The sequence below is a fragment of the Pedobacter borealis DSM 19626 genome (assembly GCF_000708285.2).
GTDB classification, from domain to species: domain Bacteria; phylum Bacteroidota; class Bacteroidia; order Sphingobacteriales; family Sphingobacteriaceae; genus Pedobacter; species Pedobacter borealis.
Genome location: NZ_JAUG01000018.1, coordinates 1 through 57,671 on the forward strand (window position 1 = coordinate 1; position 57,671 = coordinate 57,671).

58 protein-coding genes (1 of these 58 running past the window's edge) are annotated in these 57,671 nt (G+C 37.7%); 32 read left to right on the plus strand and 26 right to left on the minus strand.

Translation table 11 applies throughout. The features are described 5' to 3' along the window. Positions 1 to 32: 32 nt before the first annotated feature. On the minus strand, positions 33 to 710 hold the full coding sequence (locus tag AW17_RS07395; RefSeq protein ID WP_029275488.1) for a TIGR02117 family protein: 678 nt from the start codon (positions 708 to 710) through the stop codon (positions 33 to 35). Positions 711 to 845: 135 nt separating this feature from the next. Between AW17_RS07395 and AW17_RS07400 the strand changes: the two genes are divergently transcribed. Beyond that, positions 846 to 1,262 (plus strand): VOC family protein, encoded by a 417-nt coding sequence (locus tag AW17_RS07400; RefSeq protein ID WP_245235021.1) that lies wholly within the window; start codon positions 846 to 848, stop codon positions 1,260 to 1,262. 32 nt (positions 1,263 to 1,294) lie between these two features. Here the strand turns inward: AW17_RS07400 and AW17_RS24885 are convergent, their stop codons facing one another. Next, positions 1,295 to 1,495, minus strand: coding sequence for a DUF4180 domain-containing protein (locus tag AW17_RS24885; protein WP_083488648.1), 201 nt, complete (start codon positions 1,493 to 1,495; stop codon positions 1,295 to 1,297). A 31-nt stretch (positions 1,496 to 1,526) separates the two neighbouring features. After that, positions 1,527 to 1,886, minus strand: a complete 360-nt coding sequence (locus tag AW17_RS07405; protein ID WP_029275489.1) for a DUF4180 domain-containing protein — start codon at positions 1,884 to 1,886, stop codon at positions 1,527 to 1,529. Positions 1,887 to 2,204: 318 nt separating this feature from the next. On the opposite strand from AW17_RS07405, the gene typA reads away from it, so the two are divergent. The 5 genes from typA (at position 2,205) to AW17_RS07430 (ending at position 8,981) form a co-directional block, all read left to right on the plus strand. Continuing rightward, positions 2,205 to 4,010, plus strand: a complete 1,806-nt coding sequence (typA, locus tag AW17_RS07410) for a translational GTPase TypA (RefSeq protein ID WP_029275490.1) — start codon at positions 2,205 to 2,207, stop codon at positions 4,008 to 4,010. Between the two features lie 539 nt (positions 4,011 to 4,549). Beyond that, a complete protein-coding gene (locus tag AW17_RS07415; RefSeq protein ID WP_036669280.1) occupies positions 4,550 to 5,476 on the plus strand; it encodes a lysophospholipid acyltransferase family protein in 927 nt (308 codons plus the stop codon). Between the two features lie 88 nt (positions 5,477 to 5,564). Beyond that, positions 5,565 to 6,479 carry a lysophospholipid acyltransferase family protein gene (locus AW17_RS07420; RefSeq protein ID WP_036669283.1) on the plus strand — a complete coding sequence of 305 codons (915 nt, stop codon included), beginning with the start codon at positions 5,565 to 5,567 and terminating at the stop codon, positions 6,477 to 6,479. Between the two features lie 40 nt (positions 6,480 to 6,519). Continuing rightward, on the plus strand, positions 6,520 to 7,710 hold the full coding sequence (locus tag AW17_RS07425) for a serine hydrolase domain-containing protein (protein ID WP_051691681.1): 1,191 nt from the start codon (positions 6,520 to 6,522) through the stop codon (positions 7,708 to 7,710). Between the two features lie 227 nt (positions 7,711 to 7,937). Continuing rightward, positions 7,938 to 8,981, plus strand: a complete 1,044-nt coding sequence (locus AW17_RS07430) for a hypothetical protein (protein WP_029275494.1) — start codon at positions 7,938 to 7,940, stop codon at positions 8,979 to 8,981. A 258-nt stretch (positions 8,982 to 9,239) separates the two neighbouring features. Here AW17_RS07430 and AW17_RS07435 read toward each other — a convergent pair whose 3' ends face one another. The 4 genes from AW17_RS07435 to AW17_RS07450 form a co-directional block, all read right to left on the minus strand. Beyond that, on the minus strand, positions 9,240 to 9,800 hold the full coding sequence (locus AW17_RS07435) for a type 1 glutamine amidotransferase domain-containing protein (RefSeq protein ID WP_029275495.1): 561 nt from the start codon (positions 9,798 to 9,800) through the stop codon (positions 9,240 to 9,242). Between the two features lie 244 nt (positions 9,801 to 10,044). After that, positions 10,045 to 10,791 carry a glycosyltransferase family 2 protein gene (locus AW17_RS07440; RefSeq protein WP_029275496.1) on the minus strand — a complete coding sequence of 249 codons (747 nt, stop codon included), beginning with the start codon at positions 10,789 to 10,791 and terminating at the stop codon, positions 10,045 to 10,047. 1 nt (position 10,792) lies between these two features. Next, positions 10,793 to 11,938: a PDDEXK nuclease domain-containing protein gene (locus tag AW17_RS07445; protein WP_029275497.1), complete on the minus strand. Its 1,146-nt coding sequence runs from the start codon at positions 11,936 to 11,938 to the stop codon at positions 10,793 to 10,795. 123 nt (positions 11,939 to 12,061) lie between these two features. Continuing rightward, a complete protein-coding gene (locus AW17_RS07450; RefSeq protein WP_036669299.1) occupies positions 12,062 to 13,333 on the minus strand; it encodes a glycosyltransferase family 4 protein in 1,272 nt (423 codons plus the stop codon). Between the two features lie 182 nt (positions 13,334 to 13,515). Between AW17_RS07450 and AW17_RS07455 the strand changes: the two genes are divergently transcribed. From AW17_RS07455 to AW17_RS07465, 3 genes are all read left to right on the plus strand, one after another. Then, on the plus strand, positions 13,516 to 13,698 hold the full coding sequence (locus AW17_RS07455) for a hypothetical protein (protein WP_029275499.1): 183 nt from the start codon (positions 13,516 to 13,518) through the stop codon (positions 13,696 to 13,698). 212 nt (positions 13,699 to 13,910) lie between these two features. Continuing rightward, positions 13,911 to 14,660: a class I SAM-dependent methyltransferase gene (locus AW17_RS07460; protein ID WP_029275500.1), complete on the plus strand. Its 750-nt coding sequence runs from the start codon at positions 13,911 to 13,913 to the stop codon at positions 14,658 to 14,660. Positions 14,661 to 14,666: 6 nt separating this feature from the next. Continuing rightward, entirely contained in the window at positions 14,667 to 16,193 is a 1,527-nt protein-coding gene (locus AW17_RS07465) for a rhomboid family intramembrane serine protease (protein ID WP_029275501.1), read from the plus strand. 2 nt (positions 16,194 to 16,195) lie between these two features. On the opposite strand, the gene AW17_RS07470 is transcribed toward AW17_RS07465, so the two are convergent. After that, complete coding sequence (locus tag AW17_RS07470) at positions 16,196 to 17,647, minus strand: alpha-L-fucosidase (RefSeq protein ID WP_083488649.1); 1,452 nt, start codon at positions 17,645 to 17,647, stop codon at positions 16,196 to 16,198. Between the two features lie 164 nt (positions 17,648 to 17,811). Here AW17_RS07470 and AW17_RS07475 point away from each other — a divergent pair, with 164 nt between their 5' ends. Together AW17_RS07475 and AW17_RS07480 are read left to right on the plus strand one after the other, a co-directional pair. Beyond that, positions 17,812 to 18,489 carry a hypothetical protein gene (locus AW17_RS07475; RefSeq protein WP_029275503.1) on the plus strand — a complete coding sequence of 226 codons (678 nt, stop codon included), beginning with the start codon at positions 17,812 to 17,814 and terminating at the stop codon, positions 18,487 to 18,489. Positions 18,490 to 18,547: 58 nt separating this feature from the next. Then, on the plus strand, positions 18,548 to 18,955 hold the full coding sequence (locus AW17_RS07480) for a hypothetical protein (RefSeq protein WP_029275504.1): 408 nt from the start codon (positions 18,548 to 18,550) through the stop codon (positions 18,953 to 18,955). 56 nt (positions 18,956 to 19,011) lie between these two features. Here the strand turns inward: AW17_RS07480 and AW17_RS07485 are convergent, their stop codons facing one another. From AW17_RS07485 to fumC, 7 genes are all read right to left on the minus strand, one after another. Next, the gene (locus AW17_RS07485) at positions 19,012 to 19,779 is read right to left on the minus strand and encodes a ThuA domain-containing protein (RefSeq protein ID WP_051691682.1); all 768 of its coding nucleotides are present in this window, start codon (positions 19,777 to 19,779) and stop codon (positions 19,012 to 19,014) included. Between the two features lie 41 nt (positions 19,780 to 19,820). Then, complete coding sequence (locus AW17_RS07490) at positions 19,821 to 20,255, minus strand: low molecular weight protein-tyrosine-phosphatase (RefSeq protein WP_029275506.1); 435 nt, start codon at positions 20,253 to 20,255, stop codon at positions 19,821 to 19,823. Between the two features lie 2 nt (positions 20,256 to 20,257). Further along, positions 20,258 to 20,692, minus strand: coding sequence for a hypothetical protein (locus tag AW17_RS07495; protein ID WP_029275507.1), 435 nt, complete (start codon positions 20,690 to 20,692; stop codon positions 20,258 to 20,260). A gap of 93 nt (positions 20,693 to 20,785) precedes the next feature. Then, complete coding sequence (locus AW17_RS07500; protein ID WP_029275508.1) at positions 20,786 to 21,592, minus strand: S1/P1 nuclease; 807 nt, start codon at positions 21,590 to 21,592, stop codon at positions 20,786 to 20,788. 1 nt (position 21,593) lies between these two features. Continuing rightward, positions 21,594 to 22,109, minus strand: a complete 516-nt coding sequence (locus AW17_RS07505) for a hypothetical protein (protein WP_029275509.1) — start codon at positions 22,107 to 22,109, stop codon at positions 21,594 to 21,596. Between the two features lie 7 nt (positions 22,110 to 22,116). Next, positions 22,117 to 22,467, minus strand: coding sequence for a hypothetical protein (locus AW17_RS07510; protein WP_029275510.1), 351 nt, complete (start codon positions 22,465 to 22,467; stop codon positions 22,117 to 22,119). Positions 22,468 to 22,591: 124 nt separating this feature from the next. Then, positions 22,592 to 23,989, minus strand: a complete 1,398-nt coding sequence (gene fumC / locus AW17_RS07515) for a class II fumarate hydratase (protein WP_029275511.1) — start codon at positions 23,987 to 23,989, stop codon at positions 22,592 to 22,594. Between the two features lie 198 nt (positions 23,990 to 24,187). On the opposite strand from fumC, the gene rsgA reads away from it, so the two are divergent. Beyond that, positions 24,188 to 25,108: a ribosome small subunit-dependent GTPase A gene (gene rsgA, locus AW17_RS07520; RefSeq protein WP_029275512.1), complete on the plus strand. Its 921-nt coding sequence runs from the start codon at positions 24,188 to 24,190 to the stop codon at positions 25,106 to 25,108. A gap of 51 nt (positions 25,109 to 25,159) precedes the next feature. Here rsgA and AW17_RS07525 read toward each other — a convergent pair whose 3' ends face one another. Beyond that, positions 25,160 to 26,611: a RagB/SusD family nutrient uptake outer membrane protein gene (locus tag AW17_RS07525; protein WP_029275513.1), complete on the minus strand. Its 1,452-nt coding sequence runs from the start codon at positions 26,609 to 26,611 to the stop codon at positions 25,160 to 25,162. A gap of 17 nt (positions 26,612 to 26,628) precedes the next feature. Next, positions 26,629 to 29,679, minus strand: a complete 3,051-nt coding sequence (locus AW17_RS07530) for a SusC/RagA family TonB-linked outer membrane protein (RefSeq protein ID WP_051691683.1) — start codon at positions 29,677 to 29,679, stop codon at positions 26,629 to 26,631. 225 nt (positions 29,680 to 29,904) lie between these two features. Between AW17_RS07530 and AW17_RS07535 the strand changes: the two genes are divergently transcribed. After that, the gene (locus AW17_RS07535) at positions 29,905 to 30,858 is read left to right on the plus strand and encodes a Smr/MutS family protein (RefSeq protein WP_029275515.1); all 954 of its coding nucleotides are present in this window, start codon (positions 29,905 to 29,907) and stop codon (positions 30,856 to 30,858) included. Positions 30,859 to 31,257: 399 nt separating this feature from the next. On the opposite strand, the gene AW17_RS07540 is transcribed toward AW17_RS07535, so the two are convergent. Continuing rightward, complete coding sequence (locus tag AW17_RS07540; RefSeq protein WP_157280238.1) at positions 31,258 to 31,983, minus strand: pirin family protein; 726 nt, start codon at positions 31,981 to 31,983, stop codon at positions 31,258 to 31,260. Between the two features lie 106 nt (positions 31,984 to 32,089). Here AW17_RS07540 and AW17_RS07545 point away from each other — a divergent pair, with 106 nt between their 5' ends. From AW17_RS07545 to AW17_RS07605, 13 genes are all read left to right on the plus strand, one after another. Next, a complete protein-coding gene (locus AW17_RS07545; RefSeq protein ID WP_029275517.1) occupies positions 32,090 to 32,488 on the plus strand; it encodes a hypothetical protein in 399 nt (132 codons plus the stop codon). Positions 32,489 to 32,626: 138 nt separating this feature from the next. Continuing rightward, entirely contained in the window at positions 32,627 to 36,103 is a 3,477-nt protein-coding gene (locus AW17_RS07550; RefSeq protein ID WP_029275518.1) for a preprotein translocase subunit SecA, read from the plus strand. A gap of 180 nt (positions 36,104 to 36,283) precedes the next feature. Beyond that, the gene (locus AW17_RS07555) at positions 36,284 to 36,496 is read left to right on the plus strand and encodes a hypothetical protein (RefSeq protein WP_157280239.1); all 213 of its coding nucleotides are present in this window, start codon (positions 36,284 to 36,286) and stop codon (positions 36,494 to 36,496) included. After that, on the plus strand, positions 36,487 to 36,879 hold the full coding sequence (locus tag AW17_RS07560; protein WP_029275520.1) for a type II toxin-antitoxin system VapC family toxin: 393 nt from the start codon (positions 36,487 to 36,489) through the stop codon (positions 36,877 to 36,879). Before AW17_RS07555 ends, AW17_RS07560 begins: the two co-directional genes overlap by 10 nt. Positions 36,880 to 37,019: 140 nt before the next feature. Next, the gene (locus AW17_RS07565; RefSeq protein WP_051691684.1) at positions 37,020 to 37,463 is read left to right on the plus strand and encodes an SPOR domain-containing protein; all 444 of its coding nucleotides are present in this window, start codon (positions 37,020 to 37,022) and stop codon (positions 37,461 to 37,463) included. Next, positions 37,450 to 38,634 (plus strand): M20 metallopeptidase family protein, encoded by a 1,185-nt coding sequence (locus AW17_RS07570; RefSeq protein WP_029275522.1) that lies wholly within the window; start codon positions 37,450 to 37,452, stop codon positions 38,632 to 38,634. Before AW17_RS07565 ends, AW17_RS07570 begins: the two co-directional genes overlap by 14 nt. 98 nt (positions 38,635 to 38,732) lie before the next feature. Further along, entirely contained in the window at positions 38,733 to 39,674 is a 942-nt protein-coding gene (locus AW17_RS07575; protein WP_029275523.1) for a hypothetical protein, read from the plus strand. A 214-nt stretch (positions 39,675 to 39,888) separates the two neighbouring features. Then, on the plus strand, positions 39,889 to 41,457 hold the full coding sequence (locus AW17_RS07580; protein ID WP_029275524.1) for a serine hydrolase: 1,569 nt from the start codon (positions 39,889 to 39,891) through the stop codon (positions 41,455 to 41,457). 16 nt (positions 41,458 to 41,473) lie between these two features. Beyond that, entirely contained in the window at positions 41,474 to 42,133 is a 660-nt protein-coding gene (locus AW17_RS07585) for an SGNH/GDSL hydrolase family protein (protein WP_029275525.1), read from the plus strand. 84 nt (positions 42,134 to 42,217) lie between these two features. Beyond that, on the plus strand, positions 42,218 to 42,517 hold the full coding sequence (locus tag AW17_RS07590; RefSeq protein WP_029275526.1) for a GIY-YIG nuclease family protein: 300 nt from the start codon (positions 42,218 to 42,220) through the stop codon (positions 42,515 to 42,517). Positions 42,518 to 42,689: 172 nt separating this feature from the next. Then, positions 42,690 to 44,669 carry a DNA primase gene (dnaG, locus tag AW17_RS07595; RefSeq protein ID WP_029275527.1) on the plus strand — a complete coding sequence of 660 codons (1,980 nt, stop codon included), beginning with the start codon at positions 42,690 to 42,692 and terminating at the stop codon, positions 44,667 to 44,669. A gap of 171 nt (positions 44,670 to 44,840) precedes the next feature. Continuing rightward, positions 44,841 to 45,206, plus strand: coding sequence for a YraN family protein (locus tag AW17_RS07600; RefSeq protein ID WP_029275528.1), 366 nt, complete (start codon positions 44,841 to 44,843; stop codon positions 45,204 to 45,206). Further along, positions 45,184 to 46,266 carry a glutaminyl-peptide cyclotransferase gene (locus AW17_RS07605; RefSeq protein WP_029275529.1) on the plus strand — a complete coding sequence of 361 codons (1,083 nt, stop codon included), beginning with the start codon at positions 45,184 to 45,186 and terminating at the stop codon, positions 46,264 to 46,266. Before AW17_RS07600 ends, AW17_RS07605 begins: the two co-directional genes overlap by 23 nt. A 113-nt stretch (positions 46,267 to 46,379) precedes the next feature. Here AW17_RS07605 and AW17_RS07610 read toward each other — a convergent pair whose 3' ends face one another. The 3 genes from AW17_RS07610 to AW17_RS07620 form a co-directional block, all read right to left on the minus strand. Next, positions 46,380 to 46,910, minus strand: coding sequence for a DUF4251 domain-containing protein (locus AW17_RS07610; RefSeq protein WP_029275530.1), 531 nt, complete (start codon positions 46,908 to 46,910; stop codon positions 46,380 to 46,382). Between the two features lie 97 nt (positions 46,911 to 47,007). After that, positions 47,008 to 47,640 carry a prealbumin-like fold domain-containing protein gene (locus AW17_RS07615; RefSeq protein WP_029275531.1) on the minus strand — a complete coding sequence of 211 codons (633 nt, stop codon included), beginning with the start codon at positions 47,638 to 47,640 and terminating at the stop codon, positions 47,008 to 47,010. Between the two features lie 87 nt (positions 47,641 to 47,727). Then, positions 47,728 to 48,066 (minus strand): TfoX/Sxy family protein, encoded by a 339-nt coding sequence (locus AW17_RS07620; protein ID WP_029275532.1) that lies wholly within the window; start codon positions 48,064 to 48,066, stop codon positions 47,728 to 47,730. Between the two features lie 215 nt (positions 48,067 to 48,281). Between AW17_RS07620 and AW17_RS07625 the strand changes: the two genes are divergently transcribed. The 5 genes from AW17_RS07625 (at position 48,282) to AW17_RS07645 (ending at position 53,279) form a co-directional block, all read left to right on the plus strand. Next, complete coding sequence (locus AW17_RS07625; protein WP_029275533.1) at positions 48,282 to 48,890, plus strand: ribonuclease HII; 609 nt, start codon at positions 48,282 to 48,284, stop codon at positions 48,888 to 48,890. A 22-nt stretch (positions 48,891 to 48,912) separates the two neighbouring features. Further along, positions 48,913 to 50,115: a glycosyltransferase family 4 protein gene (locus AW17_RS07630; protein ID WP_029275534.1), complete on the plus strand. Its 1,203-nt coding sequence runs from the start codon at positions 48,913 to 48,915 to the stop codon at positions 50,113 to 50,115. Between the two features lie 258 nt (positions 50,116 to 50,373). Beyond that, on the plus strand, positions 50,374 to 51,453 hold the full coding sequence (gene gcvT, locus AW17_RS07635) for a glycine cleavage system aminomethyltransferase GcvT (protein WP_029275535.1): 1,080 nt from the start codon (positions 50,374 to 50,376) through the stop codon (positions 51,451 to 51,453). A gap of 34 nt (positions 51,454 to 51,487) precedes the next feature. Then, the gene (locus tag AW17_RS07640) at positions 51,488 to 52,552 is read left to right on the plus strand and encodes a PDDEXK nuclease domain-containing protein (RefSeq protein WP_029275536.1); all 1,065 of its coding nucleotides are present in this window, start codon (positions 51,488 to 51,490) and stop codon (positions 52,550 to 52,552) included. A 10-nt stretch (positions 52,553 to 52,562) separates the two neighbouring features. Beyond that, the gene (locus AW17_RS07645; protein ID WP_029275537.1) at positions 52,563 to 53,279 is read left to right on the plus strand and encodes a 2-phosphosulfolactate phosphatase; all 717 of its coding nucleotides are present in this window, start codon (positions 52,563 to 52,565) and stop codon (positions 53,277 to 53,279) included. On the opposite strand, the gene AW17_RS07650 is transcribed toward AW17_RS07645, so the two are convergent. From AW17_RS07650 to gldB, 5 genes are all read right to left on the minus strand, one after another. Next, positions 53,276 to 54,193 (minus strand): omptin family outer membrane protease, encoded by a 918-nt coding sequence (locus AW17_RS07650; RefSeq protein ID WP_029275538.1) that lies wholly within the window; start codon positions 54,191 to 54,193, stop codon positions 53,276 to 53,278. The genes AW17_RS07645 and AW17_RS07650 overlap by 4 nt on opposite strands. A gap of 73 nt (positions 54,194 to 54,266) precedes the next feature. After that, on the minus strand, positions 54,267 to 55,061 hold the full coding sequence (locus tag AW17_RS07655) for a M12 family metallopeptidase (RefSeq protein ID WP_036669292.1): 795 nt from the start codon (positions 55,059 to 55,061) through the stop codon (positions 54,267 to 54,269). Between the two features lie 313 nt (positions 55,062 to 55,374). Beyond that, positions 55,375 to 56,022, minus strand: coding sequence for a patatin-like phospholipase family protein (locus AW17_RS07660; protein WP_280739940.1), 648 nt, complete (start codon positions 56,020 to 56,022; stop codon positions 55,375 to 55,377). Positions 56,023 to 56,187: 165 nt separating this feature from the next. Continuing rightward, positions 56,188 to 56,340, minus strand: a complete 153-nt coding sequence (locus tag AW17_RS23555; RefSeq protein ID WP_083488647.1) for a patatin-like phospholipase family protein — start codon at positions 56,338 to 56,340, stop codon at positions 56,188 to 56,190. 108 nt (positions 56,341 to 56,448) lie between these two features. Further along, positions 56,449 to 57,483: a gliding motility lipoprotein GldB gene (gldB, locus tag AW17_RS07665; protein ID WP_029275541.1), complete on the minus strand. Its 1,035-nt coding sequence runs from the start codon at positions 57,481 to 57,483 to the stop codon at positions 56,449 to 56,451. 31 nt (positions 57,484 to 57,514) lie between these two features. Here gldB and AW17_RS07670 point away from each other — a divergent pair, with 31 nt between their 5' ends. Beyond that, positions 57,515 to 57,671 carry the 5' end (the start) of a porin family protein gene (locus AW17_RS07670; protein WP_029275542.1) on the plus strand. The gene runs 518 nt beyond the window's last position, so the window shows 157 of its 675 coding nt (coding positions 1-157); its start codon is at positions 57,515 to 57,517; the stop codon falls past the right edge of the window.

A 57,671-nucleotide genomic window follows, 5' to 3' on the forward strand; every position in this document is an offset into this window, starting at 1 on the left:
GCGATTTCCCTGCAATTTAATTTCTCTAAGCATTATTCATATTTCAAAAAAATACCAGTATCAAATATCGTCCACAAACAGCTTTTTTGTCCGCAAGCTTTTAATGCTGCATTTGCCCAGGTATTGCAGGTTTTAAAAATGCTGTAACTTCCCTTTGCTTCGTAAAAGGCATCACCAATATCATAATGGATGTTCGATTTAACCTTGATCAAATGTCCCGTTTCGTCTTTTTTGAAACTATTTAAAATATAATCGATCAGTTGTCGATATTGCGCTTTGCTGATCATAATTTTCTTGCAGCTCGCATCTTCCCGTATGTTTTTGTAATAGGTGGTGTGCATGGCAGATGTACTCAGGCCAGAGAGTGCCCGTAAGCCGTTACTCAGTTTAAGGTCAGAAAATTCCGGCGTTTCGAGGTAGAATTTTTTATCACCCCAGCCCATAGCCAGGAATTGATAAGTGCTATCGGCTTCAAGCGTATTTTGGTATCTGATTTCTTTTGTCCAGTTCATTTCTGCACTAACAGCCGGAACGATGATATCGGTGTGTACGCCGTTAGTCATAATATATATGGCAATTTCTTTAGCGTTTGATGAATTGGCGTTTATGGTAATGCGCGAGCAACAAAAGGCGATTAGAAAATAAAGCCCAATCAATGTGATAAAAGCAATGCTGCACCTGCCTGCATATTTTAAAAACCTTTGGTTCATTTCGATCGGGTTATTTATTCTTAATACAGCATTTTAGTTTTTGGTAACCCATTAGGCTCCGGATATCGATTTTATTGATGGTGGTATCGAAAAACATGATTTTTTGTGGCTATAACTTATCTCTACCTTCACCATATGATAAAAGGACTGTTTGAAACACATATTTATGTAGAAGATTTAGCCAGATCGATCGATTTTTACAGTAATACATTGGGCTTAACACAGTGCCACTACGAAGAAGAACGCAAAATTGCCTTTTTCTGGATCGGAAAACCCCAGGAAGCCATGTTGGGGATCTGGGAAAAACCTAAAGACGAAATCGATATCAGGCATTTTGCCTTTCGTTGTGATGTAGATGATGTACTGAATAAAGCAGTTCAATTTCTTGAATCTAAAAATCTTAAGCCTTATAATTTTCTTAAAAGTGGAAATCACGAACCCATGGTTTTGCCTGGATGCCCGCTTTGGCTATTTACTTTAATGATCCCGATGGGCATGCACTGGAGTTTATTGCCATTTTGGAAGAAGAGGCTAAGCCAGAGTTGGGCGTGATTTCTTATGAAGATTGGTTAAGCATATAAATTTTATCCTGCTAGTTTTGTTAGGGCCTCAGCTGCCGAACCTAAAAAGTTGATGTGTTTGCCCTTATTGCTTTCGTAAATAAAATCTTTAATGCTTTTACTTTGATATGGGCTAAAATCGCCAATAATTGCAAGGCTTACCCGGTAATTTGAAAACTTTTGGAGAATTTCTCCAGCTATCCCGTTTTTAGAGTTGGGCGTGATTTCTTATGAAGATTGGTTAAGCATATAAATTTTATCCTGCTAGTTTTGTTAGGGCCTCAGCTGCCGAACCTAAAAAGTTGATGTGTTTGCCCTTATTGCTTTCGTAAATAAAATCTTTAATGCTTTTACTTTGATATGGGCTAAAATCGCCAATAATTGCAAGGCTTACCCGGTAATTTGAAAACTTTTGGAGAATTTCTCCAGCTATCCCGTTTTTCAGGTCGAAGAAAGCAGGTGTGATGTTCTGTTGGTGTATAATAATTTTATCAAACCCCTGGTAGTATAAGTTTCCCAATAAGTCTAGCCCGTCTTCTGCGTTATTAATAATTATTTCTTCCGAAAGAACTTCGGCAATATTGGTATTGTTTATGGTATGTGATTCAATTTTCATCTGTTGATTTTAATAGGCAGGTAAAGGTAATGATATTCATTTCCTTGCTGCTAATAAAAAATTATGCTTTTAACAGGAGGATCTGGTTAAAATCTGTTCATCGTATTCCACAACTGAATCAAAAACTAAATTTAGTTTAAGCTTTGTTCAGGATTTTCTAACAATCCAACGGAAGGTAATAAAGGTGAAAAATATTGTACTTGCTTTTCTGTTTAAAAATGAGATAATTACAACATTATCATCATATTAAATAGTGAGAGATATAGTAGAAAATCCATTTCAAAACACTATCTTTGCGCCAAATTTGAGGCGCATTTTATGCAAAAGATTAGAAATATAGCTATTATAGCACACGTTGACCACGGCAAAACTACTTTGGTTGATAAGATTTTACATTCTTGTTCTATTTTTCGTGACAACGAACAAACAGGAGATTTGATATTGGATAACAACGATTTAGAGCGCGAGCGTGGTATCACGATTGTATCTAAAAACGTATCGGTTCAGTACAAAGACGTAAAAATTAACATTATTGACACTCCTGGTCACGCGGATTTCGGCGGTGAGGTAGAGCGTGTTCTGAAAATGGCAGATGGTGTACTTTTACTTTGCGATGCTTTTGAAGGTGCAATGCCTCAAACGCGTTTCGTAACGCAAAAAGCGCTAGCCCTTGGTTTAAAACCGATTGTGGTAGTAAACAAAGTGGATAAAGAAAACTGTCGCCCGGAAGAGGTTTATGAGCAGATTTTCGAATTGTTCTTTAACCTTGAAGCAACTGAAGATCAATTGGATTTCCCTGTAATTTACGGTTCATCTAAACAAGGATGGATGAGTACAGACTGGAAAGTACCAACTACCGATATTTTCGCTTTGTTAGATGCAGTTGTGGCAAACATTCCGCCTGCACCAATTAACGACGGTACTTTACAGATGCAGATCACTTCGTTAGATTATTCATCTTTCGTTGGTCGTATCGCAATCGGTCGTGTACACCGTGGTACAATTAAAGAAAACCAACCAGTTACTTTAATCAAACGCGATGGTAAAATCGTAAAATCAAGAGTAAAAGAACTTTATACTTTCGAAGGTTTAGGTAAAATCCGTACTACAGAAGTAAGTTCAGGTGATATTTGTGCGGTTGTAGGTATTGATGGTTTTGATATTGGTGATACAATCGCTGATTTTGAAGCACCAGAACAATTACCGGTTATCAGCATTGATGAGCCAACAATGAACATGTTGTTTACCATTAACAACTCTCCATTTTTTGGTAAAGAAGGTAAATTAGTAACTTCTCAACGTATTAAAGAACGTTTAATCAAAGAAACTGAGAAAAACTTAGCTTTAAAAGTTGTTGAAACAGCTTCTCCTGATGCCTGGTTGGTTTATGGCCGTGGTATTCTCCATTTATCTGTATTAATCGAAACGATGCGTCGCGAAGGTTATGAGATTCAGGTAGGTCAGCCTCAGGTTATCGTTAAAGAAATTGATGGTAAAAAACATGAGCCGATTGAAACTTTAATCGTTGATGTTCCAGGTGAAGTTTCTGGTAAAGTAATCGAATTGGTAACTCAACGTAAAGGTGAGTTGTTAATTATGGAGCCAAAAGGCGATTTACAACACTTAGAATTCGAAATCCCGGCACGTGGTATCATTGGTTTACGTAACAACGTTTTAACTGCTACAGCAGGAGAGGCGATTATGGCTCACCGTTTCAAAGCTTACGAGCCTTGGAAAGGTACAATCCCTGGTCGTTTAAACGGTGTATTGGTTTCAATGGAAAAAGGACAAACTACGGCTTATTCAATCGATAAGTTACAAGATAGAGGCCGTTTTTTCATCGATCCGGGAACTGATGTTTACGAAGGTCAGATTATGGGTGAGCACATCCGTGATAACGATTTAGTAGTAAACGTGGTAAAAGGTAAAGCATTAACCAACATGCGTGCTTCTGGTACTGATGATAATACCCGTATTGCACCGGCAATTAAATTCTCTTTAGAAGAAGCTATGGAATATATCCAGGCTGATGAGTATATCGAGGTTACACCGCAAAGCATGCGTTTACGTAAAATCTTCTTAACAGAACAAGAACGTAAAGTAAAAGGAAAGCAATTCGCTTAACCCCTCCCAAAGGGATGCCTTTGGCATAAATCCCCTAAAGGGGACTTAAAAATATAGATTACTAAAGCCTCGATGTAAATCGGGGCTTTTTTGCATATAAAATGGTTTTATTCGAGTTGACAACTTTAATATTAAATGGACCGGGAAGTTGTCAGCTCTAGCAATCAGATTTCCTAAATCGCTATAAAATAATAAGGAAAGCAGTATCAGCACTTTTTTTATTGTTAGTCCTTCTTTCCGCTAAATCCCCGATGAAGAATCGGGGGATACCGCTGCAATAAGGTTTAGAGTCGTTAGGGCTGTGCTGATAGGTTGGATTAGTAATGCGTCTAATTCACTAGAGTTGCGATTTTAGTGTCAAGTGGAGAACAAATCAGGTAAGTCGTTGCTGGTCAGTTAAATGTTAATCAGATGCGCGATTTTTTGTCAGCATTTTTTCATAAAACCTTTGGGAATAAAAAACTAACAATTGCATGGCAATTAATTTTGCACTTAGCTTTAATTTTGTGTTTTTGCAAGCAAACTAATCATCCCACATCATGATTAATAAAGGGTTATCCAAAATGGGTATATTTTTATTAAATATGCTCTCGCTGTTGCCGCTATTTATTTTATACAGATTGGCGGATGCTTTTTATGTGTTAATATTTTATGTTTTTGGATACCGCCGGAAAGTGGTTAAAGAAAATCTGGTTAATGCATTCCCCGAGAAAAATACTGCTGAAATCAATGCCATAGAAAAACGTTTTTATAAATTTTTCTCCTCACTTTTTATTGAAGTGATTAAAATGAAAAGCATTTCTAAAAAGGAATTAAATAAAAGGGTAAAATTTAAAAATACCGATCTGGTAGAAGGCTATCTTAAAAATAACGAAAGTGTGCTTTTCTGTACATCACATTATGGCAATTATGAATGGATGTGCATGGCTATTGGTTTAAACTTTTCTGGCAAACATTACCCAATTTATAAACCATTGAGCAGCGAAGCTTTTGATAATTGGTTTTTGACCATGAGAAGCAAATTTGGTAACCATATGGTGTCTATGCGTCAAACTTTAAGGGCTATTCAATCGAGTAAAAATGAACCAACCATGTTTACTTTTGGAAGCGATCAGGCACCTTCAAAAGATGAATCGAATTACTGGACAACTTTTTTAAATCAGGAATCTTCTATCCAGTTAGGGATTGAGAAAATTGCCATAAAAACAAACCGCCCGGTGTTTTACCTCAAAATAAATTATTTAAAAAGAGGGTATTACGAAGTAGATTGTGCGCCGATCTGTTTAAACCCAGCAGAAACTGCCGAATTTGAAATCACCGAAATGCATACGCACTTTTTAGAGGATATGATCAAAGAAGCACCAGCTTATTGGTTATGGAGCCACCGCAGATGGAAATATAAACCTGAACAGAAGATTTCAGAAATCATCAAAAAAGATCAGAACATAATGGATGCCATGGCTTAGGCAATCCATTTGTCTAATATGAAATCTAACATTTTCGTGGCATAAATTTTTAAGGTGCTTTTTAAATTAGCACTATAAAATTTCTGGTATGATTAAAAAGGGGATTTCCCATTTGGGAATATTTTTTTTAGGCGTATTATCTCTGCTTCCATTATCTGTTTTATACATTTTGGCCGATGGAGCTTATTTACTACTGTATTTTGTTTTCGGCTACCGACGTAAAGTTGTTCGGGAAAATTTATTAAATGCGCTTCCTGATAAAACATTAGAAGAGATTTTGGTTATCGAAAAACGCTTTTACCGGTACCTCGCATCACTGGTTTTCGAGATTATTAAAATGAGCAGTATCTCAAAAAAAGAAATCGAAAGGCGTTTCATATTTAAAAACAAAGCGCAGGTTCAGGAATATTTAGATCGGGGAGAAAGTGTGCTGATCTGTGCAGCACACTATGGTAATTGGGAGTGGGGTACTTTGGGTATAGGGCTTAACTTTTCTGCAGACCATTATCCAATTTACAAACCCTTAACCAATCCAGTATTCGATACTTGGTTTAAAAAAGTACGAAGCAAATTCGGCAATAAATTAATTGCCATGCGACAAACCATGAGGGCTTTGCAGGAAAGTAAAGATAAACCAAGCATATTTAGTTTTGGGAATGACCAGGCACCCTCAAAAGACGAGTCGCATTATTGGACCAGCTTTATGCATCAGCCCAGCTCTGTTCAGTTAGGGATTGAAAAAATTGCAAAACGTACCAACCAACCTATCTTTTATTTCAAAGTCAATGTGCTTAAACGTGGCTTTTATACGGTAGATTGTGTGCCCCTTTGTTTAAAACCTGCCCTAACCGCTGAGTTCGAGATTACTGAAATGCACACCCGTTTTTTGGAAGAAATTATCAGGGCAAAGCCTGAGCATTGGTTGTGGAGCCATAAAAGGTGGAAATATAAACCGAAACATCAACTTCTTTTTACCACAAATGAATTGCTAAAGCAGGCATAATTTCCTAAATATTTTATATTTGTTGGTATAACGCCTACCCATGAAAACCTTCAAAAAAATATTACTGTTCCTGATCTATGCATTTTTTTTATCGCTGTTCGCACTGTTTCTCTGGAAGCCTTATCTGTTAAATGTATTAAAATATAGAACACCTGGTGCTGAAACATATAAAATTTTCCCACAGGAAATTTCCCATAAAAGTGATTCTGCCTTTCATTTTATCAGATCGGCCAGGCAACGGAGCGATTTAGATACACTTCATGTTCTGGATGGAAATAATCAATCTGTTCCATTGAAAGAATATTTAAAAAATGGAGCGGTCAACGCTTTTATCGTGATCAGGAATGACAGTGTTTTATACGAAAAATATGATAAAGGTTATCGTGATAGCACCTTAACTACCATTTTTTCTGGTGCCAAAAGCATGATTTCTATTATGATCGGACAAGCATTAAATGATCATAGCATTAAAAGTTTAAACGAGAAAGTAACCGAATATATTCCTGAGTTAAAATCAAATCCAGCTTTTCAAGAGATCACACTAAAAAACCTTTTAGATATGAACTCCGGCCTGGAGTTTCAGGATGCTGTAGGCGGGATTGTTAAGGCATTTTTTTCTGATGAAGCCAAATATTATTATACGGATGATATGGAAGCCCAATTGATGAAAGTTAAACTGGTGAATAAACCCGGCACGGTTTGGAAGTACAAAAGTATCGATCCGATTGTGTTGGGCTGGGTTTTGCAAAAGGCAACTGGTAAATCGGTAGCGCAATATTTTGAAGCGAATGTGTGGAAACAGATCGGTACGCAATATAACGCCACCTGGGGATTAGATCAGGTTAACGGTTTAACAAACACTGCAAGTCGCTTTCAGGTTACGGCTATCGATTTCGCCAAAATTGGTCGATTATATTTAAATAAAGGCAAATACAAGGGGAAACAGATCGTTCCGGAAAGCTGGGTAAATCAATCGATAAATATAGGTGCCGAAAAACCTGCATCGGCAAAAGGCTGGCAAAAATCAGCCCATCACTATCTTTGGTGGATTCCACAGGAAGGTGATAACGGCGATTATGCTGCAGAAGGCATGCTCGGGCAAAGATTGTATATCGATCCGAAAACGAATACCATTATTGTTCAGTTTGCCGATCACGGCGCAGGGAATTATCCCTATAGAAAAATCAGTAGGTATCTGAGTGGATTGCCATTCAGTTATCCGAAGGGTTAAATAACCACTGAGAACACCGAGTTTTCACAGAGAAAGACGAGTTAAGCTGACTGTTTCGCCTGCTACGAACTCAGGAATAGATAATATATGCATGTGTTCCGTGCTTCCGTGGCTAATATATTATTTCACATTTAAACTATCCTCTGTTTCCTCTGTGATATTTCTTCGTGAACTTTGTGGTAAAAAAAAATTACACATATTTCCATAAAATAGTACATTGCCTCTACATGGAAAATAATGATGTAAGAATTTCGAAAAAGAAGCCGATTTTTCCGGTAACGCCTGCTTTGCAGAAATATTTACGTACTTACCAGCGCGAAGCGAAATTGCCCATCGGTTATAACGATTTAATGCAGTTTAACGAAGCTTTTCCTTTAATGGATAAGTTTGGTAAAGACTCGCTCTGGGAAGGGCCGATATATGCACAGGATTTAATTGAAACTTTGCATGATGGTTTAAAGGAAATTTATGCAAACTTAAAAGCATCTGGCAATCTGCGGATTGTGGAGCATAAATACATTGATAAAATAGAATATTGCACCTTCGGAAATACCCATCCATTTCGTATCCGCATTGTAAACCGTTTAAATGATGTTTACGATTATTTTTACATCAAAAAAGCTGATGCTTCGCGGATTTATGGCTTGGAAATGGAAGAAATCCTTTCGCCCAATCAAGTAAATTATCTTGTTGATGGCAATACCTTAGTGGAAGAACATATTGCGGGAATTCCGGGGGATGTTTTTACAAAAGGACAATTATATACACCTGAGTTTAATCCCACCAGGATTGCAAAAGAATTTGTAAAATTTAACGAACGTTGCTTGATTATGCTTTTGGGTGATATGCGAGCGTATAATTTTGTGGTACAGATTACACCCGATTTTGATGATATTCAGTTTCGTATCCGTGCAATAGATTTCGACCAACAGTTTTACGAAGGGAATTTAAAGGTTTATTTGCCCCAGTTTTTTAAAGAGAACTTGCCCTATGTAAAAATGAGTATGGAGCAATTAACTGAGAAAACCGTACTTCAATACCAACAAGAAGAACGTTCGTCTATTGTGCACCGTGTAAGAAGCGAACGACACCGTTTAACCGATCTCCGTGATGTTTCTAATAAGGAAGAATTAACCACGCCTGAGAACATCGCGCTGCTAAAACAGAGTATGAGTGAGTATTTTAAGGATGTAAATTATTTGCGCTGTAAAACCATGACTGATATTATTGAATTGAACATTAAAAATATCATCAGGCAGGTTAAGTTATAAGTTTTGTGGTGTTGGATGTTACCATCTGACATGAAAAGTAATTTTAGTGGTGCTGGATGTTACCATCCGGCACGGAAAAGGGTTTAATAAGGTAGTTCTATTTTGTGGTGTTGGATATTACCATCCGACACGAAAAATCATCAAAAGAAATTTATCCGTCAGATGGTAACATCTGACGGCACAAAAAAGACTAAAATAAAAACGGCTGACAATTTGCCAACCGTTTTTGAGTGAATCTAGAAAGAGCGTCCAAAGTTTTTAGGCGTGCTGCCCTTCGTGAACACCTTCGGCAAATTCCTCTACAATTTTATCGTTAAAAGCAGGTAAATCTTTTGGTGTACGGCTCGTAACCAAACCTTGGTCTACAACTACTTCCTCGTCTGACCAAAGTGCGCCTGCATTGATCAGATCCTGTGAAATGTTTTTTACTGAAGTCATTTTTCTGCCTTGAACCACATCTGCATTAATTAGGGTTTGAGGCCCATGACAGATTGCCGCAACTGGTTTCCCATCGGCAAAGAACGATTTTACAAAGGCTATCGCATCTTCGTTAACACGAAGCTGATCAGGATTAATAACACCGCCTGGTAGCAGCAAACCATTATAATCTTCGGCATTTGCTTCCGAACTGGTTTTGTCTACATCAACTTCTATCGACCAATGATCATGGTCCCAGGCTTTTATTTTTCCGCTTTTTGAGGAGATAATGTGAACGGTTGCGCCCTCTTCTTTTAACCTTTTAACTGGCTCGGTTAATTCTACTTCTTCAAATCCGCTTTCTGTAAGTACAGCAATAGTGCGGTTACTTAATTGTCCCATAATCTTTAAATTTTTAATAGGTAATGTATTAAAGACAGTTCGGGGAAATTATTGTTTTTAGAAATTTGAGATTATGAGCGTAGATTTATAAATCATTACGTCATGCTGAACTTGTTTTATTAGATGTTTATTATGTTTTTAATGGCCTAATAGCTACTACGTGGTCAGCATCTTTTAAGATATCAATACTGTCTAGTTAGATAGATTCTGAAACAAGTTCAGAATGACGCCCGAAAGAAAGTATCTAGTCATTTGTTCTATGGTGCTTAACAAAATACAAGGCTAAATTACCTGCAATGATAATATGATTAAAGATATTCGGTACTAAACCATAATATTTGGTGAAGATTTTAAACCGCTCTTTTAAGCTTTCACGGTGTTTTTTCTTGCTCATGCCACCAACCAGGTATTTCGCTACATAACGGTGAACGTTCACAATATTAGATGCTTTTTTAGCTGCTTTGATAATCCAATCAATATCTGAGCTATACTTATAAGTTAAATCGTACGGTGTAATAATGCTGCGGCGAATGTAAATGGCCTGATGGCTAATGTTCATGCCGTATTTAAAGCTGGTCCAATCAAATTCTTCGGGTGCTTCGTGCCTTCTGCGGCCTAAATTTTCCCAGTTATCATTGTACATTTCCGTTTCCCCGTAATATATATCGGCACCTGGGGTAGAGGCAAAAACATCTTCTACTGTTTGTTCATCATAAATCTCATCACCCGAGTTCATAAATAAAACATAATCGCCTGTTGCTAATGCTAAACCTTTGTTCATGGCATCATAAATGCCTTTATCGGGTTCTGATACAATTTTTGTAATCTGATCTTTATAACGCTCAACAACCTGCACAGTGCCATCAGTTGATGCGCCGTCTATTACAATATATTCGATTTTTTTATAGGTCTGTTTAAGGATAGATTGAATGGTACGTTCGATATCGCGAACGTTATTGTATACAATGGTGATGACAGTTAGCTTTGGCATGTTAGTCCATTAATTTTTTAAAGGTTTCTGCATCAGGGATCAAACCTTTAAATGCTTTTGGTAATATTGCACTGGTTTTGTAGGTAGAAACACCCATCGCTTTATTAAAATCGCGGAACGAAAACTCTACAATCTTATTTTTCTTTTCTTTGCAAAGTATTATGCCTATTGAGGGTTGCTCATGTGGTTGCTTAATGTATTCATCCAATGCCGATAAATAGAAGTTCATTTTGCCTAAATATTCGGGTTTGAATTTTCCGGTTTTAAGTTCAAAAACAACCAAACATTGTAAACGGCGGTTAAAAAATAAAAGGTCTAAAAAATATTCTTCGTCTTCAACAATCAATCTATACTGGTTGCTGATAAATGCAAAATCGGTTCCTAACGACATTAAGAATTTTTTGATATTCTGTACAATTCCGCTTTCTAAAATACGTTCGTCCTGCTCATCAGCATCTTCTATATTAATGAAATCCAATAGGTATTCATCTTTGAAAGATTGGAGTGCTTTGTTTCTTATTTCCTCGTTAGAAATCGTTTTTAAAAAATTGTTAGGTAAACTGCCAGAATTGCTAAATGATTTGTTTTTGAGTTGGTGTTTTAGCGTAGCTAAACTCCAAAATTCAGTTGCTGTTTTTTGAATGTAGTATATCTTTTCGTCCAAGGTTTTCGTACCTTGAATTAACTCTATGTGATGTGAAAAACTTAACTTAAAGAAATAATTTTCAATTTGGGCCAACAGTGTTGGTCTAATTTTAAAAGGCTCATTATCAATATCTTGCATTTTGGCCAACACTGTTGGACTAAATGCAAGTTCCTTAATATCAATAATTGACAATTGGCCTTTTACTGATGGCTTAATAAGGAAATATTCTTCCCATGATTCGAAAAAGAACCTCATCCTTTTAATCCCTGTTGCCGAAAATCCGCGTAGGCCTGGTAGCTCGGCCTGTAAATCGGTAGAAAGGTTGTCAATAACCTTTGCGCCCCATTTCTCTTTCTTTATCTTTTCTGAAATGAATTTACCAACCGTGAAATATAATAGCAAAAGTTCTTTATTTACTAAAGTAGCAGCTTTATACCGACTCGATAAAATAGCTGATTTTAATGCTTTAATACTTTCAGAATAATTTGTGATGCTTTCCATTTAACAGTTTCAGTCGCTATAAATTTAATAAAGATTGACCAAATTTTTATTTGTAGAAAAGAAAATTAGATTTTGCCAATTGAATTGTAAATAGAACTGTGAAACTTTATTAGAAGGTTGAGCTTATTTCGGTTGCAGATCAATCAGTATTTCGTAAAGATGGATATGCTCCGCAGCGATTACTTCTTCCGAGAAATCTGTTAAAATACTCAATCTTGCCGCTTTTTGGATTTCTTCTTTATTTGGACGGTGGTACAGCCACTCAATGCCGTTTGCTAAATCTTCCGCATTTTGATACTCGGCCAGGTAACCGTTCTGCATGTGTTTCACCATATCCGGAATCCCGCCAGTGGTAAAAGCAATAACAGGTGTGGCACACGATAAACTCTCCATTACCGTATTGGGCAGGTTGTCCTCTAACGAAGGCGTAATAAAAGCATCAGCAGCAGAATAACATTTTGCTAAATGTTCGTCTTTATTAATAGTACCTAAAAAAGTGGTTTTGAAAGGAAATTCGGGCATTTCGGCATTTTCCTTATTACCGAAAATAACCAATTCAATATTTTCTTTTGGTATTCCAGGCCTACGCGATAAAATTTCTAAAGCTTCGATTAAATATGGGGTTCCTTTATGTTTGTCGTTTTTTGAGGGCATAAATCCGCTCATCAATACAAATTTATCAGGATTGATTTTTAAGATTTTTTTCGCCTCCGATTTAACATAAGGTTTGAAAATTTTTGTTTCAATCGTATTCGGGATAACTGTAGCTTTCCTAGTGCCCAACAAACTGCTAAACTTTACCGATGCAGCCATCCATTTGCTTGGTGCTACGATATGGAAATTCAATTCTGTATAAGCTTTTTGTTTACGCACCCAGGTTTTATGCGAAATATCATTTTTACCACTGATTTTTAAAATGGGGCAATTACCGCACTGCCGGTGGAAATTTTCGCATCCATAACGCACATGGCATCCACCTGTAAAAGCATTGCTATCATGAAAAGTCCATACAATTGGCTTTTCCAGTTCATCAAGCTGCGCCAAAAACTTAGGATTTAAGAAACCGTGGTTTACCCAATGTAAATGGATAATGTCGGCATTTTTAACATCCGGATGATTAATTACTGAACGGCCAAACCACTGCAAACTGAAAGGTGTTTTTATCGATTTACTGAGCCATTTTGCATAATATCTTTCAGATAAGATGTTATAAATGGCTTTGGCTTTTTGAAAAGGCGACTTGCTAAAGGTATCTATCTTCGGGTTTTGACCAAATTTATAGTAAACCAATACTTTCGAATCGATTCCACTGGCCTTTAAGGCATCACTTAAACGCAAACAGGCACGCCCTGCTCCGCCATTTCCATCGTAGGTATTTAGGTGTACTACTTTCAAATCAATCAAAAATACATTTTATTGTTTACTAATATAAAATCTGTTGTGTAATTTCATCCTAATATTTTTTATTGCTTTTCAATTGTAGGATGGAGCCTTTAGTGTTTAAAATAATCGTATTTGAATTTATTGATTATTTTAAACAAGCTGGGTTAAGTCATCAAAGCCAAACAAAATAAATCATGATTAAATCTGTGTTAAAATCGCTAGCGACACTAGCATTTTTGTTATCTATCCATTCATTTGCTCAAGGGCAAACCTACTTTGCCACATACCCTGCTTTAACGCCCGATGCACAAACAATAGTATTCAGCTATGATGGCGATATCTGGAAAGTACCTGTAAAAGGAGGTGTAGCCAGATAAAGATCCTCAGCTCGAAAAAGCAGTGGCTGAGATTTTGAAAGACCTTAAATAGGGGTAATCGGAAGAAGGGTTAACCGGTTAAGTGTTTAAATCGGTTAATTGTATATAGCATGGTGCTGTCTACGATTAACCAATTTCACAGTTTAAACAGTTAACCACTTTAACAATTAACCAAATTTTTCCGTTTCTTTGGGATTGGAATTATTTAAAACATGGCAAATTTATTAACCGACAGGGCTTTTTGGGTAAATTATTGGGAAAGTAAAAAAGGGCTAGCTGTTCAGTTACCTTCAAATTATTTATTTCATCAACAACTGGCTGATGTTATTCAGAAAGATAATGTTAAAACGGCCATCGAATTGGGCGGTTTTCCCGGTTATTATGCCGTATTCCTGAAAAAATATTTTCAACTTGATGTTACCCTTCTCGATTATTTTGTTCATCCACCGGTTGTAAATGAGCTTTTAGAAAAGAACGGATTAACCGAAAAGGATAGCCATATTATTGAAACCGATCTTTTTAATTACACGCCCGAGAAACAGTACGATCTTGTATTAAGCTGCGGTTTAATCGAACATTTTAACGATACTGCCGATATTATTAACCGCCATATTGCTTTTGTAAAACCAGGTGGCACTTTGTTTATCACGCTACCAAATTTTAAGGCGGTTAACGGCTGGTTTCAAAAGAATTTCGATAGAGAAAATTATGATAAGCACAATATCGATAGCATGGATCCCGCGTTATTGAAATCTATCTGCGAACAGGCCGGACTTAAAGAAGTAAAATCGGGTTATTTTGGTCGTTTTAGTGTATGGCTGGAAAATGAAAGCCAGAAATCTGCAGGCGTTCGTCTATTTAAGAAAGTAGTTTGGCTGACCGGAAAAGTATTTACAAAGATTATTCCGTTCGAAAGCAAAAATCTATCACCTTATATTATCTTAGTAGCGAAAAAAATATAACGCGCTATGACAATCAGTTGGGGTTACTCGCCTAAAATTGAAAAATATATTCCTTTAGCCGATTTTCCGGCAGATAAATATTTAATTGTTGCTAAGCAGGCCGTCGAAAATCTCGGCTGGAGCCTTAGTCATGTGTCTGAAAGCGGGTTAATCGCTTACACGCCAATATCTTTCCAATCGTATAGCGAAGAAATATCTATCCGTATCCATGGAAATTTTGCAGTAGTAAAAAGTGAGTGTGTAGGGATTCAGATGTTATTTAATGATTATGGCAAGAACGATTTAAACCTCGAAAAGTTTTTTCACGAATTTGAATACGTAGAGTTCCACCTGAAAGATGTTTGGGAAGAAAATTTGTATAAATTCCACCAATTTATAGCCACGCAGGACGATCGCTACTTCGAAAAAGCCCCTTTGGCGACTAAGAATAAGATCAAAAATATTTTCTTCCTGTTTTTTCCTCAGAAAGGTTATACCGTAACACCGCTTGTAGTACTTCTTAATATCTTTTACTATTTCATACTTGTTCTTTTCTCGATAGTGTACCTGAAGTATCAGTTTGTAAGAAATGGAAGTAGTTATGATACGGATTTTATAGAAGAGCTAAAAAAGATAGCGTTAAATTTTGGGGTTAACCAACGCAATTTAGTACTTGGTGGCCAATACTGGCGTTTAATTACTTATCAGTTTATTCATGGATCGCCATCGCATCTATTTTTTAATATGTATGCGCTGGTTTATCTGGGTTTAATGATCGAAAATAAACTGGGCTGGAAAAAATACCTCTTTATTTATTTGATGAGTGGGGTTTGTGGTGGTATGGTGAGTTTGATCTTTCACCAGGAAGGTGTAATGATGGGCGCTTCAGGAGCTATAATGGGCTTGTATGGCGCTTTTATTGCCTTATTAACTACTAAATCTTTCGAGCGTAAGGCAACCAAAGCATTATTAGTAAGTACATTGATTGTTTCATTACTGGTGCTCGTAAATGGCGCATTTGGTAAAAGGGTAGATAATGCGGCGCACATTGGTGGTTTTGTTTCGGGCTTTATTTTTACCTATTTGCTTAACTATAAATGGGATAAAACTGTCGAAATTAAAAGCTGGGCAAGATATGCTGTTTCGGTGCTTTTATTTCTGATGTTTTTTAGCGGGGTTCTTCACTTTAGTCCAAAGTACGGAACTGAAGAGTATCGCAAATTAAGGGATACTTTTAACAGCAATATGGGCTCGCTTAACAGCATTATGAATTTAAAGATTTCCTTACCAAAGGATGTTAAGCTTAACTCTATAAAGCAGGATGGCATTATACCGATGGAAAGGAATCTTGTTGTAATTAAACAAATGCAGGCCTTAAATTTAAAGCCTGAAGATGCTAAAGAACGGAAGGAAAAAATAAAACTGAGTAAAGCATCTCATCGTGCCGTAATGCTGATGTACAGAGATATTAAGGCCGATAGCACTTATCGTTATAGCAAACAGACTTCTAATGCATTGGCACAAGTTTTCGAAATCCTTTACAAACCAGATTAAGTTTAAACTGCTTTTTTGTACAGCCCAATTTCACTTAGCGCAATACAAACCGGAGATTTAGTAATTTTTATTTTTACTTTATTAGTTGTAACGGGACTCTCCAATTTAATTAAACGTTTCGCGCCGATGCTCGTGCCGTCGTAAACTTTTTTCCAGGCATTGTTTTCAAATACCTCGATGGTGTAAGTCTCTATTCGCTGACCCAAGGGAATATACTCTTGTAGGCTAATGATATCGAAGGTTTTAGCTGTTTTTAAATCTACTTCTAAACTTGCCTGATGAATATCATCCTGTGTTGCCCAGTAACTTTCCCTTTTACCATCAAGCAGGGAAGTAACATCATACTTTTTGCCTCTACTGTTGCTCGCTTTAATTTGGGCATTTTTGGCCAGGTTATTCTCGAAAGTATGTTTAACCATGTCGCCAAAAGTTTTTAGTGCGGCAACATCATCCTCGTGAAGTTGTCCACGGGTATCGGGTGCTAAACCAAGATCTAAACCTGCGCCACGGCCAACACTTTTTAAATATAGATCGAAAAGTGTTTCTGGGGTTTTAGGTTTTTCGTTGGCATGGTAAAACCACCCTTTTCTTAAAGGAACATCGCATTCTGCTGGCATCCAGAATTTACCGTTTCGTATTCCTTCAGGACTTTGCGGGTAATTTGCCTGACCGGGAACGGCTTCATTTTTCCCATCAGGTGCCATCGGTGTAAAAGTAGCCCAAGAGGTTGGCGCTGCGTGACCATCTTCATTGCCTACCCAGCGGATATCCAAACCTATATCGCTAAAAATATTGGCCATGGGCTGCATTTTACGGGTAATGGCCCAGGTATTTTTCCAGTCGTAATAGGTAGTATTATCTATCGAACGTTTTTCTTTTGCACCACCATAATAGCCATCACCACCGTTTGCACCATCGTGCCAGCTCATAAAAAGTTCGCCAAAATTGCTGTAAAGTTCTTTTAACTGGGCCTGATAAATGGCCAGATATTTATCGGTACCATAAAGCGCATTGTTCCTGTCCCATGGCGAGCAGTATACCCCAAACTTTAAACCGTTTTTACGTACAGCCTGCTCCACTTCTTTAACTAAATTTCCTTTGCCTGCTCTGAAAGGACTTTTACTTATGTTATAATCGGTCGTTTTGGTTGGCCATAAAGCAAAACCATCATGATGTTTTGCAACTAAGATGATGCCTTTTAATCCACCGGCCTTGGCTGCTTTAATAATTTGATCGGCGTTGAAATCTGTTGGGTTAAATGTTTTCGGGTTAGCATCGCCAAAGCCCCATTCTTTGTTTTCGAATGTAGTTGGCGTAAAATGGATTAGGCCGTAAACTTCAATATCATGCCAGGCCAGTTGCCTTTTTGATGGTAGTGCACCGTAAGGTTTAGGCGGTGTTTGGGCGTAAATTGCCGTTGTTAAGAATAGAAAAAAAATTAATATGTGTTTCATCATCATTATAGCTTAGATCCACCTAAAGTACAAAAAAATACCAGCTGAAGGAAAAGAGTTAACCAATATTTAACCTCTTGAAAATGTAAACACGAAATTATTTTTACATCTTGATCGTTACATGGATTCACCAAACATTTAATTTCAGTTTACGTTAATTAATTATGAGCGCTTTTATCCAGCATCCTCCCGATGGAGGTACAATATATACTGAAACGAATCTTAGCCAGCTTTTTCCTGAGCCATTTAATACGATAACAAGTTGCTTTTTTTTAGCTATTGCAGTGTATTGGACAATAAAAATTTGGGGAAATTTTAAACAGCATACCTTTCTAACCGTTGTCCTGGTTTTACTTTATATAGGCGGAATTGGAGGCACCACTTATCATGGATTAAGGCGTTGGCCAATTTTTATTATGATGGACTGGATGCCGATTATGCTCTTATGCCTTTCAGCCGGGGTTTACTTTCTTTCCAAACTGACCAAGTGGTATTTTGCCGGTTTAATTGTAGCCGTTTATGCTTTCTTTCAGTTTTACGTGCGACGGCTCTTTAGCAATGGCGATTTCCAGATCTTCATCAATATCAATTATGCATTTATGGCCGCGCTGGTTTTATTTCCTGTATTTGGTTATTTGATCAAAACAGAGTGGAAAAATGGCAAATGGGTTGGCTTTGCCCTAATTGCTTTCATATTCGCGCTAACTTTCCGCATTGCCGATAAATGGGATGTATTAACAATTGGTACGCACTTTTTATGGCATACTTTCGGGGCTGTGGCCTCTTTCTGTATGCTGAATTATATTTATCTGGTTAATCTGAAAAAAGCCAAAACTTCATAAAATATTCATTCCTAAAAGGTGTAAATTATTTACCTTAGTTAAATATATAACTATTGAAATGAAAAAAATATTGATTTTATCTGCCCTGGTATTGGGCCTTAACTTTGCATCTCATGCACAAAGTCTTTTAAGTAAAGTTGGATCTGCTGCGGCAGCAAGCACAGGTTTCGATGCGGCAAGTTTAACCTCTGGCATTATTGGTAAACTAGCTCCTGCCTTAAGTTTAACTCCGGCTCAAAAACCAACTGTAACTACAATTATAAAAGATTTTCTGGTGCAGAAAGCAACCATTATGGCCACTCAAAAAACAAATCCTGCTGCTTATCAAAGCAAATTTGGTAAATTGTTTTCTGGATTGAAATCGAAACTGGGAACCGCTTTAACGGTTGCACAATTGGCCAAGTTTACTTCGTTAAAACCTGCTGCTCCAAGTGCAAGCAATGTGCTTTCTCAGTTGTTCTTTTAGGTATAAAGATAGTTTGAGCTTGCTGGTTAATTATTTCAGCAAGCTCAAACTTGATCTTATAATTTCGAATGCGCTTTGCTGTAATCTAATTTCTTTTGGTTACCGATGGCATATTCGATACCACCCCATAAATGGTTCTGGAATTTATCATCAGCCCAGCCTTCTTTAGTATGCCCCATACAGGTATAGAAAGCCCTTCCGCCGTCAAAATTGTGGTACCAGCTAAAAGGATGGAAATCGCCATTTTTACCACCAGTATACGATTTCTCGTCTAAGGTAATCAGCACTTTAATATCTGGATTGATATCCTTAAAGTTATACAACTCATCCTTTCGCATCCATACCGAATCGGTTAGGAATTTAGTGGCTGGATGTTTTTTGTCTTTAATGATAAATTTAGCTTCCTGAACTGCTGGGTGACTTGTAAAATAAGCACCGACCAATTTACCATACCAAGGCCAATCGTATTCAGTATCGGTTGCGGCGTGGATGCCTACAAAGCCTCCACCGGCCTGGATATATCTTTCGAAAGCAACCTGTTGTTTATTATCCAAAACATCGCCTGTGGTACTTAAAAAAATTACAGCAGCATATTTTTTAAGGTTATCTTCTGTAAAAACATCCGCATTTTCTGTGGTATCTACTTCAAAGTGATGTTCAGTGCCCAGCTTTTGGATCACTTCTTTTCCGATCTCGATAGAGTTGTGTCTAAAGCCTTTGGTTTTGGAAAAAACTAAAACTTTTGCTGATTTCTTAGCGGTGGTAAAGCTTTGGAATAAAAAAACGGATGCAATTAATAAGCATATGGATAGGTACTTTTTCATTTTTGTTGGACTTGATTAGTGATGAATATTGAGCTTTAAATTTAAGAAAGTTGTTTGATAATTTCTATACATCTTTCTTCAACCTGCCTACAAACAGGGATAAACAGGGCATTATCCCAATATGGGTCTGTAACTTCGTCGTTATCAAGAAAAAGTTTAACCTTTTTTCGTTCATCCCCGCCTTTAGCAAGGCCTTTAACATCAGCTAAATTATTCCGGTCCATAACCAAAATCAGATCGTATTTAGCAAACATGGAGTGGTTAAATTGTTGTGCCCGCTGTTTGCTGATGTCGTAACCTAGCGCTTTCGCTGCTGAAATACTCCTGTGATCGGGGGCTTTGCCGATATGCCAATTGCCCGTTCCTGCCGAAGCAATTTCCCAATTTAAGTTCTGTTTATCTGCCAGATGGCGCATAATGCCTTCGGCCAAAGGCGAACGACAGATGTTACCAAGGCAAACCATTAAAATTTTCAATGTTATTGTGCTTTAAAAGTATATACCACTTTGGAATAAACTATTCCAGGCGTATTTACTATTGTATAAGTTAAGGTGCTACTATTTACCGTACAGATTATCTCTGATTTGGGATTGTCGCCTAAAATTATTTGCTCACCCAATCTTCTCCACTTTTGATTGGGGCCATTTTCCACCATATCACAGAGCGATCCGGTAGAGGATAGCCGGTAAGTTCCGTTAGTGAGAAAGGTTAGGGTGAAATTGTTAGATAGGCAGCCGTTATCACCTTCCACTTTTTTATAATCGGTAATAAATTCCCCTTTTATATTTAAAGCCGGTGAAACAACCGCAGTTTCTAGCACCCATTTTTGTTTGGTAATGGGATCTTCTTCCTGATTTTTCTTTTTGCAGGAAAAGGAAAAAAATACCAGTGTGAGCAACATTAATTTTTTCATAGTTTTAGTTTTTTTACTTAAACGATGATTATCAGGCTAGCGCTACATTAAAAGAATCCCCAACAAGAGCTTGGGGGATTCGTATTCATTTTTTTATCCGTAGATGTCGTTTAACATTTTCGCCAATCGAACACCGCCTTTTAGTAACTGGTCGTTAAGGGTATCAACCCAATCAAAATTGTAGCGGTAGCTTAATTTAGCATCTGGTTTGGTGGTATCGTAAATTTTATTGCAAATGCCGTACGATTCGTAAATGCAATCTTTAAGACTAGTGTTTTGCCAGTTATACAGCTGAATTGCTGAAGGGTGATTAATTGCTTTCGCATATTCTGTATAGCTTAACTGCTGATATTCGATAAGCTGTTCATCCCAAACCCTATGGATATTTGATTTTTCATTGAACCATAACACCGAAATGCGGTTACCACCCAAATCATCTTTACGGGCAACATGCATAGGCTGACATAAATCTCCTGCCAGGTGAACCAACATACGCAGGGCTAATTTCTTTTCGGCTGCAGTACTGCTTGTTTTCTTTAAAATGGCAATTAAATCAGGTGTTTTATTGTAAAGATTAGGTGATTTTTCAGTTTCTAAAAAGTTGTAAACGCCTTCTTTGTTCAGTCCTGCCGGAAGATTAACAAAATGCCAGTTGTACATGTAATTGTAGGTAGAGTCTGATTTGATAAAATCGCCCCAGTTGGCACTCATGGCCAAAGTTTCATAACCTAAAATGCTTTGAATAGCCTTGCGTGTTTTAGCTTTTAAGTAACTATCGGCAATTTCGCCAACTACCCTGTGACCAATAGTTCCCCAGGCATTTGCCTGAATTGGTAGATAGGCTAAAAAACCAAAAACTAGCGCAATGGTTAATTTCTTTTTAATTGATGTTAAAATCATTTTATAATTCTTTTTGTATGCAGGTAATTTTTTCTTTGAGGTTTAATATGATTTCGCGTTGGTCACTTAAACTTTCTAACAATAATGTATCTGCAGATTTCTTTTTGATCAGGAAGTTCTTATCGTATCGGCCAATGCGGTAACATCCCGATATTTTTTGTTTATGGTTAGCGTGTGTAAAGGTGGCACCAACAAATAGGGTATCGCCTTTAACTACATAAACGCCTCTGGCATATTCTTTCCAAATGCCATTGTTGTAGCAAGAATCTTCGTAAAAATTTACTTTGCTGTGGGTAACCATGTCAATATAAACAGAATCGCAGGTAAATTTGAAATGGTGCTGTGTGTAGTTGCTCAGTTTATTACTAAAAGCGACGGAATCTTCATTCCAAACGCCTTGCATAAAATCTTCACCTTTGCCCTGTATATTAGGCCGCGGACTACAAGCTACATGTAAGATAGATAATGTAAAAAGGATGATGTAGAAATTCTTGAAACCCGGATGCAGCTTGTTCATTATATTATTAATCGATGCTTTTAGGAAACTGATCGTGTGTTACAGTATTCTTTTTAATGGTATTGATAATCAGGATTAAAAAGCCGGCTGCAAAACAAAGACTGGCTATAAAGCTAATGATGCCAATTAAGGTATAATACTTAGAAACACCAATATAAGCCAAATGTCTATCTCCTAATAAAAAAGGCATTAAAACACTATAAAATAAGCTTGTCAGTAAACCGATTCCTGAACCAATGGTCATTAAAATAGCCTCAACAGCAGATTTTTTTGATAAAAAATAACAGCAGGTGCCAAATATGATAACTGGAGGAATGATGGATACTAAGCTGAGCAATGTAGAGAGTACTGAATTCATTTTACCTATGTTTTAATTAACCGTATTTTAAAGTCGGAGCGTCATGCTGAACTCGTTTCAGCATCTTTAAGTACTGAAAAGATCCTGAAATAAATTCAGGATGACGACCGTTTATGTAATTAGCTTATTTCAAACTGCCAACCATGTCTTCCGGGCGAACCCATTCATCAAACTGTTCGTTGGTTAACAAGCCCAATTCTACAGCTGCAGCTTTTAAAGTTTTATTTTCTTTATGTGCCTTCTTTGCAATTTTAGCTGCGTTTTCGTAACCCACATGCGGATTTAAAGCCGTAACCAACATTAAAGAATTTTGCAAATGTTTCTCAATTTCTGGCAAGTTAGCGGTAATTCCTTCCGCACATTTATCGGTGAAAGAAACGCAGGCATCGCCAATTAAGCGGGCCGACTGTAATACATTAGCCGCAATAAGCGGTTTAAACACATTAAGCTCAAAATGGCCGCTCATCCCGCCCACTGAAACGGCAACATCGTTACCGATTACCTGTGCACAAACCATAGTTAAAGCTTCTGGTTGCGTAGGGTTAACTTTACCCGGCATAATTGAAGATCCTGGTTCGTTATCAGGAATTACAATTTCGCCAATACCACAACGAGGGCCAGAACTTAACATTCTTACATCGTTAGCTACTTTCATTAAAGCAACTGCAGTACGTTTTAAAGCGCCAGAAAGCTCTACCATTGCATCATGCGCTGCCAGGGCTTCAAATTTATTTGGAGCCGTAACAAAAGGTAAACCTGTTAAATTGGCAATTTTTTTAGCCACTAAAACATCATATCCTTTTGGTGTATTTAAGCCGGTACCAACGGCAGTACCACCTAAAGCCAGCTCGGCAACCATAACCAAAGCATTTTTAATGGCCCTGATACTGTTATCGATCTGTTGTACATAACCCGAAAATTCCTGACCTAAAGTTAGTGGCGTAGCATCCATAAAGTGTGTACGCCCGGTTTTAACGATTGTACTGAATTCTTCAACTTTTTTGGCTAAAGTATTTCTTAATTTTTCTAAACCTGGAATGGTGTTTTCTACCGTAAGTTTATAGGCTGCAATGTGCATTGCAGTTGGGTAGGTATCGTTTGATGACTGTGATTTATTTACATCATCGTTAGGGTGAAGTACTTTTTTATCGTCAGCTAGTGAACCGCCGTTAATTACATGAGCACGGTTTGCAATCACCTCGTTACCATTCATATTACTTTGTGTACCCGAACCGGTTTGCCAGATTACCAAAGGGAATTGATCATCTAAGTGTCCAGCAATAATTTCATCACAAGCTTTAGCAATTAAATCGGCTTTTTCTGCTGATAATACACCAAGTTCGGTATTGGCAAGCGCAGCTGCTTTTTTCAGGTATCCAAAAGCGTGGATAATTTCTTTTGGCATTGAACCTTCTGGCCCGATTTTGAAGTTATTGCGTGAGCGTTCGGTTTGTGCACCCCAGTATTTGTCGGCTGGTACCTGCACCTCGCCCATGGTATCGTGTTCTATTCTGAAACTCATTATATTTTTGATTTTTGTTGTCGCAAATTTAGGTTTTTTGCCTTTTAAAGCGTTGGATTTATGTAAGATATTTAATGGATAACAAAATATATCGCCGAAATGTCGGTATTCCTTTTATTCTTCACCATTAATGTACAAACTTTTATCCTGGCTAGCCGCTTCTACCAATGAAATCATATTCATACCTTTACCGCAAATATGCAGGGATTAGTTATTAAATCTACAGGGAGCTGGTATAGTGTTTTGGCCGATAATGGCGAACGCTATGATTGCCGGATTGTAGGGAAATTCAGGATTAAAGGACTTAAAACCACCAACCCGATTGCGGTTGGCGACAGGGTGAAATTTGATCTGGAACGGGATAGCAACCAGGGTTTGATACACGAAATGCTGCCACGTAAAAACTACATCATCCGCAAATCGATCAATCTAAGTAAGCAGGCGCAGATATTGGCTGCAAATTTGGATATGGCCATGTTGGTGGTTACGCTAGCTTCGCCCCGTACATCCCTAGGTTTCATCGATCGTTTTCTGGTTACGGCCGAGGCTTACGATGTACCTGCGGTTTTGGTGTTTAATAAACTCGATCTGTTTAGTAAAGAGGGTTTAGAAATTCTTCAGGAATTTAAAGATATATACGAGAATATTGGCTATGCCTGTTACGAAGTTTCGGCTTTAAAAGGCATTAATATTCCGGTTATTCAGGAATTGATTACCGATAAAATTACACTGATATCTGGTCACTCGGGTGTTGGGAAATCGAGTTTGATTAATGCACTATTGCCCGATCGTGATTTAAGAACGGGGGAGGTTTCGGACTGGAGCGATAAAGGGCAACATACCACTACTTTTGCCGAAATGTTCGAATTACCTCAGGGCGGTTTTATTGTAGATTCTCCCGGAATTAGAGAATTGGGCGTTATTGACATCGAAAAAGAAGAACTGGGGCATTTTTTTAGAGAAATCTTTAAAACCTCGCACAATTGCCGTTTTAACAACTGCAGGCACATTAACGAGCCTGGCTGCGCTGTTTTAGCCGCGGTGAACGAGGGCGAAATTGCAGTTTCGAGGTATGAAAGTTACCTGAGCATTTATCACGGAAACGATACTCGCCACTAATAAAAAAAGCCCGAAATCTTCTGAATTTCGGGCTTTTCAATTTGATATAACTTAGTATCCTGTGTTTTGTTTTAAATTGGTGTTGGCATCAAGCTCGGGCTGTGGCAAGGGTAGCAAAAGCTGATTGTCGGTTACGGTAAAGCCATTGGCCGTTTGCACCACTTGTTTAAGCCTTTTAAGTCTGATCAAATCCCAGCGACGGTGCCCTTCTACACAAAGTTCCCTGGCCCTGTCTTTTACCAAACTATCTACAAAAGCATCGGGGGTTGGCGTATTGCTTAAATCTAAATGATAGGCATTCAATCCAGCACGATCCCTAACTGCGTTTAAACCATTAAATTTATTTGCATCATTCGGGTTAATATTGTTCATCGCTTCCGATTGCATCAATAAAACATCGGCATAACGCAATACGATCCAGTTCATACGCGAGTTGTTAGAGCCCGAAACCCATTGCGGATCGCGGTACTTGTAGATATATGGTGTTACAGTTGCCGTTCCTACTTTGTTCGAGAGGTTCCAGGCTTTCCTTTTATCCGGTCCGAAGTAACCATTGTTAAAGAAATAAGGATTTGCGGTAAAAGAACCCGAGCCACCTAAACCTGCCGGCGAGAACATACGGATGGTGATATTTTGTGTAGTGCTCGAAGCATTATTACCAAACTGTACCGAAAAAATATTTTCAGTTTGTGTAGGGAAATACTTTTTATCCCAGTTAAATACATCGGTATAATCGGTCATTAATTTATAAGTATTGGTGGCAATTACCTTATTGCATTGCGCCAATGCATTTTGGTTGTCGTTTGCATCGGCAAAGCTGGTGCTGGCCCGCTGCAGGTAAACCCTTGCCAGTAAGGCAGAGGCTGCTCCTGAAGAAACCATGCCTTTATTGGCCGATGTAATTTTATCTTCTGTAAAACAATTGATTTCTGCAAACTTTAAATCTGCAATCGCCTGCTCATAGATTTTGCTTGCAGCCGTACGCGAAGGCAATAAATTGGGATCTGCGATACCGGTTATAGGCGCTGTGATCAAAGGAACATCACCAAATGCACGAACGAGATCAAAATAGGCCATCCCACGTAAAAACATTGCATTTCCTACGATGTTGTTCCTTGTAGCAACATCCATATTGATACCCGGTACATTTGCAATCACATCATTCGCCCGGCTGATCAGTTTGTAACTGTTCTGCCACCAATTATTGATTTCGATATTGTTTGCGCCGTAAGTGAACTTGTACATATCGATTCTTTCCTGGTTCTGCGTAAGTAGGGGAACCAGGCAATCGCCCGATAATTCGCCCATAATGTAAACCGTTCTTTGGTAATAAGCCTGTGGTTGAAGCTGGCTTAAAGCACCATTTATTGCCGTTTGGGCATCCGTTGCATTTTGATAAAAATTGGTGTTGGTTAAAATACTATATGGTTTTTCTTCCAATTCTTTTTTGCAGGATAACAGTGCTAAACTCATCAAAGCACCAAATAAATATATCTTTTTCATGTTGTTTTGCTAATTGATTAGAAACCTAGTTTTATACCGAATGAATATGTCCTGATGTTTGGATACGGATTATAATCTGTACCCAAAGAGGTATAATTACCTGGCGAATTTGAATAAGAATTCACTTCAGGATCGTAACCCGAATATTTGGTAATGGTAATCAGGTTTTGCCCCGTTACATATATGCTGGCTGTTTTAAAAACCGGCGTAAGTTTAGATAAAGGCAGATCGTAAGTTAAGGTAATCGTTTTAAACCTTAAATAGCTTCCACTTTCAAGCAAATCGCTTGTTGGCCCTAAACTACGGCGTAAAGTACTGCCCACACTTGGTAAAGTATTGCTGGTGCCCGGTCCATTCCAACTATCGGTTAATACATAGGCAAGTTTATTGTCGGCAATAGTTCCATTTTCACCTTCAATTTTGTTTTCGTTCATAATCTGGTTTCCATAAACGCCCTGTAGCAATAAGAATAAATTAAAACGTCCGACAGTTAAATTACTGTTAAAACCATAACTGAATTTAGGAACAGCCTGCCCGATAATCGTTCTGTCTGAACCATTTATTACGTGGTCGCCATTTAAATCTTTGTATTTAGGATCGCCCGGTTTAAGTGCATTGGTAAGTCCGCTGGCCGTAATCTCTGCCTGGGTCTGCCAGATCCCATCGAACACGTAACCATAAAATGAACCAATCGGACTTCCTGCCTTTAATATACCCGCAGTTTGTCCTCCCGGATATAAACTAGAACTCACATTTCCTGTTAACTGGAAAGGAATATTTCCAATGTCGAGTACTTTGTTGATGTTCCTCGAGAAGTTAAAATTAGTTGTCCACTTTATTTTATCGTTATCGATATTGATTGTGTTTAATGAAAACTCGAAACCTTTATTCTGGATGTTATTCCCGCTTAAATTAACCAGTGCAGTAGAAAAACCTGTTGTTGATGGGATCGTTCTGAAAAACAACAGTTGCGAGGTTTTTTTATCATAGTAATCAGCAGTAAAAGTGATTCTGTTTTTAAGCAGGCCTAAATCCAAACCGATGTTAAATGCTTTAGTTGCTTCCCACTGCAGGTCAGCATTAGGGAAGTTGCCTGGCGATGTACCAACCACACGGTTTCCATTTAGCACATAACTGTTAAAAATGTACTGCTGTAAAGAGTTATATGCACCAATATTAGAGTTACCAGTTTCTCCATAACCTAAACGCAGTTTCAGATCGCTGATGGTACGGATATCTTTCATGAAATTTTCGTTTGATATACGCCATGCACCTGCGATAGAGGGAAAAGTACCCCATTTGGTGTTTTCACCCAGTACCGAAGAACCATCCCTACGGAAAGAGGCTGTTAATAAATAGCGATCTAACAAACTATAATTAACACGTGCTATAAAAGATGCCAGGGCAGTTTTATTTGCACTCGAAGCTGAAGAAAGGCTGGAGCCTACCGATAGGTTTTCTGTTCCTAAATTATTCGTGGTTAACTGTTGTGCTGTGGCCGTGCTGCTGTTAAACTTAAATTCCTGATAGGTAAAACCTGCAACCGCATTAATAGAATGGATTTTATTGATTACCGTATTATAACTCAGTGTATTTTCATTTAACCAGTTATAATTGATAGGGTTGATAATTTGGGCAAAGCCTCCTGTTTGTGCACCCAAATAGGTAGTGTTTGGACGGAAAATCTTTTCATTCGTAAATTTATCGTCGGTACCAATACTTGTTTTAAATTTTAAGCCCTTAATAATATCATAATCTGCATAGGCATTGGCAAAAAGCCTGAGGTTAGTGGCAATATCTGTATTTAAACGGGCTGCTGCAACCGGATTTCCAACAACGGTTGTGTAACCAATCGGTGCGTTTTGAAAAGTGTAAGCACCTGTTGCATCATAAACAGGTACGGTTGGACTGATACGTAATGCATCTAATAATGTACCGCCTGTACTTCCACCAGTAGTATTTACATTGGCCAGGTTTTGCCTGTCAAAAGAGATCTGGGTGTTAATTCCAAAATGGATTTTCTCACTGATGTTATGGGTTAAATTTAACCTTAACGTTCCGCGGGTATAACCCGAGTTAATGATAATTCCATTCTGGTTAAAAAAGTTGCCACTAACCAAAAATTTGGTATCGGTACTGCCACCCGCGATAGATAAATTGGCACTGGTTATCGGTGCGGTCCTAAAAAGTTCGTCCTGCCAGTCAGTCCCTTCGCCTAAACCATCTATCTGGGTTTGTGTAAAAGGTAAAGCTACAGCTGGGGTTACAATAGCAGTCACACTATTAAGATAGGTGGCAAACTGTTGTGCATTCATCATGTCGAGTTTTTTGCCAACCTGCTGTACGCCTGTATAAACCTCTGCATTTACTGTTTTTTTGCCGGCAGAGCCTGATTTTGTGGTAATAATCACCACCCCATTGGCTCCACGGTTTCCGTAAATGGCCGTTGATGATGCATCTTTTAAAATGTCTATCGAGGCAATGTCGTTTGGATTGAGTGCCGTGATATCTGCCCCGGCGAATCCATCAACCACATAAAGTGGGTCGCTGCTAAAGTTGATGGAGTTGGTACCCCTCACACGAACAGAAAATGCTGCACCAGGCTGCGAATTCGTTTGTGTTACCTGTACCCCGCTTACCTGCCCCTGTAACAGTTGGGCTGTTCCAAAAACAGGTGTTTTTTCTACGTTCGTTAAACCTACTGAGCTTACTGCTCCCGTAATGTCTTTCTTTTTGGCCGTTCCGTAGCCGATCACAACAACGTCTGTCAAGTCGTTCGCTGCTTCTTCAAGTGTAATATTAAGGTTTGTACGGTTGTTAACCTCAACCTCCCGGGTTTTATACCCAATGGCCGAAAATATTAGGGTAGCATTTGGTGCTACAGAGATGGAATAGTTTCCATTGCCATCGGTAGAAACCGCGGCTTTAGTGTTTTTAACATTAACGGATACACCAGGCAAAATGCCGTTTTTATCCTTAACATTCCCTTTCACGCTGATATTTTGTGCATAACAGAAACAACATACACACACGGACAGCCCCGTTAATAAAGCTATAAATTTTCTCATTTGGCTAGAATTAAATTTCTAATAAAGTAAAACTATGCATAAATGTTGCATTTAAAGGGAGTTAGGGACGTTTAGAAGCCTAATATCGATTTAAAGCCTATTTCTATCGTTTGAAATTATTTAGATAAACCTGAGGTAATAGCTTGTATTACGGGCTTACCTGCTTTTATATTTGGTTGTTCCATTTAAAATATCGAATGTTGCTGTCGGAAAAACTATTGGGATATGAAATTCAAACTGGGAGATTTTGTGCGTTTTGTTGATGAAAAACGTGAAGGTTATGTAACTAAAATTATCGATAGCCAAACTTTGGGTGTTACCGATGAAGATGGTTTCGAGATACCTGTTGCGGTAAGTAATTTAACTTCTGTACATGGTCATGGTGTGGTAGCCGAAGAGTTAGATGCCCCAAAACCCGTCCAGGTAAATATCCCCAGCATTAACAAAATCGAAAACGGTATTTATTTAGCTGTTGCTACCGATGATAAGGCCGGTAATGTGGTACATTTTCACCTGCAGAACCATTCGCCAAATATTTTACTGGTAAGCTTAACCATCGAGCGTAAAGAAAAATATGCGGGTGCTTTTCATGGGATAATCGAATCTTATGGCGCCACTTTAGTTTATTCTGCTTCCTTGGCTGATCTTGATCTTTGGCCAGAATTTAACTTTCAGGTTTTGGTATTTAGCAAAGCTGATGTGAAACCTATCGATCCTTTGGTAATCCGTAAAAAATTTAGGGCAAAAGATTTTAGCACCGAACAAAAGGAATTGCCTCAATTGAGAAATAAGGGCTGGTTAATCCGCTTGGATGATCTGGTTCCGGTAACCATCGATCCTCAAAAATTAAAAGAAAGTTTTTTCAAATCAACTGAAGAGAAAAAAACAGTAGCAGCTCCTCAAAAAGAAATCGATCTGCACATCGAAAAATTGAGAGATGATCATCATTTTTTGGAAGCTGATGAAATGTTGCAGATACAGATCAATTATTTTCAAACTGCGATGGATGCTGCGGTTGTGCATCATTTCGATAAAATCGTTTTTATCCACGGTTCAGGAAATGGTACCCTACGAGATAAAATCCATAAGCTAATCAGTAAAAACCCACATGTAAAAACATATATGGATGCCAGAAAAGAAAAGTTTGGTTACGGGGCTACAGAAGTGGTTTTTAAATAGTAGGCTTTTGTTTGTGGTGTAAGATGTTACCATCTTGCACTGAATCAAATCTTTTTAGATATGCAATAAGTCAGATGGTAACTGACTTCACAGAGAAGATGTATTTTAAACGAAGATCTTTTCATTCCGCACGTCATTCTGAACTTGTTTCAGAATCTATTAACCTGAGTTCGATTATTAAATCTCATTTTGTGGCGTTTTAATCAAGTTTTCTGTTAAGACGGTCGTCACCCTGAATTTATTTCAGGGTCTTTCACGCTAAAAAGATGCTGAAATAAATTCAGCAGGACGATAAAGCTGGATTAGGCGTGTATAAGATATGATTTTTAGCTAATAATTATCGAACTCAGGTTATTAGTAAATTAAAGATTCTTCACTGCATTCAGAATGACAAAAAAACTAAAATCCAAACTCTAAAACCACCACAATTGCATTATTACTCAATGCTTCTAGTTCCACTTGTTCAATATCCCAGAGCGCTAAACCATCTCTTGCGTGCATCAGGCGGCCTTCAATTTCGAAAGCCCCATCAATAATAAAAGCATAGAACTGATGGTTTGGACTTTGCATTTTATAAACTGCTTCTTCTCTGCCAGTAAAGATGCCTGCGCTTAATTTAAAAGGCAATTTGGGGTTAGCAATAATTTCGAGCAGCTGGTTCTTGTTTTTCTCAAAATCGAAACCGAAAAGCATTTCACTTGCCCGCATTAAAAACATATCAGTTTTAATCCCAAACTGTATGTAGTTAATCACATTGTTTTGATAGGGATTGCTGATTTCCAATACTTCACCCTTACCCATATTCAACACCTGTACTTGCCCGGTTTCCAAAGCAAATTCTTTTCCATTGGCAATAATATCAATTCCACCAGTAATGGGTATAAATATCTGGAGCGAATCTTCCTTGCATAGAAAAAACGTAACCTTTCCGCCAACTATCGATTCATCATTACATAAAAATAAGTTGCCGAAAGGTGTTCTGTCTTCACTATAATATTTCTCAAAATTAAAGGTGCTGAATCTTCTTAGTGCCGAAGTTTCTGTTAAGCCCCGCTCATCGGCTAAAAATATTTTTCCAGGTGTGAGTTCCATCGTTAACCAGTGTTTTTTTTCTCGACTTGGCATAAAATTAAAAAAGACGCTAAGAAATCCTAACGTCTTTATGAAAATAAAACAGTTATTAGGGCTTACTAAGCTTTTACGTTCAATTTAAATGTGAGTTCGAAACCTGTTGAAAACAAAAGCAAAAAAAGTTGAGAAATTGAGGTACGCTTTTTGCGATGATGTAATTTCTTTTTATAAAAGATTAAAACTAGCTTTGCCACTATTAATGAAACACCTGGTTACCATATCGCTTGTATTTTTTAGCTTAACACATTTGGCGAAAGCCGAACGTGTTGAAGGGCTAAGGATATTAAACGAATATTGTAATGAGCATAATATCAGCGTTAATTCGACGGGTAAAGAGTCGGTTCAACTTAATGAAGACCGTAACCCTTATCTGTTATCGTACACGAAGCTAGCTTTAATCGGGACCCAAGCCCCGTTAAAAGTTGCAAAATATGTAAGCGTAAATCAGGTAATTGCCGATTTAACAATCAGAAAAAAACCGAAGAACAACAGTCCCTAGTTTTCTTCTCTACAAGATTTTTTGAGAGGTTTTTAGCCTCATTCATACCAACAACTGCCAAACTGACTTAAGAAAGACAATGGCTTGGTTGTTGTAACACACCATTTTTTAATAATAAATACGATTTAAAATATTATAATGTTAGGATTTTTAGCGAAGGTTTTCGGAAGTAAATCAGAAAGAGATATAAAGGCTATTCAGCCATTGGTTGTTAAAATTAACGAACACTACAGTAAACTATCTGCGCTTAGCAACGATGAGTTACGTGGTAAAACCACAGCATTTAAAGAAAAGATTTCGGCCTTTTTAACCGAAATTGATGAGAAAATTTCAGCACTAAAAGCTGATGCAGAGAGCGAAGATTTAGATCTTCACCAAAAAACAGCGATTTATGATCAGGTTGATGCCTTAGGTAAAGAGCGCGATACAGAATTGGAGAAAGTACTTTTGGAAATCCTTCCGGAAGCTTTTGCTGTAATTAAAGAAACTTCTCATCGTTTAAGTGAAAACGATTATTTAGAGGTTACCGCAACACAGTTCGATAGAGATTATGCTGCAAGAAAAAACAATGTTAAAATTGTTGGCGATAAGGCACAATGGGCGAATAGGTGGGATGCTGCAGGAACCGAAGTAGTTTGGAATATGGTGCATTACGATGTACAGCTAATTGGTGGTATTGTATTACACAGCGGTAAAATTGCCGAGATGGCTACTGGTGAGGGTAAAACCCTGGTAAGTACATTGCCGGCTTATTTAAATGCATTGGCAGGACAAGGTGTTCATATTGTTACCGTGAATGATTACTTGGCCCGTCGTGATAGTGAGTGGAATGGCCCATTATTCGAATTCCATGGTTTAAGTGTAGATTGTATTGATAAACATGAGCCAAACTCTGAGGAAAGAAGAAAAGCTTATGCCGCAGATATTACCTACGGAACCAATAATGAATTCGGTTTTGATTACCTGCGTGACAATATGTCGCAGACACCTGACCAATTGGTGCAGCGCAAGCAGCATTTTGCAATGGTGGATGAGGTCGATTCAGTTTTAATTGATGATGCCCGTACCCCTTTAATTATCTCAGGTCCGATTCCACGTGGCGATGAACATGAATTTTATGAATTAAAACCACGTATCGAACGTTTGGTTAACGCACAAAAAGCTTATGTGACCCAGGCATTAAACGAAGCGAAGAAATTAATCAACGCAGGCAACAGCGGAACCGAAGAAGGTGAAGGTGGTTTAGCCTTATTACGTGCATACCGTGGTTTGCCAAAAAATAAAGCTTTAATTAAGTTTTTAAGTGAAAGCGGTGTCCGTGGTTTGTTGTTGAAAACCGAAAACCACTATATGGCAGATCAATCTAAGAATATGCCTAAAGTAGATTCTGAATTGTATTTCTATATCGATGAGAAAAATAACCAGGTTGAATTAACTGAAAAAGGTATCGAACTGATTACCCAGTCAGGTGAAGATCCCCATTTCTTTGTATTGCCTGATGTAGGTACTGAAGTAGCAGATTTAGAGAAATCTGACATGCCTTTAGAAGAAAAGGTTGTTCAAAAAGATGCCTTAATGCGCGATTATTCTGTTAAAGCAGAACGTATCCATTCGGTTAACCAATTATTAAAAGCATATACTTTATTCGAAATTGATGTGGAGTACATCATCGATGAAGGAAAGATTAAAATTGTTGATGAGCAAACAGGTCGTATTATGGATGGCCGTCGTTACTCTGATGGTTTACACCAGGCAATTGAGGCTAAAGAGAATGTAAAAGTTGAGGATGCTACCCAAACGTATGCAACCGTAACCTTGCAAAATTATTTCCGTATGTACCACAAACTTTGTGGTATGACGGGTACTGCAACAACGGAAGCTGGTGAGTTTTGGTCGATCTATAAATTAGATGTGGTAGAAATTCCAACCAACAGAAACATCTCCAGAAAAGATGAGCAGGATTACGTTTACCGTACTGTTCGTGAAAAATACAACGCTGTTGCTTCAGAAATTCAGTTTCTTGTTTTCCCGTATTCTCACTATGAAACAGAATATGAATTGGATAAAGAAGGAAATCCAAAACAAAAAGATGGCAAACCGGTAATCAAATACGATCCAACAGGTAGAGCGGTGCCTAAGCTTGATGCTAAAGGTGCATTAATCCCTGCGGTTAATCCTGAAACAGGGCAACTAGAGCCGCAAGCTGGTCGCCCGGTATTGGTGGGTACAACATCTGTAGAGATTTCTGAGTTGTTAAGCCGTATGCTTAAACTCCGCGGAATTAAACACAATGTATTAAACGCGAAAATGCACCAGAAAGAGGCCGATATTGTTGCCGAAGCTGGTCAGGCAGGAACTGTAACCATTGCAACCAACATGGCTGGTCGTGGTACCGATATTAAATTGGGCGCAGGTGTTAAAGAAGCTGGTGGTTTAGCCATTGTAGGTACCGAGCGTCACGAGTCTCGTCGTGTAGATAGGCAGTTACGTGGTCGTGCAGGTCGTCAGGGCGATCCGGGTTCATCTCAGTTCTTCGTTTCATTAGAAGATAACTTAATGCGTTTATTTGGTTCAGAGCGTATTTCTGGTATCATGGTGCGCATGGGTATCGAAGATGGTGAAGTGATCCAACACTCTATGATTACCAAATCTATCGAACGTGCACAGAAAAAAGTAGAAGAAAACAACTTTGGTATCCGTAAACGTTTATTGGAGTACGATGATGTGATGAACTCGCAACGTACCGTAATTTATGCTAAACGTAAAAATGCTTTATTTGGCGAGCGTTTAGATGTAGATATGAATAATATGGTTTTCGATGTTGCTGAAGATATCGTAAGCGAATATAAGCAAGAAGGAAATTACGATGGTTTTAAACTGGAAGTAATTAAAAACTTCTCTTTAGATACGGCCATTACCGAAAAAGAATTTACTTCAACCAGCATCCCTCAGTTAACTGAAAGGTTATTCGACGAAGCTGAAGCATTTTACACGCGTAAATCGGAAGCCATTATCCAACAATCATTACCAGTTTTAACCCAGGTTTATCAGGAACGTGGCGAGCATATCGAACAGATTGTGGTTCCGTTTACTGATGGTATCCGTGGTATTCAGGTAGCGGTTGATTTGAAAAAAGCTATCGATAATAAAGGAAAAGAAGTAGTTCGTTCATTCGAAAAAACGATTGTTCTTGCCCTAATCGATGATAGCTGGAAAGAGCATTTACGCGAAATGGATGATTTGAAGCAATCTGTACAAAATGCAGTTTACGAACAAAAAGATCCATTGGTGATTTATAAAATGGAAGCTTTCAACCTATTTAAAAACATGCTTAATGCGGTAAATAAAGAAGTAGTAAGTTTCTTATATAAAGGCGGTATTCCGGTTCAGCAAGAGCCAGATCAGGTTAGAGCAGCACCAGCTCCGGTAAAACAACCGAAGTTGCAAACTACTAAACAAGAATTTGGTAGAGAAGAACCAGGTATCGAATTTGGCGATACGCGTGAGCCCGTTCCACAACAGCCAATCCGTAAGGAAGCAACCGTTGGCAGAAACGAACCTTGCCCATGCGGTAGCGGTAAAAAATTCAAAAATTGCCACGGCGCTAATTTATAATCAAGATATATAATGCTTTACCAAGCCCCAAACATTTGTTGGGGCTTTTTTTATTATGTCATCACATAGATTGATCGTCATTTCGACTGAAGCATGCCGATTTTTCTTCGGCAGCGGAATGGAGAAATCTTTGAACTAAAATTAGCCGATTTTTTTATTTTAATTTTAGTATTTTTGAGTATGAGAACAATAACCTTAGATATTTTAAACGAAAAGGCGCTAAGTCTTTTAAAGGACCTGGAGCTTCTCAAAGTTATTCGCTTGAGAAAGGATTCTGTTACATCGAATGTAACAGATAACGATTTAATCTCAAAATATAAAGGTTCGATGCAAAAACAGCCAATTTCTGATGTTGACGATCAATTAAACAGTATTCGTAACGAGTGGGAGTAGACTATCTTTGGGATACGAATACAGTTATTTATTTCCTTCAGCGGCAATTTACGCCAAGTGCCGAAAAATTTATTGATAGTATTATATCAACCTCTCAGCCTGCCATTTCAGCCATCACAGAAATTGAACTTCTTTGTTGGAAATCGGCTAACGATAATGATTTATTAACACTTAGAAACTTTATTAAAGATTCTTATGTGTATGAACTTGATCAAGGTATAAAAGATCAAACTGCAGAAATACGCAAACATTACAATCTCAAATTGCCGGATGCGATAATTGCAGCAACTGCTATCGTAAATAAACTTACCCTTATTACACGGAATACTAAAGACTTCGATAGGCTTTCTAGATTAAAGGTTTTCAATCCCTACGACCAGTAAGAATTTCTACCCAAATAATAACTATTTGTTTAACCCATAAAGAATGCCGATTTTTGCAACGATTTCGGCATTCTTGTTGTTAAGAAGAAATGAGATGATATTTTATTCATCTGCTCACTAAATGCCAAGGTCTTTTACACATGAAAACAATATTAACTTTTATAGGCTGTTTGTTCCTTTTTACCACTGCTTTTGCACAAAAAGGAGAGGTTACGGTTATAAAAGATCCCTTAATTGATAGTTTAATTGCCAAACGTTTAGAAGTTTATAAAACTTCTGGAGAGGTAAAACCGGGCAAACCCATTGTTTCCGCCTATGGTTACCGCGTACAGATTTTCTATGGGTCAGACCGGCGCGAGGTTTTTAACGAACAGGCAAGGTTTAAAGGACTTTATCCTAAATATAATACCTACCTCGTTTATAAAGAACCTAACTATTATGTTCGAGTGGGCGATTTTAGAACACGCTTAGAAGCGCAGCGCCTCATAAACGAACTCAGACCAAACTTCCCGACACTGTTTATTTTTAGGGAAAAAATTAATGCACCAAGTTTAGATACCACAACAAGTAATGATCAAAAATAAAATCCAAGAACTAGCCGCGAACATTTTTAACGATGTAGTGGGCTATCGTCAACATATCCATGCCAATCCTGAATTATCTTTCAAAGAATTCGAAACCTCATTGTTCATCAAGGATAAATTAAAAAAATGGGGGATTGAATATACCGACTGTGCCGATACGGGTGTGGTAGGTTTAATTAAGGGTAACCAGCCATCTGATAAAGTAATTGCTTTACGTGCCGATATGGATGCATTGCCTATTCATGAAGCAAACGACAAACCTTACCGTTCTAAAAACCATGGTGTAATGCATGCCTGCGGACACGATGTTCACACTTCGTCACTTTTAGGAACAGCTCATATCCTAAACCAAATGAAAGATGAATTCGGTGGAACTATCAAATTGATCTTCCAACCCGCAGAGGAGTTATTGCCAGGCGGAGCGAGCATCATGATTAAAGAAGGTGTATTGGAGAATCCAAAACCTGATTATATTGTTGGTCAGCATGTAATGCCGTTAATTGATGTCGGTAAAGTAGGTTTCCGTTCAGGTATTTACATGGCCTCAACAGATGAATTATATGTTACTGTAACTGGGAAAGGTGGTCATGGCGCGCAGCCTCACCAAAATATCGATCCGGTTTTAATTGCATCGCATATCATTATTGCTTTGCAACAGATTGTTAGTCGCAATGCCGATCCACGTACACCGTCGGTTTTATCTTTTGGTAAGGTAAATGCCAATGGCGCAACCAACATTATCCCGAATGAGGTAAAAATCGAGGGTACGTTTAGAACCTTAGATGAAAACTGGAGAGATGAAGCGCACAAACGCATGAAAAAAATGGCTGAAGGAATTGCCGAAAGTATGGGTGGAAGCTGTGATTTTGATATCCATAGAGGTTATCCATTTTTAATTAACGAAGAAAAATTAACAGCAAATGCAAAGGCTTTTGCCGAAGAATTTTTAGGGAAAGACAATGTGGTTGATTTAGATATCTGGATGGCTGCTGAAGATTTTTCTTTCTACTCGCAGGTAACAGATGCCTGTTTTTATCGTTTAGGTACTGGGAATGCGGCAAAAGACACACAATATTCGGTACATACACCAAGATTTGATATTGATGAAGATGCCTTGAAAATATCAACAGGATTAATGGCCTATATTGCTTTAAAACAATTAGGGAATTAATGATAAGGTGGAGGATGTAAGATGGACGGAATTAATCTTTCTCCCGTTTTACATCTTTCATGATACATTATCCATTTTACCTTTTACATCTACCTTCCATGAAAAAAGTATTTTTGTTATTATTGTTAACGTCGCTCTTTTACACAGGTTTCGCTCAGGAAATCAACCGCTTTAATCCTGATACAATTAAAACCATTACGCTCGATTCTGCAGTAAATATCAAGGCCGAAAAATTGAATGTAGAGACCTTTATCAGAAAGGTGATGTACGATACTTCTTTTTATCAGTCATTTAGGGATATGAAACGTTATTCTTTCATTGCCGAAAACAGGATTTACAGTTACGATAAAAAGAATAAGGTTGATGGAAAAATTTACCGTAAAATAAGACATAACAATAGCGGTCCTTATAAAATGGAGTATCTGATAAAACAGGATACCGGGAAAATTTATAAGAAAAATGGCAAATACCAACTTTATACCGTAGAGATGTTCGATTACATTTTTATGAATGCCTATAACACCGATTTTGTACCCAATGCACCCAAGTCTGACGGAAAGGGCGGAACAAATGAAAGTTATAAAGACAAACTCAAAACATTAATCTTTAATCCTGGCCGTCCGGTAAAAGTTCCTTTTATTGGCAGTAAAACCGAAATATTTTCAGCCAATATGCGCCAGTATTATGATTATGGTTTCACCAGCGGTACCTATCTTGATTCTATTCCGGTTTATCGTTTTAAGGTTTCAGTTAAACCCGATTTAAGCAGCTGGACAAAAGATGGCATCATGATCAAGGAACTAGTTACCATTTTCGATAAAAGAAATTTCAATATTCTTGGGCGTTATGTAGATATGAAATACAGCAACATGCTGTTCGATTTTGATGTGCAGATGAATATAGAAATGGGCTATTTCGGAGACGATAAATTACCAACCAAAATTACCTACCAGGGCAACTGGGATTATCCTTTCAAAAAGGAAGAACGGGCTAGTTTTTTAATCGTACACAAAGATTATAAACTCGAAAAAGGGAAATAAGGATTGATTGAATTTCTAATACGCGTTTTAAGGTGCCTTATATCTGGAGAGTCGTCACCCTAAATTCATTTCAGGGTCTATTTTGCATGAAAGATGCTGAAATAAATTCAGCATGACGATCGCGTTGGGGTGAGGGGATGAAAATTAATCATTGAGAATAAATATTAATCGAACTCAGGTTATTATCTTTAAACGATTATTTAAACCGATAAACATGCAATTCTTTTCTTCATTGAAATTTAAAATATCATTAGCTTTATCATTGTTTTTGGGTATTCATGTGCATGCACAGGTGCTCACTTCAAAACAGATCGATAGTGTTGTAGAAAAAACACTCACCACCTTTAATGTTCCCGGAATCGCAGTTTCTGTAATTAAAGACGGTAAAATAATCCATTTAAAAGGTTATGGGGTAAGTTCCATCAAAACCAATAAAAAGGTTGATGAGAGTACCCTTTTCGGTGTGGCATCAAATACAAAAGCATTCACGGCTGCTGCATTGGGTATGTTGGTTGATGAAAAGAAAATTACATGGGATACTAAAGTTACCGATGTAATTCCGGAGTTTAAAATGTACGATGCCTACGTAACCAGCGAATTTACCATCCGCGATCTGCTTACACACCGCAGTGGTTTAGGTTTAGGGGCTGGCGATTTAATGATCTGGCCAGATTCGTCAACCGTTGATAAAAAGCAATTGATCCATAACCTGCGCTATTTAAAGCCCGTTTCCTCTTTCCGTACCAAATACGATTACGATAACCTGATGTATATTGTTGCTGGCGATGTGGTAGCAAGGGTTTCAGGAATCACTTATGAAGATTTTATTGAAAGCAGGATCATTAAACCATTGGGCATGACTAGAACGGCAGCTTCGTGGTATCGCTTAAAAGACAAATCGAATGTAATTGATGGCCATGCCCCTTACGAAGGTAAACTGCTTCCTGTAGGACTAAGCTTCGGAGAGATTGCAAATGCCGCCGGTGGAATTTATTCGAACGTTACCGATATGAGCAAATGGGTAATGGCCATGATCAATGGCGGCAAATATGGCGAAACTCTTGACAAGAAATTATTCAGTCCTGCTGTGGCAAGAGAACTATGGACGCCTCAAACCATTATTGCAGGTGGCAATCCAGCTGCTTTTAGTAGTTATGGATTAGGTTGGTTTTTGAGTAATGTAAATGGCAATTTTCAGGCAACACACACAGGCGGTTTGTCAGGGATTGTAACACAGGTAACGATTATTCCAGAGATGAAATTGGGTATTATTGTATTAACCAATCAGCAATCTGGTGCTGCTTTTAATTCGATCACCAATTCGATTAAAGATGGTTATCTTGGTATTAAAGGACAGGACAGGATTAAAACCTATAACGATAACAGGCTCAGAAACGAAAAACAGGCTGACGAGATGGTAAGCAAAGTTTGGAACGATATTGCGGCTCAGCAAAAACTGTCGGTCGCAAAGCCAGATGTTAAACATTATTATGGCATTTTTCATGATGCCTGGTTTGGCGATGTAACCATTAGTGAGGTGAACGGCAAGATGCATTTTCAGGCTAAAAACGCTCCAAAATTGAAAGGCGATATGACTTACTACAAAGGAAATACTTTTATTGTGAAATGGTATGATAGAAGTTTAGATGCCGATGCTTTTGTTAATTTTAGTTTAGATAACAATGCTTTGGCCGATGGTTTTAAAATAGAAGCGATTTCGCCGCTAACCGATTTTAGTTTCGATTTCCAGGACCTGGATTTTAAAAAGACCGATAAAAAATAACCTAACCAATTATACAATGAAAACATTATTTAAAACGAGTATTTTACTAAGCTTTTGCTTAATTGCATTAACATCAATGACATTTAAACCAAAACGGATTATCTTTTTCGGCGACTCGATTACCCAACAGGGTGTTTCTAAAAACGGATATGTAACCCTGATCAAAAAATCGCTTGATTCTACTAAATATGATGTAATTGGGGCCGGAATTGGCGGCAACAAGGTTTACGATTTATACCTGCGTTTAGAAGATGATGTGCTGAACAAGAAACCCGATTTAGTGGTGATTTATGTCGGTATTAATGATGTTTGGCACAAACAATCTTCTCATACCGGAACCGATTATGACAAATATTTAAAGTTTTATCAGGCGCTGATCAATAAAATTCAGGGTGTAGGTAGCAAAGTGGTATTGGTTACTCCATCAGTTGTTGGTGAGAAAAAAGATGGTACGAATGAGCTAGATGCCGATTTGAATAAATATGCTGAAGGGATTAGAACATTAGCTGCAAAAAATAATCTTCCTGTATGCGATTTAAGGAAAACTTTTGCAGAGTACGAGGCAAAAAATAATCCAGAGGATAAAGAAAAAGGCATTTTAACTGTTGATAGAGTGCATCTAAATGAAACAGGTAATAAATTGGTTGCCGATCAGTTATTGCCTTTAGTAAAATAGAAAAATATTCGTCATTGCGAACCGAAGAAGGGGATTGTGCGATGGAGTGAAGCAATCTTTCCAGTTTAACAGATCAAAATAATAATGGAAAGAGGAGGGACAGTTTACATTATTACTAATTTTACTCATACTACATTATATGTCGGAGTTACTTCAGATTTAATGTTTAGGATAAAAGAGCATAGAGATAAGGAATATCCGAAATCTTTTTCGGCTAAATATAACATGGACAAACTTGTTTATTTTTGTTCTTATGATTCGATAGAGGAAGCAATTGCTGAAGAAAAGAGAATTAAGGGTGGAAGCCGTAAAAAAAAGATAAAATTAATAGAATCCATGAATCCTGAATGGAAGGATTTATGGGAGATAGTGAAAGAATGGTAAATATCAGTTACACCATTGTAGATTAAAATGTATCGTCATTGCGAACTGAAGAAGGGGATTGTACGATGGAGTGAAGCAATCTTTCCTGTTTGACGATAACCAAGTGAAAATAAATAAAAGCATAAAAGATTGCTTCGTCGTGCCTCCTCGCAATGACGAACAATAATAATATATGATAAACCGCGAAACGATAGATAAGATAATGGATACCGCCCGTATTGAGGAGGTAGTTGGGGATTTTGTGCACTTAAAAAAACGCGGAACCAGTTTAATTGGTAATTGCCCTTTCCATGGAGAAAAAACACCCTCCTTTCACGTATCTGTAACTAAAGGCATTTACAAATGTTTTGGTTGTGGTAAAGGGGGGGATTCAGTGCGCTTTATTATGGATCATGAAAAATATTCATATCCCGAAGCGCTTAAATTTTTAGCCAATAAATACAATATAGAAGTTGAGGAAGCCGAACTAAGCCCTCAAGATGCCGAAGCACAAAGTGCCAAGGAAAGCCTTTACGTAGTTTCGCAGTACGCTGCTGCATTTTTTGTAAAACAGCTTTGGGAAACTGATGAAGGCAAGGGCATCGGCTTAAGTTATTTTAAAGAACGTGGCTTTAGGGAAGACATCCTTAAAAAATTTGAGGTGGGCTATTCTCCGGATGTATGGGATGCGATGACTCAAAGCGCAATCAACGCCGGACATAAATTAGAGTTTTTAGAAGCCACCGGATTATCGATCAAAAACGATAACGGCAAAATTTACGATCGCTTTCGCGGTCGTGTAATGTTTCCGATCCACAACTTTACAGGCCGGATCATCGGTTTTGGAGGTAGGACTTTAAAAACCGACAAAAATGTTCCGAAATATGTAAACTCGCCCGAAAGTGAAATTTACCACAAATCGAATGTACTTTACGGTTTATTCCATGCCAAAAAAGCTGTTCGCGATTTAGATAACTGTTACCTGGCGGAAGGTTATGCCGATGTGCTTTCCGTACATCAGGCCGGAATAGAAAACGTAGTGGCCTCATCGGGTACTTCGTTAACCGTAGAGCAGATTAAGCTGATCGGGCGTTTTACCCAGAACATTACCATTTTGTTTGATGGCGATGCTGCGGGGATTAAAGCCTCTCTCCGTGGTTTGGATATGATTTTGGAAGAAGGGCTGAACGTGAAAATTGTTTCCTTTCCCGACGGTCATGATCCTGATTCTTATATGCACCATGTTGGAGCAGGCGCTTTTAAAACTTATCTTGAGGAAAATAGGAAAGACTTTATTTTATATAAAGCAAACGTGCTCCTTAAAGATGCGGGCAATGATCCGATTAAAAGAGCAGGCATTATCCGCGATATTGTAGAAAGTATTGCCAAAATCCCTGACCCAATTAAAGCTTCTGTTTTTATACGTGAGTGTAGCAGTTTACTCGAAATAGATGAGCATATCTTACTGAGTGAGTTAAATAAAATGCGCTCGGCAAAGCTCAAAAAAAGCTTTGATAACAATCAACGGACAAATCCGTCATCAAGTCCAAAACCATATTCATCAGGTGCACCTGAGCCACTTGGCCCACCCGATGATTTATGGGATGACAGCGCAGGCCCAATGGGGCATGAAGCACCTGTAGAAGAAAATGAGCATCAGGAAAAAGAAATTGTGCGCTTATTGTTGGCTTTCGGGCACGAATTTGTAAACTGGGATAAAATTGATGATATGTATATCGGTTCATTCATCATGCAGAACCTGAGCGATGTCGAATTTGATGATCCACTTTGCAAAAGAATTATCGATTATTATAAATCAGAAATCGACAACGGCCGATTACCCACGTCGAACCACTTTGTTAAACATGAGGAAAGAGATATTGCCGATCTGGCCATTACACTTTCAACCTCAGAATATGCTTTAAGTGAGAACTGGTTAAACAAACATCTTATCTATGTTAAAGATGAAACGATGAATTTAAAAGCAACTATTTTAGGTGGCATTTTTCACCTTAAAAAGCGTAAAGTCGAAAAAATATTGATGAACCTGTTGAAAGAAATTAAAGAGGAAAAGAATGAGGATAACCAAATGATTTTAATGCAACGTTACGGTGTAATTAAAGGGGTTGAGCGAGAGATTTCTAAGTTCCTGGGTTCTGTTATTGTTAAATAAATTACACTTGCCAAGGAGTCCTGTAGAGATTTCGTCATCTCGACTGAAGCGTAGTCCCGACGTTAAATCGGGAGAGAGATCTATAATAGATTTCTCGACTGCGTTGCACTTCGCTCGAAATGACGGCTTTTCAATCATGACGATCGTCCAGTAAAAAATTCAATATTAGATATGGCGTTTCATAATGATTTAGGTAAAGCAGGCGAAAATATTGCAAGGCAATATCTGGAAGGCCAGGGTTATGAGGTTTTAGATGAAAACTGGACACATGGTAAAGCCGAGGTGGATTTAATTGTTTATAAAAATGGCATTATGGTTTTTGTAGAAGTTAAATCCAGGAGTTCGGTTGCTTTTGGCGAACCGGAAGAATTTGTACACAAAGCCAAGCAAATACAGATGGAATTGGCCGCTAATGCCTATATTGAATTAATGAACCATCAAAATGATATCCGTTTTGATATTATTGCAATTACATTTACAAAAAATAAAAATTATAATTTAAACCATATTGAAGATGCGTTTTGGCCTGAAGATTAACCCCATTAAAAGTTTCATATTTACCGGAATCGTGCTTGCATTTGTAAGTTCGTGTAAAGACGATTCTACCACTACCTACCGTAGTTTTATTTCACCGATGACTGGTCTTAATGTGCCGTCAGGAAACGAGTTTGATGTTAAAGTACAATTTGGCGCTGAACAGAAAGTAGACTCCGTAGTTTACTTGATCGATACCGTTAAAATGATTTCAAAAGCCGATACTTCGGCCATTAAACTTAAGACTGAAGGTTTGAAATTGGGTAATCACCTGCTAACAGCCAAAATATTTGGCGCTGGAAAATCTGAGGATTTAACCTCGAACATTAATGTTTTAGCAGCTCAGGCACCAACAGAATATACCTATAAAGTAATTAAAACCTTGCCTCACGATACCTCTTCTTATGTAGAGGGTTTAGAATATCATGACGGCTTTTTTTATGAAAGTGCTGGCGATTATGGTCATTCCAGTTTGCGTAAAGTAGAACCAACAACAGGCAAAATTCTTCAGAAAGCAGATTTAGATGAACAGTATTTTGGCGAAGGAATAACTGTAATCGGCAATAAGATTATTCAATTAACTTACCGCGAAAAAGTTGGCTTTGTATATGATAAAGCAACCTTTAAAAAACTATCTGAATTTTCGTACACCACTGGCAGAGAAGGCTGGGGTTTGGCTTTTGATGGCGAGAAAGTATTGAATACGGATGGTTCGAATACCATCTTTTTCTTAAATAAAGATACCTATCAAAAAATCGGTTCGATTGATGTTTTTGATAATAAAGGGCCAATTCAAAATCTAAACGAACTGGAAATTATCGACGGTAAAATTTACGCAAACGTGTACACTACGAATGAAATTCTAATTATTAATCCAGAAACGGGTGCCGTTGAAAGCAAGATCGATTTATCAGGACTATTGCCTGCAGATTATTTTAAAACCGAAGATGCAAAGGCCAATAACGTGCTAAATGGCATTGCTTATGATAAAGCAAGTAAAAGACTTTTTGTTGCTGGTAAAAAATGGCCCCATATTTTTCAGATTGAGCTGATTAAGAAATAAGTGTAATCGTCATTGCGAGAAGGCTTTTTCAGCCGACGAAGCAATCTTTATAGCAGGGCTCGCAAGCATGAAAGATTGCTTCGTCGTTCCTTCTCGCAATGACGATTCACGTATTAATCCTGTTTCTTCGGCTCGTCTAAATAACCGTTAAAAATAATGGGTTGTTTATTCATGCTGCTTGCCGTTAATGAGGCGTAGCCATTGGTAGAAATATTAATGGTAAACCTATAATTTTCTCTCTTTACATCCTTTGTATTAATCTGGATGGTGTAAGATCCTTTTTTATTCTTCGATTCTGTGTAGGTGAAATCTTTAGAGGTAAATTTAATACCACCTTGAGTAGGATCCATCGGAGCAGAAAAAGACCTTCCATAATAAGGCAGATAAGCAACAATACTGTCTTTGGTAACCCTAACATCGTATTGCGAACCCGTCAGGCTTATAGAACCACCACCTTGACTGCCTGGCATCATCGCTAATACTTTATTAATGTCGTTGTTCGACATTGGCATGGCGGTATTGGCAACAAAAGTATAATTTTTATCTGCTACAATTTTTACTGTAGTTTCCTTATTGGTTTGGGCAAATAATTGAACCCCAATCAAAAGAAAGGCAAGGCTCAATATTAAATTTAAACGTTTCATAATGTGTGTTTTAAATGTGTAACAATTTAAAGATGCACAGATTTGAAAGATTCCATAATAGTGCCAAAAAATGGACGGTGGCCTAAATTTAACGATTTTAGTTTTTATATAGTGGATTTACTTTTTCCGAATAACTCGATTTGTATAACGGATTACTTTTCTCAGTTGCAGAAGCTCCCATTGCTGTGAATTTATAGGTGCCTACAGGAAGATTGTTAAGCTCGATTTCTCCGTTTTCATTCGTAATTAAAGTAATTAAACTGCCACCTGGATTTTTACCACCTGTAACAATTATTCCCCCGATTGGCGTGCCCGCTACCCGCGATTTGGGATTAGTGGAAGGTACCAAAATGATAAATTTATAATTTCCTGTACTGGCATTATTAAATTCTATTTCTCCATTTGAGTTGGTTACGAGGGTAATTGCATCGCCTCCCGGATTTTTACCTCCTTTAACCACAATGCCACCGATAGGCTGCCCAGGCACGAAACTTACTTCGCCAGTGGCTACATCTAATTTGCCTTTAATGGATTTCATAATGCAAGGGAAATGTGATTCAGGGTAATTTAGCTTACAATAATCGCAGTAATGCCCCTCGGGAGCCTGAATTCGTAACTGTTGCGTGTTTGTTTCTTTGGTTTCTGTTGATGTTGCAGTTCTTTTAACTTGAGCCAGAACAGTAAATGAAATCGATAGCAGAAATACCGCTATAGCAGCTCCTTTTTTCATAAAATTTGATTAGAACTACAAAATTAATCAAAAAATATGGCTCTTGCTAGTTTTTAAAGGCTAGTGAGGTAATGACTGGTTGTTTGACTATTTCTTTTTGGATGCTTTCGCAAAAGGATTGAAGGCCAGGGCAAGGTTAACCCAGAAATCCAGTTCATCATTCCGGCCTAAAACATCTTCTGATACCGAAACGTAGCCCTTCATTGGTCTACCGCCCATCACCATCTGTTGCCAGCCATCTTTATCGGATAAATTTTCTAAAGTATTCGGGTCGAGCCTCACCATCATGCTGTTCTTAGAAACACCAATACACATTTTGCCGTTCACCATAAAAATAAGCCCACTGAACATTTCTTTTTCCTGTACATCTTGTATATGCATTAAACGTTCGGCAACGCGAAGCGCTAAGGTTTCGTTGTATTTCATGGTCTAAAATTAATGTGCATTTTTGCCTGTTCCGTATTTAATTCCAACTGCGTAGAAATATTTTTTCTTTTGCGCAAAACCTACAAGGCAAATCAAAGAAAAAAGTAAAGTAAGTTTAATAGCGTGCATTAGAATTGTTTATCCTTAAAATTAATGTTTATAAGATGTTGAACAAAATAATTTCCTTACTATCTCTATTTCAGTAAATTTGCAATATGTTGTTAAACTGCTATCAGGAAGAATTATTAGAGGCAGGGTGTGATGAAGCTGGAAGAGGTTGCCTCGCTGGTCCTGTTTTTGCCGCGGCGGTAATATTGCCAAAAGGTTTTGTATTAGAAGGATTAAATGATTCTAAGCAGTTATCGCATGAGCAAAGGGCCGCTCTGAGACCTATAATAGAACAGGAAGCTTTAGCCTGGGCCGTAGCTTCTTGTGATCATGAAGAGATAGACCGGATCAATATTTTAAATGCTTCGTTTTTGGCCATGCACAGGGCGATTGAAAAATTACATACCCAACCACAATACCTGGTAATTGATGGGAACCGTTTCAAAACCTATCCGCAAATTCCACACAGTTGCATTGTAAAGGGCGATGGTAAATATCTAAACATCGCCGCCGCTTCTATATTGGCGAAAACCCACCGCGATGAATACATGACCAATCTGCACATCGATTTTCCGCATTACAATTGGCAGCAGAATAAAGGATACCCAACTATTGCACACCGTAAGGCTGTAATCGAAATCGGGTTATCGCCATTTCACCGCAAAACTTTTAATGTGAGCGACCCTCAGTTAGAACTGTTTTCAAAAAACGCCTAAAATTTCGTATTTTCACAACATTGTGAAAATTCTGTTGATTACTAAGCGGGTTCCCTTTCCGCCAAATAGTGGTTATCCTATCGTGGTTTATAATACCATAAAAGGTTTGCTGCAACTTGGTGCAGATATTACTTTGTTTAGCCTCAACCCCACAAAAGGACGGATCGACATCGAGGATATCTACGATCCTATTTTTGAACAGATTAAATACCATACCTACGATTTAGATACAGATGTAAATGTATGGTCGGCATTTTTTAATATTTTCACTAACGAATCTTATAACGTTTCCCGTTATTATAGCGAAGATGCTGCGCGACAGTTAGAAAATCTCTTGCGAGAAAATGTGTTCGATATTATTCAGTTTGAGGGGCTTTTTGTTGTTCCTTATCTGGATGTGGTTAAGGCAAACAGTAATGCCAAGCTCATCTATAGGGCACACAATATCGAATTTACGCTTTGGGAACGTCTTTCTCATTCTGAAAAGTTTCTCATTCGGCGTAAATATTTAGCTTTTTTAGCCCAGCGGCTTAAAGCATATGAAACCGATCAGATTAACCGTTTCCACCATATTTTCGCCATTTCCGAGCCCGATCGCCAAAGCATATTAATGTTTGGTTGCGAAATTCCGATGTCGGTTTTTCCCGTTGCCATCGATTTAGAAAAATATAAAGTAGATAAAAGTAAAACCAGTTTTCCTACACTGTTTCATTTAGGTGCAATGGACTGGCGACCGAATCAGGAAGGACTAGAATGGTTTTTGGATGATATCTGGCCCGATATCGAAAAACTAAATAAAGACCTCCGTTTTTATATCGCAGGAAAAAACATGCAGAAACATTTCTTCGAATACGATTCAGAAAATCTGATTGTAGAGGGTGAGGTTTTTGATGCCGTAGAATTTATGAACTCTAAGGCAATTATGATTGTTCCTTTAATTTCTGGCACCGGAATGCGGGTAAAGATTATTGAAGGTATGGCCATGAAAAAATGCATTATTGCCACCACTACTGCTGCAGAGGGAATTAATTGCAGGCATGGCCATGATATTTTAATTGCTGATTCTGCAGATGAATTTTACCGGTCGATTTTACAGTGTATCATTAACCCTAAACGTTGGGTGGAAATAGGAGAGAACGCTCGCAAAACAGTAGAAAATGACCATGGGGTGCATTTAATCTCCAGTAAAATGTTAAAAATTTACGAGGAGCTGGTAAGTGCGTAACTATATAAGAGTTGACAACTTTTCTATGCACTTAGAAAGAAAAGTTGTCAACTCTGGAAATCTCTTAAGTAGATGCTAAAACAAGTTCAGCATGACGATTACGATAAGAAGTCTTCTAAAAACTCCTTAAAATTAACCTCAAAATTTTATCTTTTTCTTAGTACTTTTGCACCCCAAGAAGAATAACGAATAAAGTCGTCATAATTCACAGAATATCAGCTATACTGGCTTCATTATCATAAAAAATAAAATTTACGGATGAAAAACACCGCATTAACAGAAAAACACATCGCTTTAGGCGCTAAAATGGTTCCATTTGCAGGTTACAATATGCCTGTTACTTACGAAGGTATTAATGCCGAACATGCAACTGTTCGTAACGGCGTGGGTGTTTTTGATGTAAGCCACATGGGCGAATTTATTCTGAAAGGTGAAAACGCATTGGATCTTATTCAACGGGTAACCAGTAACGATGCATCTAAATTATACGATGGAAAAGTTCAGTACTCTTGTTTGCCAAACCAAGATGGTGGTATTGTTGATGATCTTTTGGTTTACAAAATAGATGATAAAACCTATATGTTGGTGGTAAACGCTTCTAACATCGAAAAAGATTGGAACTGGATTCAACAATTCAATTCGAAAGGTGTAGAAATGCACAATATTTCGGATCAAACCTCTCTTTTAGCCATTCAAGGACCAAAAGCAGCAGACGCTTTACAAACATTAACTGATGTTGATTTGGCATCAATGGAGTATTACACGTTCGTTAAAGGTACCTTTGCTGGTGTTGATAACGTAGTCATTTCAGCAACAGGTTATACTGGCGCTGGTGGTTTCGAAATTTATTTCGAAAACCAATATGCCGATCAAATTTGGGATGCTATTTTTAAAGCAGGTGCGCCGCACAACATTCAGCCAATAGGCCTAGGTGCACGCGATACTTTACGTTTAGAAATGGGTTTCTGTTTATATGGAAATGATATCGATGATACTACCTCGCCTATTGAGGCAGGTTTAGGTTGGATTACCAAATTTTCTAAATCTTTTACCAATTCGGAGGCATTATTGGCGCAAAAAGAAGCTGGTATTCAAAAGAAATTGGTTGGTTTCGAAATGATCGATCGTGGTATTCCGCGCCATGATTATGAAATTGCTGATGCCGAAGGAAATATTATCGGTAAAGTAACTTCTGGTACCCAGGCACCTTCTTTGCAAAAAGCAATAGGTATGGGCTACATCGCAAAAGATTTCACTAAAGAAGGAACTGAAGTTTTTATTTTAATCCGTAATATGCCAATTAAAGCTAAAGTGGTTAAATTCCCTTTTTATAAATAAGGTTTGGGGTTAAGGCAGCAATATTTTTGAAGTGATGGAACTGGAAGAACATAAATATAGCGAGCTGCTTTACCACATTGGGTCAACTTTACAAACGGCGAAGCAAAATGCGATAAAAGCAATTAATGTTGAACTGATTATTGCCAATTGGAAAATCGGAAGATATATTGTTGATTTTGAACAACACGGCAAACAGAGAGCCGAATATGGTAAGGAATTGCTGATAACGCTTTCCGCAGATTTGAAGTTAAAATTTGGCAAAGGATTTAGCCGGTCAAGTTTGCAGCTTATGCGCTCGTTTTATATAAATTACCCCAAATTTCAACCCTTAGCAGACGGAGATTTAATTCGCCAGACAGCGTCTGGCGAATTCTCAAAAAGCCAAACACTGTCTGGCGTTTTTCTTAGTTGGAGCCATTACGCAGAACTCTTAACCATTTCTGATCACCTTGCCAGAAGTTTTTATGAAGCACAGGCTATAAAAGAAAATTGGAGTTTTAGAGAAATGAAACGCCAAATTGATTCAGCCCTATTTCAAAGACTAGCGCTAAGCAAAGATAAAGAAGGCGTACTAACTTTATCTGAAAAAGGTCAAGTAATCAATAGCTCTGATGATCTAATCAGAGATCCTTATGTTTTTGAATTTTTAAACATCCCTACAGGCAGTATCATTAAAGAATCGGGACTAGAGAAAAAACTTATTGATAATCTCCAGAAATTTCTATTAGAGCTTGGCAAAGGTTTCTCATTTGTTGCAAGGCAGTTTAAAATAACTGTCGATAATGAGCATATGTTTGTCGATATCGTATTTTATCACCGTATACTCAGATGTTTTGTATTGATTGATTTAAAAACAAAAAAGGTAAAACATCAGGATATTGGCCAAATGAATTTTTATCTAAACTATTTCAAAGAGGAAGAAAATGCCGAAGGCGATAATGATCCGATAGGAATTATCATCGCTGCAGATAAAAATGAATTTTTGGTTAAATATGCAACCGGTGGGCTATCCAATAAAATCTTCGTATCTAAGTATCAGCTTTATTTACCGGATCAAAAACTCTTAGAAGAAAAGGTAAAAGAAATTATAAATGAATAAAATATCGAATATGTCAAAAAAAATAGAAGTTTGTTTAACTCCGGCCTTGATTGATTTATATGATATCGAACAAAGCATTGTGGTGGTTATCGATATTTTAAGAGCTACATCATCTATTACCTACGGGATAGATAATGGTGCTGAAGCGATTATTCCCGTAGCTCAAGTAGAAGATTGTTTAACTTATCGTGATAGTGGATTTTTATTGGCGGCAGAACGAAATGGAGAGGTAGTAGCAGGCTATGATTTCGGTAATTCGCCATTCTCTTATACTCATGAAAAAGTAAACGAAAAAACGGTCGTTTTAACTACTACCAATGGAACCAAAGCCTTGCACTTAGCGCAAAAAAGGGCCTATCAAGTTGTAATTGGGTCTTTCCTGAACTTAGATTCACTTTGCGATTATTTGAAAAGTCAGGATAAGAATGTGCTTTTGCTTTGCGCCGGTTGGAAAGATCAGTTCAATTTAGAGGATACTCTTTTTGCGGGTGCTGTGGTAAATAATCTCCGTCAAAATTTCGAACATTTTGATGATTCTAGCGTGGCTGCAGAAGATTTGTATGCCTTAGCTAAAGCAGATCTGAGGAAATACCTTCACAAATCATCACATAGTCATCGTTTGGCTCAGTTGAATATAGAAGAAGATGTTGTTTTCTGTTTGCAGTTAAATCTTTGCAAAACAATTCCCGTATTGGAAGGCGAGCGTTTGGTGGCTTTAAAAAATTAAAAACTAAAATTTAAGCCCAGCAATACTGCATTTTTTCTGAAACTGGCGCCATTAAATTGAGTTTCCTCTGTTGGTCTACTATTAAAATAAGCTTTATCTACACCAGAGTAAGTGTTGATGTTATTGATCTTATAGTCAACCTCTACCCGTAAACTTTTGTTTAATGGTACAGCCAGATTGATATCGCCACTTAACGAAAAGGAATTTGCCTTATGTGTAAAGCTTATGGGTTTTGCAAAATCAGGAATTAAATTCCAGTTGGCTTTTGCCGAATAAGTATAAAAACCGCCTAAAACTGTAGCACCTATACTGAATTTCTGCATTTTAAGAACAAGTTCTGCCCCAAAATCGAATCCTTTATATCTTGCTACATACGTAGAGTTTAAGCCTTTGCTGTCAGGGTTATTTGCACTTTCTAACAGATGAAATTTTTGCTGATGATATGAAAGTCCAACAATTGGATTGATGTTAAAATCGCCATATTTTAGCAGTTGGTAACTGAGCTGTAAATTGGCATCGTATAAATAACCCTTATTTGCGTTGAGCAGATCAAAATAAAAAGCACTTTGACGGTTATCATCTGCATAATCGGTATCTTCTGCCTCGCCCTTGGTTATGCTGCTGTATTGGTTAGCGGCTTTAATACTAAGCCGCTCGGTAATATTGTATTTAATGTCTAAGCCAAAACTAAGCCCTTTAAGATTTTTCCAGATGAGTTCTGATAATACATTCGGACTGGTTCCGGCCGCATTACCTGCAATAGACCAATCAAATCTTGATTGTTGAATGCCTGCATAAGGCTTTACCTCCCATTTATGGAGATTATCTTGTGCAGATACAGTTTGGTAGGATAAAATGAGTGTTAAGCAGGCTAAAAATGGTTTGATAAAGGAAATCCGCAAAGTGATCAGCATATCTGTTTTTATTTTACAACAGCAAAATACACATAGTGGTTATTTAAAGCCACTATGTGTAACGATTTATTTTCTAAAATGGATATACTGAAGCGATAAATGATTTATCAGTAGGTGATAATACGGTATTCCATCCCACCTCGAAATCACCGATGGTTAATGCATTTGGAATCGAATAATGCATGATCGAATATTTATCATAGGCACTATAATTGGTTTGTGTGGTGCTGTATTTTGCAAATAAATTATGGTCTACATCTGCCTGGCTCCAGTAATTTGGTGCAGCAGCATAATAGGCATAAACAGCAGGTTTATCCCAAGGAATAGCCACTAATGGGTGCTGGTGCTCATGGATCAATCCTAAGGCATGACCGAATTCGTGGATTACCACACGGCTATATTCAGAATCTGCTGTAGTTGCAGTTAACCAACCGTAGTTCATAGTCGCACCGGTGCTAGGTGTTGATTTTCCAATGTACGACCAAGATCCATTCCCGCTTACAAAGCTTACCCTGATTTTGGCTGTATTATCGTTTGTTACAAAGTTGAATTTGATGTTGGCATATTGTTCCCACGCCTTCGCATATTGGATTACTTTAGCCCTGATGGCTGAGGTACTTCCATTTAAACTTACTTTAATCGTAGTTCCCGGAATCCATTTTGTTGACTTTAGAACGGCGCCTCTTGGGGTAGTTCCATCCAATGATCTTTCTGTACAGATCTGGATATTACCAAGTGGATTAACAGCTGATATTTCTGGTTTTTGTAAATCTGCTGTCTCTGTAGGTTTTTCTTTTTTACACGCGAATAATACTGTGGTTAGCGCCAGGGCAGTTAATAGGGTTTTATTTAATTTTAAAAATTTCATGTTTTAGGTTTTTTAGGTAAAAAAAATAATAATCTGTTTTTGACTGGAAATCAAGTTAGAAAATGGTGAAAACAGGAATTCTTCTTCTTTGGAAAAGAATAATCAGGTTGAAAAACATAGATAGACATTTAGGTTTAATTTCCTCTGCATTTGCAAAGTCCTAAAGTAAAATAATATTATATCAACACCAAGAGAATTGTAATATTTTTATTGCATAAGTGTATCTTTACACTTATTTATTTGCTTGGTATAAGCTATTTTGTTGTAGTTTAAATATTACATTTGATTGAAAATAGACTAGTGGAGCTAGTTATTATTTTGTAATTAATTCAGAAATTGTTGGGCTGTTTTTAATCGTAATCAAGGCTTCTTCGTGTGCTAGCCAGTAAATATCTTCTGCATGCTTCATATCGAATGTACTAATGGCCCCTAAACCTTTTGGTTCGATTAATACGTTACAGAATTTTGCCTTTCTTTCCATATCGTGGTTGATAGATATTATACCGGCGCGCCCCATTAAATTGGTAATACCGGTAATTTTATCAACTGGTTTAAGGTGGTTACAGGACGAGCCTATAATGAAATCGCAGTCGTCCATTAAAGGTTCAATAGGGAAATTATTTAAAATGCCGCCATCCACATACATCTGGCCATCAATCATAATGGGTTTAAAAATACCAGGTATGCAGCTAGAGGCGTGAATAGCCCTAATAAGCGGTCCTTTTGTAAAATAAACCAATCGGCTTTCGCTAAAATTTACAGCAGAAATGGTTAAGGGTATTTTTAGCTTTTCAATTGAATCTTCCGGAAAATATTCCTTTAAAATCAGAGCAGTGTTTTCGATATTGATTAAGCCCAGAGAACCCACCGCCGGACGATCGAAGCGCCAGAGTTTAGTTTTAAGGAAAATATTCAAACCTTCTTCCGGATCTATGCCAGCGGCAAAAAAGGCCCCAGCTATCGCGAGGGCACTGAAAAACTACCTATTTAAAAAGGGCTTATGAATTTTTTATTCCATAAGCCCTTTTCTTTATGATATTCGCAATCTCTTAAATTTTATTTCGCAATTAGACGATTCTAAGAGGCCTTATCTGCCGTTTTTTCTCAATATTTAATACGACATTTTTTACAAGGACTTTTTCAGTGCCCTCGCTATCGCTCCTGCACTTGTTCCACTAATGTGACTAAAGGTAATGCCCAAGTCACTAAAGGCCTTTAAAACGCCTAAATGTGCTATTCCCCTAATGCCTCCGCCTGATAATACAATGCCAACTTTCATAGGTTTAATTTAGGATGATTACTTTAAAGTTCAACTGATCGATTTTATTGCTTAATTGTGGTATTGTTGTGGCCTGTAAACCGATAACTAAAAACTACAAACTGATAACTATCTCTGTTGTTTCGGTTTGTACTTCGATTGATTTAAAATTTTCTGTGCATCGTTATCTGCCATTAATTGTTGTAAAGTAACATCAGGATGTTCTTTCATATATTTTCTTACAATTTGCCAACCCATCCATACACCCAATTTTGGTGCAGAATCTCTATTTTCACCTAAACCTGGTGTAAAAGGTCCTTCAGATAAAAACACCTGAATTTTTTGATAGTCGGTTTCATACAGGTAATTGTTCTCCAAAAAATATGCCCAAATATCGCCTTCGAAATTTTGTGCCCAGTCTAACTGCTGTTGAGTATATCCGATTTTGGTAGAATCGCTTAAGCTTTCAGGTAAAACCTGATCTAAGAAGTATAAAATCTTTCCCTGGAAGATCATTTTAGACAAGAGGGTTCTATTGTCATCAGGCTCTGCAAAAAGTTCTTCGTGGGCGTATGTTTCGGCTACACGGGGCACAATATATTCAGGTGTAAACCTTCTTGATAGGTATAAGGGCACACTTTGCACAATCGCCTTATAAAATTTGCTCTCTTTGCCCAGAAACATATCCAAACCAATACCCAAATAGTTATCACCTATGGGCATTTGGTAAGCAAAACCTGAAGCAAAAGAAATAAATTTAGGAATCTTCGCTTTCGGATAATAGTATTTGATGTATTTAAAAGTTTCGGTCAATCCTTCTTCCTGTACTTTTAAGTTTGGAAAAACACTATCAACTTCTTTGCTTAAATCGGTATAAGCCTGGTCGCGGTACAGGTTGGTCAACGATTCGGTGCTGGAATATTTGCTGTCTAAAATCCGGCGGATAAAATCGTCATAAAACACACCATATTTTGAACTAAGCTGTTTATCTACCTCAATAACATTTTTGTTTTTCCCAGCAAATAGCTCGTTATCAAATCTTTCGATTTTAATGTTTACCTGTATATTGCTTACATCGGGCCTGTTGCTTTGCCTGCAGGAAATAAATGTGATGGCAAAAAGAAAAATTAGATAAATTTGCCAGTGTTTTACGTTATACATCATGTACAACAAATATATATAAACACCCTATAGCATGAAAAGAATATCGACCATTTTAATTTTGTCTCTTTTGAGTATTGGCGCATGGGCGCAAAATTCTCCTTTAACCAATTACGGTTTTAGGTTAGGTTTAACCGCTACTCCAACTTTTGGTTGGATTAAGCCTGAACAAGGAAAAACAGACGGAATAG

Excerpts from the sequence above, each read along its gene's own strand:
- AW17_RS07395 (WP_029275488.1), bottom strand. The coding sequence starts at position 710 with ATGAACCAAAGGTTTTTAAAATATGCAGGCAGGTGCAGCATTGCTTTT.
- AW17_RS07400 (WP_245235021.1), top strand. The coding sequence starts at position 846 with ATGATAAAAGGACTGTTTGAAACACATATTTATGTAGAAGATTTAGCC.
- AW17_RS07405 (WP_029275489.1), bottom strand. The coding sequence starts at position 1,886 with ATGAAAATTGAATCACATACCATAAACAATACCAATATTGCCGAAGTT.
- typA (WP_029275490.1), top strand. The coding sequence starts at position 2,205 with ATGCAAAAGATTAGAAATATAGCTATTATAGCACACGTTGACCACGGC.
- AW17_RS07415 (WP_036669280.1), top strand. The coding sequence starts at position 4,550 with ATGATTAATAAAGGGTTATCCAAAATGGGTATATTTTTATTAAATATG.
- AW17_RS07420 (WP_036669283.1), top strand. The coding sequence starts at position 5,565 with ATGATTAAAAAGGGGATTTCCCATTTGGGAATATTTTTTTTAGGCGTA.
- AW17_RS07425 (WP_051691681.1), top strand. The coding sequence starts at position 6,520 with ATGAAAACCTTCAAAAAAATATTACTGTTCCTGATCTATGCATTTTTT.
- AW17_RS07430 (WP_029275494.1), top strand. The coding sequence starts at position 7,938 with ATGGAAAATAATGATGTAAGAATTTCGAAAAAGAAGCCGATTTTTCCG.
- AW17_RS07435 (WP_029275495.1), bottom strand. The coding sequence starts at position 9,800 with ATGGGACAATTAAGTAACCGCACTATTGCTGTACTTACAGAAAGCGGA.
- AW17_RS07440 (WP_029275496.1), bottom strand. The coding sequence starts at position 10,791 with ATGCCAAAGCTAACTGTCATCACCATTGTATACAATAACGTTCGCGAT.
- AW17_RS07445 (WP_029275497.1), bottom strand. The coding sequence starts at position 11,938 with ATGGAAAGCATCACAAATTATTCTGAAAGTATTAAAGCATTAAAATCA.
- AW17_RS07455 (WP_029275499.1), top strand. The coding sequence starts at position 13,516 with ATGATTAAATCTGTGTTAAAATCGCTAGCGACACTAGCATTTTTGTTA.
- AW17_RS07460 (WP_029275500.1), top strand. The coding sequence starts at position 13,911 with ATGGCAAATTTATTAACCGACAGGGCTTTTTGGGTAAATTATTGGGAA.
- AW17_RS07465 (WP_029275501.1), top strand. The coding sequence starts at position 14,667 with ATGACAATCAGTTGGGGTTACTCGCCTAAAATTGAAAAATATATTCCT.
- AW17_RS07470 (WP_083488649.1), bottom strand. The coding sequence starts at position 17,647 with ATGAAACACATATTAATTTTTTTTCTATTCTTAACAACGGCAATTTAC.
- AW17_RS07475 (WP_029275503.1), top strand. The coding sequence starts at position 17,812 with ATGAGCGCTTTTATCCAGCATCCTCCCGATGGAGGTACAATATATACT.
- AW17_RS07480 (WP_029275504.1), top strand. The coding sequence starts at position 18,548 with ATGAAAAAAATATTGATTTTATCTGCCCTGGTATTGGGCCTTAACTTT.
- AW17_RS07485 (WP_051691682.1), bottom strand. The coding sequence starts at position 19,779 with ATGAAAAAGTACCTATCCATATGCTTATTAATTGCATCCGTTTTTTTA.
- AW17_RS07495 (WP_029275507.1), bottom strand. The coding sequence starts at position 20,692 with ATGAAAAAATTAATGTTGCTCACACTGGTATTTTTTTCCTTTTCCTGC.
- AW17_RS07500 (WP_029275508.1), bottom strand. The coding sequence starts at position 21,592 with ATGATTTTAACATCAATTAAAAAGAAATTAACCATTGCGCTAGTTTTT.
- AW17_RS07505 (WP_029275509.1), bottom strand. The coding sequence starts at position 22,109 with ATGAACAAGCTGCATCCGGGTTTCAAGAATTTCTACATCATCCTTTTT.
- AW17_RS07510 (WP_029275510.1), bottom strand. The coding sequence starts at position 22,467 with ATGAATTCAGTACTCTCTACATTGCTCAGCTTAGTATCCATCATTCCT.
- fumC (WP_029275511.1), bottom strand. The coding sequence starts at position 23,989 with ATGAGTTTCAGAATAGAACACGATACCATGGGCGAGGTGCAGGTACCA.
- rsgA (WP_029275512.1), top strand. The coding sequence starts at position 24,188 with ATGCAGGGATTAGTTATTAAATCTACAGGGAGCTGGTATAGTGTTTTG.
- AW17_RS07525 (WP_029275513.1), bottom strand. The coding sequence starts at position 26,611 with ATGAAAAAGATATATTTATTTGGTGCTTTGATGAGTTTAGCACTGTTA.
- AW17_RS07530 (WP_051691683.1), bottom strand. The coding sequence starts at position 29,679 with ATGAGAAAATTTATAGCTTTATTAACGGGGCTGTCCGTGTGTGTATGT.
- AW17_RS07535 (WP_029275515.1), top strand. The coding sequence starts at position 29,905 with ATGAAATTCAAACTGGGAGATTTTGTGCGTTTTGTTGATGAAAAACGT.
- AW17_RS07540 (WP_157280238.1), bottom strand. The coding sequence starts at position 31,983 with ATGCCAAGTCGAGAAAAAAAACACTGGTTAACGATGGAACTCACACCT.
- AW17_RS07550 (WP_029275518.1), top strand. The coding sequence starts at position 32,627 with ATGTTAGGATTTTTAGCGAAGGTTTTCGGAAGTAAATCAGAAAGAGAT.
- AW17_RS07555 (WP_157280239.1), top strand. The coding sequence starts at position 36,284 with ATGAGAACAATAACCTTAGATATTTTAAACGAAAAGGCGCTAAGTCTT.
- AW17_RS07565 (WP_051691684.1), top strand. The coding sequence starts at position 37,020 with ATGAAAACAATATTAACTTTTATAGGCTGTTTGTTCCTTTTTACCACT.
- AW17_RS07570 (WP_029275522.1), top strand. The coding sequence starts at position 37,450 with ATGATCAAAAATAAAATCCAAGAACTAGCCGCGAACATTTTTAACGAT.
- AW17_RS07575 (WP_029275523.1), top strand. The coding sequence starts at position 38,733 with ATGAAAAAAGTATTTTTGTTATTATTGTTAACGTCGCTCTTTTACACA.
- AW17_RS07580 (WP_029275524.1), top strand. The coding sequence starts at position 39,889 with ATGCAATTCTTTTCTTCATTGAAATTTAAAATATCATTAGCTTTATCA.
- AW17_RS07585 (WP_029275525.1), top strand. The coding sequence starts at position 41,474 with ATGAAAACATTATTTAAAACGAGTATTTTACTAAGCTTTTGCTTAATT.
- AW17_RS07590 (WP_029275526.1), top strand. The coding sequence starts at position 42,218 with ATGGAAAGAGGAGGGACAGTTTACATTATTACTAATTTTACTCATACT.
- dnaG (WP_029275527.1), top strand. The coding sequence starts at position 42,690 with ATGATAAACCGCGAAACGATAGATAAGATAATGGATACCGCCCGTATT.
- AW17_RS07600 (WP_029275528.1), top strand. The coding sequence starts at position 44,841 with ATGGCGTTTCATAATGATTTAGGTAAAGCAGGCGAAAATATTGCAAGG.
- AW17_RS07605 (WP_029275529.1), top strand. The coding sequence starts at position 45,184 with ATGCGTTTTGGCCTGAAGATTAACCCCATTAAAAGTTTCATATTTACC.
- AW17_RS07610 (WP_029275530.1), bottom strand. The coding sequence starts at position 46,910 with ATGAAACGTTTAAATTTAATATTGAGCCTTGCCTTTCTTTTGATTGGG.
- AW17_RS07615 (WP_029275531.1), bottom strand. The coding sequence starts at position 47,640 with ATGAAAAAAGGAGCTGCTATAGCGGTATTTCTGCTATCGATTTCATTT.
- AW17_RS07620 (WP_029275532.1), bottom strand. The coding sequence starts at position 48,066 with ATGAAATACAACGAAACCTTAGCGCTTCGCGTTGCCGAACGTTTAATG.
- AW17_RS07625 (WP_029275533.1), top strand. The coding sequence starts at position 48,282 with ATGTTGTTAAACTGCTATCAGGAAGAATTATTAGAGGCAGGGTGTGAT.
- gcvT (WP_029275535.1), top strand. The coding sequence starts at position 50,374 with ATGAAAAACACCGCATTAACAGAAAAACACATCGCTTTAGGCGCTAAA.
- AW17_RS07640 (WP_029275536.1), top strand. The coding sequence starts at position 51,488 with ATGGAACTGGAAGAACATAAATATAGCGAGCTGCTTTACCACATTGGG.
- AW17_RS07645 (WP_029275537.1), top strand. The coding sequence starts at position 52,563 with ATGTCAAAAAAAATAGAAGTTTGTTTAACTCCGGCCTTGATTGATTTA.
- AW17_RS07650 (WP_029275538.1), bottom strand. The coding sequence starts at position 54,193 with ATGCTGATCACTTTGCGGATTTCCTTTATCAAACCATTTTTAGCCTGC.
- AW17_RS07655 (WP_036669292.1), bottom strand. The coding sequence starts at position 55,061 with ATGAAATTTTTAAAATTAAATAAAACCCTATTAACTGCCCTGGCGCTA.
- AW17_RS23555 (WP_083488647.1), bottom strand. The coding sequence starts at position 56,340 with ATGAAAGTTGGCATTGTATTATCAGGCGGAGGCATTAGGGGAATAGCA.
- gldB (WP_029275541.1), bottom strand. The coding sequence starts at position 57,483 with ATGATGTATAACGTAAAACACTGGCAAATTTATCTAATTTTTCTTTTT.